The organism is Streptomyces sp. NPDC096079 (genome assembly GCF_040303145.1).
Classification (GTDB): domain Bacteria; phylum Actinomycetota; class Actinomycetes; order Streptomycetales; family Streptomycetaceae; genus Streptomyces.
The window spans coordinates 55,729-112,254 of sequence record NZ_JBEOST010000019.1 but is presented as its reverse complement, the minus strand read 5'-3'; the positions used below and the strand labels follow the sequence as shown (position 1 = coordinate 112,254).

Here is a 56,526-nt window from a genome sequence, read left to right as displayed (position 1 = left end):
ACCTGAACCAGTTCTGCATGTCGCTGATGACGGCGGAGAACCGCGCGAGCTACCTCGCCGACGAGCGCGCCTACCTGGACGCCTGGCCGCTGCGGGAGGAGCAGAAGCAGGCGCTGCTCGACCGCGACCTGAACGCGGCGATGCGCGAGGGCGGGAACATCTACTTCCTCGCGAAGTGGGGTGCCACGCTGGGCTTCTCGTTCCAGCAGATGGCGGGCTCGATGACCGGGATGACCGAGGAGGAGTACCGCGCCATGATGGTCGGCGGCGGGCGCTCGGTCGACGGCAACCGCATCGACCACGCCGTCCTGGAGGCGGCACACGCCGATCCGACGCCCCCCGCCGAGCACGCCGTGATCACCGGCGCGGTCTTCACCTCCCACGTGCCGGCGATCGGCGCGGCAATGGATCACGGGAAGACCGAAGAGCCGTACTGGCGACCGGTCTTCGAGGGGTACGAGTACTCCAGGCAGTGGGAGCGGGAGAACCTCCCCGACGTGATCTTCCTGGTCTACAACGACCACGCCTCCGCCTTCGACCAGTCCCTGGTCCCCACCTTCGTCCTCGGGACCGGCGCTGCCTTCCCCACCGCCGACGAGGGGTACGGGCCCCGCCCCGTGCCCGGCGTCGAGGGCGACCCGGATCTGGCCGCGCACATCGCGCACTCGCTCATCAGGGACGACTTCGACCTCACCCTCGCGAACGAGCTGACGGTCGACCACGGCCTCACCGTCCCGCTGTCGCTGATGTTCGGCGACACCGGGACGTGGCCGTGCAGGGTGATCCCCTTCCACGTCAACGTGGTGCAGTACCCCGTCCCCTCGGGCGCCCGCTGTTTCGAGCTCGGCCGCGCGCTGCGCAGGGCCGTCGAGTCGTACGACCGCCCGCTCAAGGTGCAGGTGTGGGGCACCGGCGGAATGAGCCACCAGCTCCAGGGCCCGCGCGCCGGCCTCATCAACCGGGAGTGGGACAACGCCTTCCTCGACCGGCTGGTCGAGGACCCCGCCGGCCTCGCGACGGTGCCGCACCTGGAGTACGTCGAGGAGGCGGGCTCGGAGGGCATAGAGCTGGTCATGTGGCTGATCGCCCGGGGCGCGTTGAGCGACGTCGACGGCTCCGGCGAGGTCGAGGTCAAGCACCGCTTCTACCATGTGCCGGCGTCCAACACGGCCGTCGGACACCTGATCCTGGAAAACCACCCCCGGGCCGAAGAGCCCGCCGTGAAGGAGTGACATGACCGACGACCGGACCCTACGGATCGCCCTCGCCGGCGGCGGCGCCTTCGGCGCCAAGCACGCGGCCGCGCTGAAGCGGATCGAGGGCGTCGAGGTGGCCGCCGTGGTGAGCAGCAGCCTCGAACGCGCGCAGAAGTTCGCCGCGGAGCAGGGCGTCGGGCGCGCCGTCGCCTCCCTGGACGAGGTGCTGGCGATGGACGACATCGACGCCGTCGTCCTCGCCACCCCCACGCAGCTGCACGCCTCGCAGACGCTGGCGGGCCTCGAAGCGGGCAAGCACGTCCAGGTCGAGATCCCGCTCGCCGACTCGCTCGCGGACGCCGAGGCCTGCCAGGCCGCGGCGGAGCGCACGGGCCTCGTGGCGATGGTGGGCCACACCCGCCGGTTCAACCCGAGCCACCAGTGGGTGCGGCAGCGGATCGACGCCGGCGAGTTCACCATCCAGCAGATGGACGTGCAGACTTACTTCTTCCGCCGGAAGAACCTCAACGCGCTCGGCCAGCCGCGCTCCTGGACCGACCACCTGCTGTGGCACCACGCGGCGCACACGGTCGACCTGTTCGCGTACCAGGCGGGTTCGCCGATCGTGCAGGCCAACGCCGTGCAGGGCCCCCTCCACCCCGAGCTGGGCATCGCGATGGACATGTCGATCCAGCTGCGGGCGGAGAACGGCGCCATCTGCACCCTGTCGCTGTCGTTCAACAACGACGGGCCGCTCGGTACGTTCTTCCGCTACATCGGCGACACCGGCACCTACCTCGCCCGGTACGACGACCTGTTCACCGGCAAGGAGGAGCCGATCGACGTCAGCGGCGTCGACGTGTCGATGGACGGCATCGAGCTCCAGGACCGCGAGTTCGTCGCCGCCATCCGCGAAGGCCGTGAGCCGAACTCCTCCATCGCCCAGGTACTGGCCTGCTACCGGACCCTGGCGGCGCTGGAGCAGCAGCTGAACGCGGTCGCGGGCTCGTGACCGCCACGTCGCGACCCGGCGCGGGGCTCGCCCCGCGCCGGGTCGGTCCGTTCGAGGTCCCGGCGATCGGCCTGGGCTGCATGAACCTGAGCCACGCGTACGGCGTCCCACCGGCCCCGGAGGCCGCCGAGGCACTGCTGCGGACGGCGCTGGAGGAGGGCATCACGCTCTTCGACACCGCCGCCCTCTACGGCTTCGGCGCGAACGAGGAGCTGGTCGGCCGGGTCCTGGCCCCGCACCGGGACCGGATCGTGCTGGCCGGCAAGTGCGGGATGACCGGGGTCGACGGCCGGCGCGTCATCGACGGGCGTCCGGAGACCCTCCGGCGCACCGTGGACGAGTCGCTGTCCCGGCTGCGCACCGATGTCATAGACCTGTGCTACCTGCACCGGGTGGACCGTCAGGTCCCCGTGGAGGAGAGCTTCGGGGCGATGGCGGACCTGGTCGCGGCGGGGAAGGTGCGCGCGCTCGGGCTCTCGGAGGTCTCCGCGGCGACGCTGCGCAGGGCGCACGCCGTGCACCCGGTCGCCGCCCTGCAGAACGAGTACAGCCTCTGGTCGCGCAACCCGGAGCAGGGCACTCTGGCGGCGGCCCGTGAGCTCGGCGTCGCCCTGGTGGCCTTCAGCCCGCTGGCCCGCGGCTTCCTCACCTCGGCGCCCCCGGACCCCGGTGGTCTTCCCGCCGGGGACATCCGCCGGGGCATGCCCCGCTTCGACGCCCACCACTACCCGGCCAATCTGGCGCTGCGGCTGGAGTTGGAGAGGATCGCCGGCGACGCGGGCCTCGGCCTCGCGCAACTGGCCCTCGCCTGGGTCGTCTCCCGGGGCTCCCACGTCCTCGCGATCCCCGGCACGCGGTCGGTCGCCCATCTGCGGGAGAACCTGTCCGTGATCGACCTCGACGTACCCGGCGAGGCTCTCGACGCGGCGGACCGGGTGCTGAACGCCACCACCGTCCACGGGGCACGCTACGACGAGTCCACGCTCGCCGAGATCGACACCGAGCGCTGCGGCCGGGCGGGCTGACGCACACGACGAGGGGCGGTACCGGCCACAAGGCCGGTACCGCCCCTCGTCGTCGTGTCGTCCGGCGGGCGGGGTCCTCGTCGCCCCGCCCGCCGCAGCGGCCCGCGGCAAGCCTCCGCCCGTGCGGTAGGCGGAGGCTCCCCCCGTGCGGGCCCGACAGGTGGTCGTGTCAGGCGTAGTGGCGGTACACGGCCTCGGCGACGCAGGCCGGCTTCTCGTTGCCCTCGACCTCGACGGTGAACGTCAGGGGCATCTGCACGCCGTTGCCCTTGACCTCCTCCACCGTGCCGACGACGCCGTGGAGGCGGATCCTCGCGCCGACGGGGACGGGGCTGGGGAAGCGGACCTTCTCCAGGCCGTAGTTGACGCTCATCTTGGTGCCGGTGATGGTGAGCAGCTCCCCGAAGAGCGGGATCATGAGGGAGAGGGTGAGGTAGCCGTGGGCGATGGGGCCGCCGAAGGGGCCGTCCTTGGCCTTCTCCGGGTCGGTGTGGATCCACTGGTGGTCGTCGGTGGCGTCGGCGAAGGTGTTCACCCGGTCCTGGGTGATCTCCAGCCAGCGCGTGCGGCCGAGGTCGGCTCCGCTGAGGGACGTGAGTTCGTCGAGGCCGTTGGCGGTCGTGGACATGGGAGGTCCTTTCGATGGCGGGAGCGGTTCGCTCCCGGCTCTGTTACGGGTGGGGGCGCTCGGCGGGACCGGTGGCGTAGGCCTCGCGTACGGCGGGCTTGATGACCTTCCCGGAGGGCGTACGGGGCAGTGCCCGGGTCACGACGAGCGACTTGGGGATCTTGTACTTGGCGAGCCGGCCCCGGAGGTGGCCGAGGATGTCGTCCTGGTCGGCGTCGGCCCCGGGCCTCAGGACGACGACGGCGCGGCCGACCTCGCCCCAGACCGGGTCCGGCACGCCGATGACCGCGCACTCGGCGACGGCGGGGTGGTCGAGGACCGCGTCCTCCACCTCGGCCGGGTAGACGTTCTCCCCGCCCGAGACGAACATGTCCTTGGCCCGGTCGACGATGTAGGCGAAGCCCTCGGCGTCGGTCCGGGCGATGTCGCCGGTGCGCAGCCAGCGGCCGTCGGTGAAGGCGGCCTCGGTGTCCTCGGGCCGTCCCCAGTAGCCGGTCATGACGTGGGGGCCGTGGACGAGGACCTCGCCGCGCTCCTCCGGGCCCACGTCGCGGCCGTCGGGCCCGACGAGGCGGGTGTCGGTGAAGAAGTGGGGGACGCCGGCGGAGCCCGCCTTGTCGGAGGTCCGTTCCCTGTCCAGGAACAGGACGCCGGGGGACGCCTCGGTCATGCCGTACCCCTGGCTGAAGGCCAGGCCGCGGTCGAGGTACGTGGCGATGGTGCGGGCGGGCACGGGGGCGCCGCCGCAGTTGAGGGTGCGCAGGCTCGACAGGTCGGCCGTCGCCCAGCCGGGCCGGGCGGCGATGGCGTCGTACATGGTGGGGACGCCGAACATGTACGTCACCCCCAGGTCCTCGACGAGACGCAGGACGCGTGCGGGGTCGAAGGCTCCGAGGAGGACCACGCGGCCGCCCTTGAGGAGGGTCGGCAGGCAGGTCATGTTGAGGCTGCCGGTGTGGAACAGCGGGGCGACGACGAGGGTGACCTCGTCGCCGGACAGGTCGGTGTCGACGAGGACGTTGACGCTGTTCCAGGTGATGTTGGCGTGCGAGAGGACGGCTCCCTTGGGGCGGCCCGTGGTGCCGGAGGTGTACATGATCATGCATGGGTCCTCGGGTGCCACGGCCTCGTCCAGCGGGTCGGTCCCGGCGCCGGCGAGCAGTTCCTCGTAGCCGAGGCCGCCCTCCTCGTCGGGGCCGGCGAGGGCGATCCTGTGCCGCACCTCCGCCTCGGCCGCCGAGGCGAGGGCCGCGGCGGCCTGCTCGGGCGCGTGGACGAGGACGCCGCTGCCCGAGTCGGCCAGGTTGTAGGCCAGCTCCGGCGCCGCGAGCCGGGTGTTGAGCGGGACGAAGACCGCCCCCAGCGCCCCGGCGGCGAACAGGGTCTCCAGGAACGCCGGGTGGTTGGGGCCGAGGTACGCGACCCGGTCGCCCCGCGCCACGCCGAGAGCGCGCAGGGCGTGGGCGAGGCGCAGGACGCGCTCGTTCAGCTCGCGGTAGGTCAGGGCGCGGTCCTCGTGGACGACGGCGACCCGGTCGGGCGTCTTGCGGGCCCTGCGCGCGGGCCAGGAGCCGATGCCTTGGTTCCACATGGTCGTCCCTTTCAGTCCGCCGTCAGACCCAGGAGGTGCGCGGCGTTCCCCTTGAGGATCTTCGGCCGGACCTCGGGCCTGATGTCGAGCTTCTCGAAGTCGGCGAGCCACCGGTCGGGGGTGATGACGGGGTAGTCGGAGCCGAACAGCACCTTGTCCTTGAGCAGGGTGTTGGCGTACCGGACGAGCTGCGGGGGGAAGTACTTCGGGGACCAGCCGGACAGGTCGATGTAGACGTGCGGCTTGTGGGTGGCCACCGCGAGGGCCTCGTCCTGCCAGGGGAAGGACGGGTGGGCCAGGATGATCCGCAGCTCGGGGAAGTCGACGGCCACGTCGTCGACCAGCATCGGGTTCGAGTACTTCAGCCGGATGCCGCCGCCGCCCGGGACGCCGGCGCCGATGCCCGTCTGGCCGGTGTGGAAGAGCGCGGGCACACCGAGCTCCTCGATGGCCTCGTACAGGGGGTAGGCGAGCCGGTCGTTCGGGGCGAACGCCTGGATGCTCGGGTGGAACTTGAAGCCGCGGACGCCGTGCTCCTCGACCAGGCGCCGGGCCTCCCGCACGCCCGCGCGTCCCTTGTGCGGGTCGATGCTCGCGAAGGGGATGAGCGCGTCGGCGTGGGCGGCGCAGCTCTCGGCGATCTCCTCGTTGGAGATCCGCGGGTGGCCGGTGGCGTGCTCGGCGTCGACGGTGAACACCACGGCCGCCATGCGGCGTTCGCGGTAGTGGTCGGCCATCTCGTCGATGGTCGGCTGCCGGTGGCCGTGGGCCTTGAAGTACTCCTCGGAGGCTCCGAGGAGTTCCGGGCTCAGCGCCCCGTGGCCGTCCTTGGAGATCTCCGCGTGCGTGTGGACGTCGATGGCCGTGAGCCGGTCGAGGTCGAGCGCGAGGTCGCCCATGTCACGCCACCGGGGCCTGGGGCGCGGGGATGCCGTAGGTCTCGGGCTCGGCCCCGACGCCGTCCGGCCACTCGGCGGCGATGGCGTCGCCGGTCCAGCCGCCGTCGGCGAAGGCGACGGCCTTCTCCTTGGGGTGGGCCCACAGGGCGAGCCGGTCGCCGCCGATGCCGATGGCCTGGCCGGTCACCCCGTCGGAGTCGTCCGAGGCCAGGAAGGTGATCAGGGCGGCGACGTCCTCGACGGTGCCGAGGCCTTCGTCCTTGCGCAGCCAGTCCGGCAGCGGCTTGCCGGTGCGCTCGGACTCCTCGATGACCGGGGCGAAGGCCGGGATGGTCTTGGTCATCTCGGTGGCCGCCACCGGGACGACGGCGTTGACGGTGATGCCGGCGCGGCCCAGCTCCATGGCCCAGGTGCGGGCCATGGCGACGATGCCGGCCTTGGCGGCGGCGTAGTTGGTCTGGCCGAAGTTGCCTCGCTGGCCGGCCGGGGAGGAGATGAGGACCAGCCGGCCGCCGGTGCCCTGCTCGCGCATGCGGACGGCGGCGGCGCGGGCGCAGGTGAAGGTGCCGCGCAGATGGACGCGGACCACGTCGTCGAAGTCCTCGTCGGTCATCTTCCACAGCACGCGGTCGCGCAGGATGCCGGCGTTGGTGACGAGCGCGTCCAGGCGTCCGAACTCCCGCACCGCCGCGTCCACCAGCTCCTGCGCGGCGGCGCTGTCGCCCACCGCTGCGACGACGCCGGTCGCCCGGCCCCCCTCGGCGGTGATGGCGGCGACGGCGTCGTCGACGACGGCCTGGTCGACGTCGTTGACGACGACCGCGGCGCCGGCCGCGGCGAGAGCCTGGGCGTAGGCCAGTCCGAGGCCGCGTCCGCTGCCGGTGACGACGGCGACCTTGCCGTGAAGATCCATGAGAGGTGCCTCTCGTAAGGGGGTTGAGGGGGTATGCCGAAGTCCCGGCACGAGCCGGCGATCGACAGGATTCCTGATGAATGCCAGTCTGGGCATCATCAGGATTCCTGTCAATGTTCTAGGCTGAGGGGTGCCGTCACCCCGGCGGCATCCGGTTCGGGAGCGGGACGACCACCCCGGGCGCACTGTCACCACGGGAGGACGAACGTGAGCACCTCACTGCTCTACCTGCTCAAGAGGACGGAGCTGGCGGTACGGGCCCGCCTCGAGGAACTGGTCAGGCCCGCCGGGATCACGGCCCTGCAGTACACCGCCCTGACGGTGCTGGAGCGGCACGACGGCGTCTCCGCCGCACAGCTCGCCCGCGACTCCTTCGTGACCGCCCAGTCGATGGCCGACATGGTCCGCGCCCTGGAGAGCCGGGGCCTGATCCGCCGCGAGCCCAACCCCGCGAACCGGCGCGAGCGGTTGATCCTGCTCGCCGACCCGGGCCGGCGACTGCTGGCCGAGTACGCCGGGCCGGCCCGCGCCCTGGAGGAGCGCATGGTCGCGGGCCTGAGCGCCGAGGAGGTCGACGTGCTCAGGGAGGCCCTGGTCGGGGCGTGGCGTTCCCTGGCCTGAGGGCCCTTCTCCGCGGCCACGACCCCGCCGGGAGCGGGGCGCACGGCGGTCGCGCCCGAGCGGGGACGTGCGGTGGTACGGGTCAGCTGTCGAAGCCGAGACCGAAGCGGTCGAGGGTGCGGAGCCAGAGGTTGCGCCGCCCCTCGTTCAGGTCGGCGCGCGCCATGGACCACTTGGTGATGCCGATGCCGAGGGAACGGACGGGCTCGGGCGGGAACGGCAGCGGCTTGCGGCGCACGAGGTCCAGGCCGGTCCGCTCCGTGGGCTCGCCGGCCAGGAGGTCGAGCATCACCTCGGCGCCGAAGCGGCTGGCGCCGACGCCGAGGCCCGTGTAGCCGGCGGCGTAGGCGACCTTGCCCCGATGACACGTGTCGAAGAAGACGCAGAAGCGTGTGCTGGTGTCGATGGCCCCGCCCCAGGCGTGACTGAACCGAACCCCTTCCAGCTGCGGAAACGTCGTGAAGAAGTGCTCCGCCAGCGTCGCGTACGTCTCGGGCCTGCGGTCGTGCTCGGCGCGGACCGGGCCGCCGTGGTGGACGGCGTCGTACCCGCCCCAGAGGATGCGGTTGTCGGCGGAGAGCCGGACGTAGTGGAACTGGTTGGCGCAGTCCGCGAAGCCCTGGCGGTTCTTCCACCCGACGGAGGCGAGCTGCTTCTCGGTGAGCGGCTCGGTCATCAGCGCGTAGTCGTACACGGGGACGGTGTACGGGCGGTGGCGCCGGAGCAGGGACGGATGGGCGTTGGTGGCGAGCGCGACGCGGCGGGCGGTGATCCGGCCGTAGGGGGTGCCGACGGCGATGACGGCGCCGTGCTCGTCGAGGGAGGTCGCGGGGGTGTGTTCGTGGACGCGGACGCCGAGGTCGAGGCAGGCGCGCTTGAGTCCCCAGGCGAGCCGGGCCGGGTTGACCATGGCGACGTCGTCCTTGTTCCAGACGCCGCCGAGGAAGGTCGGGGAGTCGATCTCGGCGCGGACCGCCTCGGCGTCGAGCAGGAGCGGCGCGCCGCCGTGGCGGGCGGCGGCCTCGGCCTCCTCGGCGAGGCCGTCGAGCTGGTAGCGCTCGGTGGCGACGACGAGCGAGCCGGTGCGCTCCCAGTCGCAGTCGATGCCGTGGCGTTCGATCGCGTCCTCGATCGCCTGGAGGTTCTCCCGGCCGAGGCGCTCCAGGAGACCGATCTCGTCGGGCCAGCGCTGGAGGCCGTTCGCCAGGCCGTGGGTGAGGCTGGACTCGCAGAAGCCGCCGTTGCGGCCCGAGGCGGCGCCGCCGACCTCGTCGGCCTCCACGAGCACGACGTCGGCGGAGGGGTCGCGCTCCTTGGCGACGAGTGCGGTCCACAGGCCCGTGTAGCCGCCGCCGACCACGAGGAGGTCACAGGTGGTGCCGCCGACGAGGGCGGGGGCGGGCCGCGGCCGGCGGGGGTCGTCGAGCCAGAACGGGGTGTGGTCGACGTCCCGGAGCGAGCTGAGGTGGTCCATGGGTGTTCCTTCGGGGTCGCGGAGACGCCCGGGCGCGGGAAGCCTCCGAAGTGCCGCCATGAGACTCCGCAGCGCGGAACAAGGTCAATGGTGTTGACGTAAGCGGTTCACCCTTCCGGGCCCGGCTCCGGCCGCAGGGCCGCGACCGCGTTCAGCATCAGTTCCAGGGCGAAGGGGTAGCCGCTGTCGCGCATGTCGGCCGCCAGGAGGGGAAAGGTCGCGGCGACGTTCGGGTGGGTGTCGCGCGACAGCTTGCCGTACACCGCCTGCCAGACCTCCGCCTCCTTCTCCTGGGCGGCCGGCGGCAGGGCGCGCGCCGCGGCGTCCTGCGCCGCGAAGGCGAGGGCCTGGTCCACGAAGGCGTGGTAGATCCGGACGGCGAGGTCGTCCGGGAATCCGGCGGAGCGCAGGACGCCGAGGATCCGCTCGACGGCCCGGGTCTCGTAGTGCCGCCCGGTGGTCCGGTGCGCCGCGAGCGCCGCCGCCTGCGGGTAGTCCTGGTAGCAGCCGTGGATGCGGAGGCCCAGGTCACGAAGGTCGACCCGCCAGTCTCCCGTGGCCTTCCAGCCCTCCTGCGCGCGGCCGATCATCTCGTCGGCGACGGCGAGGAGCAGCGCGTCCGTATTGCGGAAGTAGCGGTAGAGGGCCGTGGGGTCGGCGCCGAGCGCGGCGCCCAGTCTCCGTACCGAGAGGGCTTCCGCGCCGTGCTGCGCGATCAGGCGCAGCGCGGTGTCGACGATGAGCCGCTCCGAGAGGACGGCGCCCTGCTTGGTGGGGCGGCGGCGCTGCCGGCTGCCTTCGGGGACCACGCGTTCGGACATGGCCGGAACCTTACGTCAACACTATTGACGTGTAAACGGCCCGACGGCTTCCATGACGCCCACCAACCGACACCCACACGTTCTGGAGCGTCCATGACCACGGCCGATCTGGTCTTCACCCGCGGTCCCGTCTTCACGGCGGACCCGGCCCGCACCCGGGCGACCTCGCTCGCCGTCGTCGGCGAGCGGATCGCGGCCGTCGGCCACGACGAGGTGCGGGACCTCATCGGGCCCGGCACCGAGGTCGTCGACCTGACGGGGAAGCTGCTCCTTCCCGGTTTCCAGGACGCCCACATCCACGCCGTCGGCGGCGGCAAGGAGCTGGCCGAGTGCGACCTCACCGGCACGGTGGGCGTCGCCGACTACCTGGAGCGGATCCGGGAGTACGCGGACGCGCACCCGGATCGGGCCTGGATCACCGGCGGCGGCTGGTCGATGGAGAGCTTCGAGGGCGGGCTGCCCACCCGGCAGCTGCTCGACTCCGTCGTCCCCGACCGGCCGGTCCTGCTGTCGAACCGCGACCACCACGGCGCCTGGGCCAACTCCCGCGCCCTCGAACGCGCGGGCCTCACCGCCGACACCCCCGATCCGGCCGACGGCCGCATCGAGCGGGAGGCGGACGGCTCGCCCAGCGGCATGCTGCAGGAGGGCGCGATCGGCCTGGTCGGCCGGCTCGTGCCGGAAGCCACCGCCGAGGATCGGCTCGCCGGTCTGCTGCGCGCCCAGAAGCTGCTGCACTCCCTCGGCATCACGGCCTGGCAGGACGCGCTGCTCGGCTCCTTCGGCGGCATGGCCGACCCGTCGGAGGCGTACCTGACGGCGGCGTGCGACGGTTCGCTGACCGCCCGGGTGACCGGGGCGCTCTGGTGGGACCGGGAGCGGGGCTCGGAGCAGATCCCCGAGCTGGTCGCGCGGCGCGAGAAGTTCACCGCCGGCCGGTTCCGCGCCGGCGCGGTGAAGATCATGCAGGACGGCATCGCCGAGAACTTCACCGCCGCCATGACCACCCCGTACCTGGACGGCTGCGGCTGCGCGACCGCCAACAGCGGCCTCAGCTTCGTCGATCCCGAGGCGCTGCGCGGATACGTGACCGAACTCGACGCCCTCGACTTCCAGGTCCACTTCCACGCCCTGGGCGACCGGGCCGTGCGTGAGGCCCTGGACGCGGTGGAGGCGGCGATCGCCGCCAACGGGCGCCGGGGCAACCGGCACCACCTCGCCCACCTCCAGGTCGTCCACCCCGAGGACCTGGTCCGGTTCGCGGCGCTCGGCGCCATCGCCAACATCCAGCCGCTGTGGGCCGCGCACGAGCCGCAGATGGACGAGCTGACCATCCCGTTCCTGGGCCCCGAGCGCGCCGCCTGGCAGTACCCCTTCGGCGACCTGGTCCGCGCCGGGGCCACCCTCGCGGCGGGCAGCGACTGGCCGGTCAGCAGCCCGGACCCGATCGCGGGCATCCACGTGGCCGTCAACCGCCGCGACCCCGAGGCCACCGACGACCGGGTCTTCTACGCCGAGCAGCGCCTCGACCTCCCCACGGCGCTCGCCGCCTACACGGCGGGCACCGCCCATGTGAACGGGCTCGACGACACGGGCAGCCTGCGGGCCGGCCACCTCGCCGACCTGGTCGTCCTGGACCGCGACATCCTCACCGGCCCGCCGGAGGAGATCGCCGGGGCCCGGGTGGAGCGGACGTACGTCGGCGGGCGGCTGGTGCACGCGGTCTGACCGCGCGTCACCCGCGGAGCGACGAGGCCCGTACGTCCAGACGCGTCGGCACGAGCGTCCCGGCGGACTCCCGGCGGCCGTGCTCCAGGACCGCGACGAGGTGCTCGACGCCTGCCTCCGCGACCGCCTCGGGCCGCAGGCTCAGGGTGGTCACCGGCGGGTCGGTGTGCAGGGCCGTGTCGTCCTCGCTGAACAGGACGACCAGCAGGTCGTCCGGGACCTCGTACCCGTGGCGGCGCGCCGCCTCAAGGACGAGGGGCGGGCTCGCCTCGGCCACGACGAGCAGGGCGTCGGGGCGCTCGGGCCCTTCGGGAGCCAGGGCGGTCTCGACGCCGCGCACGACGGGCCCGTTGCCGGGTTCCCCGACCCGTACGACCCGTTCCGGCAGCTCGTGCGCGGCACACCACTCCCGGTGGGCGGCGAACACCTCGGCGTGGAAGCGGGTGGTGCTGTCCGGCACCACGAGGACGGGCCGCCTGGCCCCTTGCCCACGGAGGTGGTCGAGGGCCTCGCGGACGGCGCCGGCCGCGTCGACGTCCACCCAGTAGGCCCCCGGCAGCCCCTCGACGGAGCGGTCCGTGAAGACGGGGATGCCGGCCGCGAGGAGGCTTTCGACGACCGGGTCGTCGGCGACGGGGTCGGCGACGACCACGGCGTCGAGGGACAGGTCGGCCCACTCGCTCTGCAGGGAGCCGGCGGGCAGCAGCACCACGGCGTAGCCGCGGCGCAGCGCGGTGGCCGCGGTGGCGCCGGTGAGCCGGGCGAAGTACGGCGACTCGAGGAAGGTGGTCCAGGGAGTGGCGGCGAACTCGCCGACCACGTATCCGATCAGCCGGGCCCGCCCCCCGCGCAGCCGGCGCGCGGTGGCGTTGGGCCGGTAGCCCATTCTGCGCGCGGTCTCGCGGGCCTTCTCCCGGACTTCGGGGGAGAGTCTGCCGGTGCCGTTGAGCGCCGCCGAGACGGTCGTCTTGGACAGGCCCGCCTCGCGGGCGACGTCGACGAGGCGGACGCGCGGGATGGGCGGCGAGGGCTGCCCGCCGCGCCGTGAAGCTTCGGTCATGGGGTGATGCTGCCACCCTCGTGACCTCTGCAAAACCGTTCCCGCAAACTCGCCTCCAGGCCTTGTGCGGGAACGTTCCCGCACCAATACTCGCTCCATCCCCCCGAAGCCCGTCACTACACCCGTAAAGGGGTGGGTCCCCCATGCGCATGCCCAGAGCCATCGTGCTTCTCGCCTGTACCGCCGCGCTCGCGGCCACCACCGGTGCCTGCTCCGGCGCCACGAAACCGCCGGCGGCCGGCGGCGGCACGCAGGTCAAGATCGATCCGACCTCGCCGCCCGCGCAGGGCCCGCTGGACTCCTTCACCTGGTCGCTGTACGCCGAGCCGTACACGCTCGACTACGCCCTCGCGTACGACTACCCGCCGAACACCGTCCTCGCCAACGTGTGCGAGTCGCTGCTGCGGGTCACGCCCGACATGAAGATCGTGCCCGGGCTCGCCGAGAAGTGGTCGCGGCCCGACCCCCGCACCCTCGTCTACACCCTGCGCCCCGGCGTGAAGTTCCACGACGGCACCGTCATGACCGCCGACGACGTGGTCGCCTCCCTCAAGCGGCAGATGGACCCGAAGACCGGCTCCCCCTGGGGCTCCTCCTTCAAGACGGTCGACTCCATCGAGAAGACCGGTCCCCTGGAGGTGACGATCCGCCTCGGCAAGGCCGACGTCCTCTTCCACGAGCTGATGGCCGCCTCCCCCGGCACCGTCGTCAGCGCCGCCTCGCTGACCGCGCAGGGCAAGGACTACGGCACCCCCAAGGGCAAGCTGAACTGCACCGGTCCGTACGCCCTCGACACCTGGGCGCAGGGCGACAGCATCACCCTCAAGAAGCACGCGGCCTACTGGGACAAGACGCTCACCCCCAAGTCGGAGAAGGTGAAGTTCACCTTCGTCGAGGACGCCGCGGCCCGCTCCAACGCCCTCCTCTCCGGCGCCGCCGACGGCGGCTACCTCGTCCCGTCGTCCTCCTTCGCCCAGCTGCGCTCCGGCGACAAGGGCACGCTCCTCTTCGGCCCCAACACGGCCGCCGCCGACCTCGCCGTCCTCGACTTCCACGGGCCGCTCGGCAACCTCAAGGTCCGCCAGGCCCTGTCGATGGCGCTCGACCGGAAGAACATCATCAAGGCCGCGGCCGGCGGCGTCGGCGTCCCCGCCAAGGCCCCCGCCGCGCGCGGCGCCTGGGCGCTGGCCCCGGAGAAGACGGCGGAGCTCTTCGACACGCTGCCCGAGCCCGTGTACGACGTCGAGGCCGCGAAGAAGCTCGTCCAGGAGGCCCACGCGACCGGCCGGACCCTCACCATCGTCACCAGCACCCTGGCACCGGAGATCAGCGTCGTCGCCAACGCCGTCCAGGACGCGGGCCGCCGGATCGGCCTCGACGTCAAGCTGAAGCCGGTCTCCCCCGACGCGTACAGCAGCATCTTCGTCGACCCGGACGCCCGCGAGGGCCTCGACCTGGTCATCACCAACGGGTACGACAACACGCCCGACCCGCTGGAGTTCTACCAGTACCTGCGCACCGGCGACTTCGGGAACTACGGCCGCTGGTCGAACGCGGAGTACGACGTCGCCTTCGACCGCGCCAACTCCGAGCCCGACCCCGTCAAGCGCGCCGAACTCACCGCGAAGCTCCAGAAGATCGCCCTCGACCAGCTGCCGATCATCCCCGTGTACGAGGCGCCCTACTCGGTCTTCCTCGGCAAGCGGATCACCGGCGCGCCGACCGGCATCTCCCAGCTCTACTTCCCGTGGGCCGCGACGATCGGGGCTTCCCAGCGATGACGCGCTACCTCGTCGGACGGCTCCTCGGCCTGGCGGCGGTGCTGTTCGTGACCTCGCTCGTGGTCTTCGGCTCCGTCCACCTGGCCCCCGGCGACCCGGTGTCGTTCCTCCTGCACGGCCGCCCCGCGACCCCCGCGACCGTGGCGGCCCTGCGGGCGGAGCACCACCTCGACGACCCGCTGGTCACGCAGTACACGCAGTGGCTCGGCGGTGTCCTGAGCGGCGACTTCGGCCGCTCCGCCCAGTACCACCAGGACGTGGCCTCGCTGATCGGGTCCCGGCTTCCCGGCACCGCCCTGCTCGTCGGCTACGCCGCCGTGCTCGTCGTGGTCCTCGGGATCGCGGCCGGCGTCCTCGGCGCGCTGCGCCCCGGAGTCCCGGACCGGGCGGTGCTCATCGGGACCGGTGTCGCCACCGCCACGCCCTCGTTCGTGACGGCCATCGCGCTCGTCTCCCTCTTCTCGGTGCAGCTCGGCTGGTTCCCCGGGCCCGGCGGCGGCACACCGTCGGACCTCTCCGCGCGGCTCTACCAGCTGACCCTGCCGGCCTTCGCCCTGGCCCTGTCCTTCGCGGGCCTCCTCGCCCGGGTGACCCGCTCGGCGATGCTCGACGAACTCGGCCGCGAGCACGTCGAGGTGGCGCGGGCCCGGGGTGTCGCGGGCCGCGCCGTGGTCCGCCGGCACGTGCTGCGCAACGCGCTCGGCCCGGTCGTCACCGTCGGCGGCACGATGCTCGCCGGTCTCCTCATCTCCACGTCGATCGTCGAGACCGCCTTCGACGTCCCCGGGCTCGGCTCGCTGCTCGTGCAGTCGGTCACCGCGAAGGACTTCGCGGTCGTGCAGGCGATCACGCTGCTCAGCGTGGCCGCGTTCGTCCTGGTCAACCTCGTCGTCGACCTGCTCGCCCCGCTCATCGACCCCCGTCTCTCCCTCGGGGAAGGCTCCTCATGACCTCCACCACCTCCACGCTGCCGTACCGCAGGCCGGGGCTGCGCGCCCTGCGCCTGTTCGGCCAGGGGCCGCTGTTCGCGGTCTCGGTCACGGTGCTCGCCGTGCTCGTCCTGGTCGCCGTGTTCGCGCCCTTCCTCGCCCCGTACGACCCCGAGGCGCTCGACCTGTCGGCGAGTCTCGTCGGCACCACCGGCGACCACCTGCTCGGCACGGACCAGTCGGGCCGGGACGTCCTGTCCCGGCTGCTGCACGGCGCCCGCACCGGACTGCTCGGTCCGCTGCTCGTCGTCGGCGTCTCCACCCTGCTCGGCACCCTCCTCGGCGTGGTGGCGGCCTGGCGGGGCGGCTGGGTGGACACGATGCTCTCCCGGTCCATGGACCTGGTCTTCGCGATCCCCGGCCTGCTGCTCGCGATCATGCTGGTGTCGGTCGTCGGCTCGGGCCTGACCGCGCCCGTGATCGCCATGTCCGTCGCCTACACCCCCTACGTGGGACGGCTCGTGCGCGGCATCGCGCGCCAGGAGAAGGCCCGGCCGTACATCGAGGCGTACCGGGTGCAGGGCTGGTCCGGCTGGACCGTCTGCGTGCGCCATCTGCTGCCCAACATCGCGCCGACGGTCTTCGCGCAGTCCGCGATGAACTTCGGGTACGCGCTGATGGACCTGGCGGCGCTCTCCTTCCTCGGCTTCGGGGTGCAGCCGCCGGCCGCCGACTGGGGCGCCATGATCAACGAGGGGCAGGCGGCCGTCCTGCAGGGGGCGATGCTGCCGGCCCTCGCGCCCTCCGCGTGCATCGTGCTCGCCGTGGTGGCGTTCGGCATCGTCGGCGAGGGGCTCGCCGACCGGATCGCGAAGCGGGAACGGTGAACGCGATGAGTACGGTGCCGGGAGCACCCCTGACGAAGACCGCGCCGGTCCTGGAGATCGAGGGCCTCGGCGTCCGCCTGGCCGCCGACCGGGCCGCCCGGCCGATCCTGGACGGGGTGAGCCTGACGGTGCGCCCCGGGGAGACGGTCGGCCTGGTCGGCGAGTCCGGCTCCGGCAAGTCCGTGGCCTGCCGCAGCGTCCTCGGACTGCTGCCGGCGGGCGCCCGCACCGACGGGGAGGTGCGGGTCGCCGGACGGGACGTGCTCGCGATGAACCGCGCCGAGCTCACCGCGCTGCGGGCCCGGCAGGTCTCGATGGTCTTCCAGGACCCGCGCGCCTCCGTCAACCCGCTGCGGAGGGTCGGCGACTTCCTCACCGAGGGCCTGCGCGCGGCCGGGACGCCCGCCGCGGCGGCGACCGCCCGCGCCGAGGAACTCCTCGACGCGGTCGGCATCCGCGACCCGCGCGGCGCCCTGCGCCGCCGTCCGCACGAGTTCTCCGGCGGCATGCTCCAGCGGGTCGTCATCGCCGCGGCCCTCGCGAGCGAGCCCGCCCTCCTCGTCGCCGACGAACCGACGACCGCGCTCGACGTCACCACCCAGGCCGAGGTCATCTCGATCCTGGCCCGGCTGCGGGCCGAGCGGGGCACGGGCATGCTGTTCGTCACCCATGACCTCGAACTGGCGGCGACCGTCTGCGACCGGGTGTACGTCATGTACGCGGGCCGGATCGTGGAGACCCGGTCCACGGACGAACTGTTCGACCTGCCCCGCCACCCGTACACGGCGGGCCTGCTCGCCTGCACCCCGCGCATCGAGGCGGGCGCGGCGGCCCCCCGGCCCATCCCGGGCCGCCCCGTCTCCCTCGCGGAGGCGCCGTCCGGCTGCTCGTTCGCCGCGCGCTGCGCGCACGCGCTGCCCCGCTGCGCCGAGGAGGCGCCCGCGCTCGCGCCCCACGGCGACGGGCTCGCCGCCTGCCACCGTGCCGAAGAAGGGATCGTCCTGTGACCGTCGCACCGAAGGAAGGGCTCGTCGTCGAGGGCCTGCGCAAGCGGTACGGGGACCACACCGCGGTCGACGGGGTGTCCTTCGCCCTCGCACCCGGGTCGTCCCTCGCCCTCGTCGGCGAGTCCGGCAGCGGCAAGACGACCACCGTCCGGATGCTCGTGGGCCTGGAGCGCCCGGACGGCGGCACGGTCCGGCTGGACGGCCGGGACCGTTCGGCCCGGCCCCGGGGCCGGGCCGAACGGCTCGCCAGGGCCCGGGAGATCCAGATGGTCTTCCAGGACCCGTACCTGTCGCTCGATCCCCGGGTGACCGTCTCGGGTTGCCTGGACGAGGTGCTGCGCCTCCACACCGGGCTCGACGCGGCCGGCCGGACCGCCCGGGTCGCCGAGCTGCTCGACCAGGTGGGTCTCGGCCCGCGCGAGGCCGCGGCCCTGCCCCGGGGGCTCTCGGGCGGGCAGCGTCAGCGCGTGGCGATCGCCCGCGCCCTCGCGGTGGAGCCCCGGGTGCTCGTGCTCGACGAGGCGGTCGCCGCGCTCGACGTGTCGATCCAGGCGCAGATCCTGGAACTGCTCGGCGCGATCCGCCGCGAGTCGGGCATCGGCTATCTGTTCGTCACGCACGATCTCGCGGTGGTCCGGCACATCGCGGACGAGGTCCTGGTGCTGAGATCCGGCCAGGTCGTGGAGGCCGGCCCGACCGGACGCGTCCTGGACGCGCCGGAACACCCCTACACCCGGCTGCTCCTGGATTCGGTGCCCCGACGCGGTCGGCGCCCGGCCGGCCGCTGAGCCGGGCGGTGGTGGCGGGCTCGTCCCGGGACGGGCCCGCCACCACCGCCGTACGACGGCGGGCACGGGGGCTTCGACGCCGCGCGGCGCGCTTCTCCCCGTCGGGGCCGTGCGGACCGGGGTGGGGTGCCCGCCGCCCTCCCCGGTCCGCGCGGCGAACTCCGGGCGTCAGCCCCGCAGGCGGGTGAGGACCGCGTGCAGGGACCGTTCCACGACGGCCCGGGACTCGTCGGTGGGATCGACCAGTTCGAAGGCGTGGTGCGCGTGCGGCGCGTCGACGACCTCCACGTCGGCCCCGCGCTGCTTCGCGGCCGTCAGGAACTCCTCGACGGTCGCCGTGAAGGCCTCGTGCTCCAGACCGGCCCGGGTCAGGACGACCGGCGGGCCGTCCGCCGTGCCCACGGTGTCCACCGGGCGGAAGCGGGCTTCCACCGCGTCCCAGCCGGGCAGCGGCGCCAGGGCGGGGTAGTTCGCCGCGACGCACCGCAGCCACGGCGGGGGCGCGGCGAGCCAGTCCGCGGCGAGGGGTCCGCCGGTGGAGAAGAACCAGAGCGCGATCCGGTCCCCGTCGACGCGCGGGTCGGCGCGGACGAGTGCGACGGCCTCGGCGAGGTCGTCGGCGGCCCGGGCGTAGTCGGCGAGGCCGTGCAGCCGGTGGTCCAGGGTGACTCCGACGACGCCCGCGTGCGCCGCGCAGCGGCCGTACCCCTGGAAGAACGGCGTGTCGCGCGGGGTGGGCCGCTGGTCGACGGCGATCGGGCCGCCGTGGACGAAGACGATCGCGGGCCGGGGTCCCTCGGCCTCCGGGAGGTACAGGTCGACGCGGCCGACCCGCTCCCGGGGCGCCTCGGGCAGGTCGAGGAGGAAGGGCAGGAGGTGGGACGGCTGCCGGTGGTCCCGCGCGGGCGCCGTCACCCGGTGCCCCTCGCCGGCCGCCGCGCGCAGCAGGACCTCGGCCAGGGCCGCCGGCGCGGAGAGCATCGGCCAGTGACCCGTGGCGAGTTCGAAGAAGCGGAAGCGGTCCTCGGTGAACACCCGGAACTGCGGCGGGCCCGAGGCCACGGCCATCTCGACCACGGCGATGCTCTGTCCGTTGGCGGAGCACAGGACTCCGGCGACGGGGAGGGCGTCCGCCGCGCCGGTCAGGAGGAGCGGTTCGGTCAGGGTGCCCGCGGGCTGCGGCGCGGCCTCGCGCTCCAGCCGCGCGAGGGACTCGGCGGGGATGCCGTCGACGCTGCCCCACCGTGCCCAGGCGCCCGGTGCCGGGGGCGGGACCGGGGCGTGGGGGCGTCGGGCGAGCAGCTCGCGGACCTCCGGGTCGGGTACGGAGCGGACGGCGGCCTCGCCGTCCTGCGGAGGTCCCGTGTCCACGGAGACGATCCGGGCGACGCGCCCGGCCCGCCGGCCGGCGGCGCCGAACACCGGGTGCAGGCCGTACCCGTGGCCCACCAGGACCACCTCGTCCGCGGCGATCCCGTCGACGAGCCGGACGAGTTCCTCGACGTGCGTCCCCAGTCCGGTACCGGGGCCGGCCTCGGCGCGCCGGTCCCCCGTCCCGGTCAGGGTCACCGGGTACGCCTCCGCTCCCGCCGCGCGCAGCCGGGCGGCGGTCTCCTCCCACACCCAGCCACCGGTGAACACGTCCGACACCAGCACGAAGGCCGTCATGACCGTCTCCTCGCCTCTTTCCGGGGACCCCCGGTTCTTCCCGGGGGATCTCTCGCGGTCACGCTAGGAACTCCCCCTGCGGGAGATTCAAGGGAGCTGTCGGCGGCGGGTCGGCGGGACGTCAGAATGGGGGTGGCGGGAGTCGTCCGGGTCCCGTCCGAGGAGGTGCGCCTGGTGTTGTCCGACGGCCTGTGGAGCATCGGGGAGCTGGCCGCGCGGGCGGGTGTCACCGTCAAGACCGTGCGGTTCTACTCGGACCGGGGGCTGCTCCCGGAGGCGGGCCGCAGTTCCGGGGGGCACCGCAGATACGGTTCCGAGGCCCTGGACCGGCTGCGGTTCATCCGGTCCCTGCGCTCGCTCGACCTGCCGGTGCCCGAGGTGGAGCGGGTCCTCGAGAGCGACGGGGCCGACGACGTCCTCGACGAGGCGGTCTCGGGGCGACTGCGGGACGTGGGCTCCCAGTTGGCGGCGCTGCGCTGGAAGGAGGCCTCGCTGAGGCTGCTCCAGGAGTGCGCCGCCGGGGAGCGCGCGGAACGGCTGCGGCTGCTCGGCGCGCTGCCCGCCCCGCCGGACACGGACGCCCTGGCCCGGTTCTGGCGGCGGGCCCTCCCGGCGCGGCTGCCGGGGCGCCTGGTGTCCGCGGTCCTCGACGCGGTGGTGCCGCAGCCCCCGGAGGAGCCGCTCCCCGGGCAGGTGCTGGCGTTCGCCCGGCTGCACGCGCTCGTCACCGACCCGCTCCTCGAACGGCCGGAGTTCCGGCCCTCGCCGCCGCTGCCGGACGGCGCGTACCGTCCGACGGTGCTCTACGAGGGGCTCGCCGAGGCGTACGGTCTGGCCACGTCCGAGGTACGGGCCGGGCGGGCGCCGCAGGACGGCGGCGCCCTCGACTGCTTCGTCGCCGCGTACGCGCTGGCGCGCGGGGAGCCGGACACCCCGGACTTCCGGCGCCGGCTCGTCGGGCTGCTCGCCCTGGACGACAGCCCGGTGCTCCCCCGGTACTGGAAGCTGGCCGCCGGCCTGTTCGCCCCGGACCGGCCGGCCCTCGGGTTGCTGCACCACCATCTGTCGGTGGCCCTGCGGGACCAGGTCCACGGACCGGCCGCCTGAGGTCTCCCACATGGTGGGCGGCCGGGTGTCCACGTGCTGGGCGCCGAAGTGGCGGATCTCGCCGCCCTCCCGAAGGAGACGCAGGTCAGAGGCGTACGGAGGGTGTGTCAGGTGGCGCAATGTTGTGGCAACACCATCGGAACCGGTCCACCGCTACGTTCCGTGCCATGCCCGCCGAACCCGCTCCCGCCGCCCGCCCCGTCGCCGCCGCACGCCGTCGGCGGCTGCGCGTGGACCGGGCGCGGCAGCTCGCCGATCTGCTGCGCCACCAGATCCTGGCGGGCGGATTCCCCGGTGGCGTCCTCCCCCTGGAGGACGTCCTCGCGGCCGACTACCGGGCCAGCCGCAACACCGTCCGGCAGGCCCTGGACCTGCTGCGCGGCGAGCAGCTGGTGGCCCGGCAGCCGGGGGTCGGGACGGTGGTGGTGTGCGAGAAGTTCCCGCACGGCCTGGACCGGCTCCAAGGGCTCGCCGAGACCCTGCACGAGCACGGCCGGGTCACCAACGAGGTCCGGACCGTGGGCCCGGTCGGCGCTCCCGGTCCGGTGGCCCACCGGCTGCGGCTGCCCGAGCACGCGGACGTGCTGTGCATCGAGCGGCTGCGCCGGCTGAACGGCCTGCCGCTCTCCCTCGACCTGTCGTACCTCCCGATGGACATCGGGGGCGAACTCCTCGGCTGCGACCTGGAGAACACGGATGTGTTCCGGCTCCTGGAGCAGCTGACCGGCGGTCCGCTCGGGCACGCGGAGATCACTCTGGAGGCCGTCAACGCCGACGCGCACTCCGCCGCCGTCCTCCAGGCGCCGCGCGGCGCCGCCGTCCTGATGCTGGAGCGGCTGACCTGTCTGCCCGACGGGCGGCCGGTGGACCTGGAGTTCATCCGGTTCCGCGGCGACCGCATCACCATGAGCGGCGTGCTCCGCCGCTCCCTCTGAACCCTCGCCCTCCCCGTACACCCCTTTCCTGGAGACAGCCATGCCTGTGGTCCCCCAGCGCGGCGACGTGCCCGTGACCGTCGACGAGTCGAAGTGCATCGACGGCTGCACCCTGTGCGTCGACATGTGTCCGCTCGACTCGCTCGCGATCCGCGAGGAGGACGGCAAGGCCTACATGCACGTGGACGAGTGCTGGTACTGCGGCCCGTGCGCAGCCCGCTGCCCCACGGGCGCGGTGACCGTCAACATGCCCTATCTGCTCCGGTGAAAGGCCCCCTCCCCATGCGGACGAGAAGACTCGCCCTGGCACTCCCGCTCGCCCTGCTCCTGCCGCTCGCCACCGCCTGCGGCGGCGACGCGGCGGGCGGCGCGGCCGACGGCAAGACGGTCACGGTGACCGTCGGCTACCAGTCGAAGACCATCAACACCGTCACCGCCGGGACCCTGCTGCGCTCCCTCGGCTACTTCGAGGACGAGCTCGTGAAGAGCGGGAGGGCGTCCGGCGTTCACTACGAGGTCGTCTGGCAGGACTACGCGACCGGCGCGCCGATCACCGCCCAGATGACCGCCGGGAAGATCGACATCGGCTCGATGGGCGACTTCCCGCTGCTGATCAACGCGGCGCGCGGCAAGCAGCTGGGGCAGCCGACGCGGCTCGTGGCGGTCACCGGCTACAACCTGCGCGGCGGCCTCAACACCGTGGTCACCGCGCCCGGTTCACAGCTTCGGACGCTGAAGGACCTCAAGGGCCGCACGGTGTCCACGAGTGTCGGCTCGGCCGCCGACGGCACGCTCGTGCGGGCGTTGCGGCGGGCCGGGCTCGATCCCGCGAAGGACGTCAGGAAGGTCAACCAGCAGCCGAGCGTGGGCGCTTCGGCCCTCTCGGCGGGCACCGCCGACGCGCTCTCCCAGTTCGTCGCCTGGCCGGGTCTGCTCGCCTTCCAGGGCCGGGCGGAGGCGCTGTACGACGGGGCGGAACTGAACCTGCCGACCTTCCACGGAGTCACCGTCCGCGAGCGGTTCGCGAAGGACCGGCCCGAGGTCCTCGACGCGTTCCTGCGCGCGCAGCGGAGGGCGACGGACGCCCTGCGCAGCCGCCCGGTGGCGTCGGCCGAGTCGGTGGCGAAGGAGACCGGCCTCCCGGCCGAGGTGGTCTACCTCTACAACGGCGCGCAGGGCATCGCCACCTTCGACCCGGCGCTCCGCCCCGAGCTGGTCGCCGCGCTCAAGGAGGACGTGCCGGTCCTGGAGGAGGCCGGACTGGTGAAGGACGTGGACGTGGACGCGTTCGTCGACGCGGCTCCGCTGCGGCGGGCGGTGCCGGGCGCCGCGTACCCGAAGGCGCCCGCCGCCAGGGCCGAGCTGTGGCGGCGGGGCGAGGAGTCGACCCGCTCCTTCGACAGCCCCAAGGCGCTCCTGAAGGCCGTCGCGGGGGCCCCGGTGAGGGCGGCGTACGTGCCGGACGCGGTGACCGGGACGCTCTGGTTCGCGGACCGCGCGGTGTGGGTCCTGGACGGCTCGGAGTTCCGCGCGTTCGTGACGCGGGAGGGCGCGGAGCGGTACGTCTCCGGGCACGCCGGCTCCCGGATCCTGCCGTACGCGGACGCCGTGCGGCTCGCGTCATGAGCGCCCTCGGTGTGCGCCGCCGTCTGGTCCGGGTGGCCTCCCCGCTCGTGGCGCTCGGCGCCTGGCAGCTGCTCACCTCGCTGGACGTGAACCTGTGGCTGCGGTTCGGGCAGTTCCCGACGGTCGTCGAGGTGGCCTCCGCGCTCGGCGAGCGGATCGGCACCGAGGCGTACTGGCAGGACCTCGGCCACAGCCTGCGGCGGATCGCGCTGGGCTTCCTCCTCGCCGCCGTCCTCGGGGTCGCCGCCGGAACGGCCGTGGCCCGGTCGCGGTGGGCCGCCGACATCCTGGGGCCGCTGGTGGAGGTGGTCCGGCCGATCCCCGCCATCGCGCTGGTGCCGGTCGCGATCCTGCTGCTGCCCACGAACGAGCAGGGCATCGTCTTCATCACTTGCGCCGCCGCCCTCTTCCCCGTCCTCGTGTCGACCCGGCACGCGGTGCGGGCGCTGGACCCGGCGTGGGAGGAGGCCGTGCTCACGATGGGCGGCGGCCGGGCCCGGGTGCTGTTCTCGGTGGTCCTGCCGGGCTCCCTGCCGGGGATCTTCGGCGGTCTGTCGGTGGGCATCGGTGTCGCCTGGATCTGTGTGATCTCGGCGGAGATGATCTCCGGCGAGTACGGGGTGGGGTACCGCACCTGGCAGGACTACACGGTCGTCGACTACCCGGGGGTCTTCGTCGGCATGGCCACCATCGGCGTCCTGGGCCGGCTCACCGCCACGGCGGTCGAGGCGCTGGGGCGCCGGGTCACCGCCTGGCTGCCGCGCCCCGCGGAGGCCGGCGGAGCGCCCGGCCCTGCGGCCCCCACGGAGCCGGCGGGACCGACCGCCGCGGGCGGCCCCGTGGTCCGCGCGGACCCTGCCTCCGGCCGTACGCCCCTCGCCCTGCCCGTACCCGACAAGGAGCCGGTCACATGACCACCGTGGGTCCGCCCGCCACCTCCTCCGTGCCGGCCGGCGCGGAACTCGCCCTGCACGGCGTCCGGCTCGGGCACCCCGACGGCGCCGCCGTCTCCGGTCCCGTCGCCCTGCGGATCGCGCCCGGTGAACTCCTGACCGTGGTCGGTCCCTCCGGCAGCGGCAAGACGACCCTGCTGCGGACGCTCGCCGGGCTGCTGCCCCCGCTGGAGGGCCTGGTCACGCAGGACGGGGAGCCGGTCCTGCGGCCCGGCGCCGACCGGGCGCTGGTCTTCCAGCACGACGCCCTGCTGCCCTGGCGTTCGGTCCGCGCCAACGTGGAGCTGCCGCTCGCGATCCGCCGCGTCCCGCGCGCCGAGCGCCGCCGCACCGCCGAGGAGTGGCTGGAGCGGGTCGGGCTCGCCGGGCACGCGCACAAGCTGCCGCACCGGCTGTCCGGCGGGCAGCGGCAGCGCGTGCAGCTGGCCCGCGCGCTCGCCGGACGGCCCCGCGCGGTCCTGATGGACGAGCCGTTCGGCGCGCTCGACGCGACGACCCGCGCCGGGATGCAGGACCTGCTCGTGGAGATCCTGCGGGGCACGGGCGCGACCGTCGTCTTCGTCACGCACGACGTCGACGAGGCCCTCCACCTGGGCGACCGGGTCGCCCTGTTCGCCTCCGGCGAGGTCCTGGACGTGCCGCGTCCGCGCGCACGGGACGCCCGGCACGCCCCGGCCACGGAGGCGCTGCGCCGCCGCGTCCTCGACTCCCTCTGACCGCTCCCCGAAAGGCCCCTCCCGTGCATACGGACACCCCCCTGACCGTCCCCGACCTCGCCGACGCCGTCGAGCTCTCCTGCGACGTGCTCGTCATCGGCGGCGGCACCGCCGGCACGATGGCGGCGCTGACCGCCGCCGAGCGCGGGGCGGACGTCCTGCTCCTGGAGAAGGCGCACGTCCGCCACTCCGGCGCCCTCGCCATGGGCATGGACGGCGTCAACAACGCGGTGGTGCCCGGCCGGGCCGAACCCGACGACTACGTCGCCGAGATCACCCGCGCGAACGACGGCCTGGTCGACCAGTCGACCGTCCGGCAGACGGCGACCCGCGGCTTCGCGATGGTCCGGCGCCTGGAGTCGTACGGGGTGAAGTTCGAGAAGGACGAGCACGGGGAGTACGCCGTCCGGCAGGTGCACCGCTCCGGCTCGTACGTGCTGCCGATGCCCGAGGGCAAGGACGTGAAGAAGGTCCTCTACCGGCAGCTGCGGCGGCGCGAGATGCGGGAGCGGATCCGCATCGAGAACCGGGTCATGCCCGTGCGGGTGCTCACCCACCCGGAGGACGGCCGGGCCGTCGGCGCGGCCGGTCTCCACACCCGCACCGGGGAGTTCGTCGTGGTGCGCGCCGGGGCGGTGATCCTGGCCACCGGCCCCTGCGGGCGGCTCGGCCTGCCCGCCTCCGGCTACCTCTACGGGACGTACGAGAACCCGACGAACGCCGGCGACGGCTACGCCATGGCGTACCACGCGGGCGCCGCGCTCACCGGGATCGAGTGCTTCCAGATCAACCCCCTGATCAAGGACTACAACGGTCCGGCCTGTGCCTACGTCGCCAACCCCTTCGGGGGGTACCAGGTGAACCGGCACGGCGAGCGGTTCGTCGAGTCGGACTACTGGTCGGGGCAGATGATGGCCGAGTTCGCGGCCGAACTGGCCTCGGACCGGGGGCCGGTGTACCTGAAGCTGAGCCATCTGCCCGAGGAGACGATCGGCGCGGTCGAGTCGATCCTGCACACCACGGAGCGGCCCACCCGGGGGACCTTCCACGAGAACCGGGGACACGACTACCGGACCCACGACATCGAGATGCACATCTCGGAGATCGGCCTGTGCGGCGGCCATTCGGCCTCCGGGGTTCGGGTCGACGACCACGCCCGCACGACCGTGCCCCGGCTGTACGCGGCCGGCGACCTGGCCTCCGTACCGCACAACTACATGATCGGAGCGTTCGTCTTCGGAGACCTGGCGGGCGAGGACGCCTCCCGGTACCGGGCCTACGAGGGCGAGTTGGACCGCGCTCAGATCGAGGCCGCGCACGCGCTCGTCTACCGGCCGCTGCGGAACCCCGACGGGCCGCCGCAGCCGCAGGTCGAGTACAAGCTGCGCCGGTTCGTCAACGACTACGTGGCGCCGCCGAAGACCGGCGCGAAACTCTCCCTGGCCGTCGAGGCGTTCGACCGGATGACGACGGAGATCGCCGGGATGGGGGCGCGCACGGCGCACGAGCTGATGCGCTGCGCGGAGGTGTCGTTCATCCGGGACTGCGCCGAGATGGCGGCGCGGGCCTCGCTCGCCCGGACGGAGTCCCGCTGGGGTCTCTACCACGAGCGGCTCGACCATCCCGAGCGGGACGACACGGACTGGCTGCACCATCTGGACCTGCGCAAGTCCCCTTCCGGGGCGATGGAGTTCACGGCGCGCCCCGTCGAGCCGTACGTCGTCCCGGTGCCGGAGTTCTCGCCGCCCGGCGGGCCCGAGCGGCTCCTGGGCGAGGCGAAGCTGGTGCCGGTGGCCACGGCCGGGGCGCGGGACGCCGTCCCCGCGGCCCGGGACCCCCGCCCGGGCCCCGCGGGGGCGCCGCCCGGGGCGCCGGCGGCGGGACCGAACCCGCGGCTGCTCCGGCTGCTCGCGCTGGTCGAGGACTCCCCCGATCTGGAGGCCCTCGGCCCGTACCTGGCCGACGCCGATCCGGCGGTGCGGGCCGCCGCGGTCACCGCGCTCGGGGAGACCGCGCCGGCCGGGACCGGTCCGGTGCTCGCCGCCCGGCTGCGGGACACGGCGGCTCCGGTCAGGGCCGCGGCCTCGGCCGCGCTGCGGGAGCTGGTCGAGGTGCTGCCCGCCGAGCCGGCGCTCGGCACGGGGCTCCGGGAGGCCCTCGGCGTGGCCGATCCGGCGGTGCGGGCCGCCGCGCTCGACGTCCTGCGGGCCCTGCGGCTCGGGGACGCCCCGCTGTTCGCGGGCGCGCTCGCCGACACGGCGGTGGAGGTGCGCGTCCAGGCCGTGCGGGCCCTGGTGTCGGTGGACGCGGTGGCGGACCTCGCGCGCGGGGCCGCCGACCCGGCGCGTGAGGTCCGGGTCGCGGTGGCCCGGGGCCTCGCGGCCGTACGGACCCCCGCGCCGGAGCCGCTGGGGCCGCTGCTCGACGACCCCGACCCGCTGGTGCGGGGCGCGGCCCTGGCCGCGCTGGCGGGCACCGGCTGCCCGCCTGCGTACGCGGCGGGGGCGGGGGCGGCCCTCGCCGACGGTGCCTGGCAGGTGCGGTCCGGGGCGGCGACCGCGCTCCGGGCCGCGCCGCCGGACCTGGCGGTCCCGGCGCTGGCGGGGGCGCTCGCCGACGGGAACGCGGACGTGCGCAAGGCCGCCGTCCTGTCGCTCCTGGCGCACCGGGCGGAGCCGGCGGCGCGCGCCGCGCTCGCCGGGGCTTGTGACGACCCGGACGCCGACGTCCGCGTCTACGCCGCCCGCGCGGCCCGCTGAGCCGTTCGGCGTACCCGGGGTGTGGTGGTCGTCGGCGCGGGGAAGGGGCGCACGGACTCAGACGACGAGGAGGTGGTGCCGGTGTCGGGGCCGACGACCGGGGACGCGGGAGGCGCACCGTGCTGGCTGAATCTGTCCGCGCGCGACCTGGAGGCGACGGAGCGCTTCTACCGGGCGGTGCTCGGCTGGACGTTCCGGCCGGGTGATCTGGGCGACGCGTACGTGGTGGGTGAGCGGGACGGGGTGCCGGTGGCGGGGATCTCGACGGTGGCGTCCGAGCCCGCGGCGCCGGTGGCCTGGACGGTGTTCTTCGGCGTCGACGACGCCGACACGGCGGTGGCGCGGATCCGGGAGCGCGGCGGGACGGTCGGCGTGGGCCCCATGGCGTTCTCGCCCCATGGCCGCGCGGCGTTCGCGACGGACCTGGAGGGCGCGGTGTTCGGAGTCTGGGAGGGGCGGCTCGTCTCGCGGTGGCACGTCGGTGAACGGCAGGCGCCGGCCTGGGTGGAGCTGCACAGCCGCGACGCGTTCGCCGCGGCGGTGTTCTACGGCGGGGTGCTCGGCTGGGCGGACGGGAGTCCGGGCGCCAGCGAGGTGTCGTACGAGCACGAACGGGTGGTGCTGCGGCGGGACGGCGAGGCCGTCGCCCGCCTGAACAGCGGTCCGGTCGAGTCCGGCTCGCCGAGCCCGCAGTTGCGGCCCCGCTGGCTGGTCCGCTTCCGGGTGCGGGATCTGGAGGCGGCGCGGGCGGCGGTCGTGGCGCACGGCGGTTCGGTGGTGCCGGGCGGCGAGTGGGCCGGGGTGCGGCCGCCGGGCGGCGACGACGAGCGGCGGGTGGTGGTCCTCGACCCGGACGGGGCGCTGTTCACCGTGGAGGCGGAGGCCGCGGGCTGACCCGGCCCCGTGCGGGACGGGACGCGGCACGAGCCGTGGCCACGGCCGCCGGCCCCGGTGGGGCGCGGCGGCCTGAAGCACGTCCGGGCGGCCGTCAGTGCGCGGCGGCGCGGGCGGCGACGCCGGCGAGGAGGCGCTCGCGCTGGGCCGGGTCGGTCGCCAGGTCGATGGCGGTCCACGCCATGGCGAGCCCGCCGTCGAGGACGGCGCGGTCGGCGGCGGCCGTGGTGCCGTACCGGGTGAAGTCCGGGTGGTGCATGATCGTGTCGCCGCAGTCGTACCCGATGGAGGGGTGGATCGTCGGGACGAGGTGCGAGACGTTGCCCATGTCGGTCGAACCGCCGCGCAGGCCGGGGTCGTTGGGCAGGACGGTGCGGCCGAGGGCCTCGGCGGCGGCCTGGTAGCTCCGGCCCATCGCGAGGTCCTGGCGCAGGTCGGCGTAGTCGTTGCCGACGGTCTCCAGGAGGAGTTCGGCGCCGGTGGCGAGGGCGCCGGCCTCGAAGCAGGCGCGCACCCGTCCCTGGAGTTCGGCGAGCTGCTCGCTGGTGCCGGCGCGGACGTCGTAGGTCGCGGTGGCGCGGCCGGGGATGACGTTCGCCGCGTCGCCGGCCGAGGTGACGACGCCGGAGACGACGGCGCCGGGGACCATCTGCTGACGGTGGGCGGCGATCGCGACCTGGGCGATCATCATCGCGTCGGCGGCGTTCACCCCGCGGTGCGGCATCGCGGCGGCGTGCGCCGGGACCCCGGTGTAGGCGACGGACAGGCTGCTGATGGCGAGGGTGGACAGCCCCACGGCGTCCTGCGGCGCGGCGTGCACCATCATGGCGGTCGCCACGTCGTCGAAGGCGCCCGCGCGGAGCATGTCGACCTTGCCGCCGCCCGACTCCTCGGCGGGGGTGCCGAGGAGCGCGACGGTGAGGCCGAGTTCGTCGGCGAGCGGCGCGAGGGCGAGGGCGGCGGCCACGGAGGCCGAGCCGTTGACGTTGTGGCCGCAGGCGTGGCCGATCCCGGGGAGGGCGTCGTACTCGGCGCAGATCGCGACGACCAGGTCGCCGCTGCCGGCGGTGGCCCGGAAGGCCGTCGGCAGTCCGTACGCCTCGCGGGTCACGTCGAAGCCGGCGCGCTCCACGAGGTCGGTGATCCGGCGGGCCGCGCGGTGCTCCTCGTAGGCGAGTTCGGGATCGGCGTGCAGGGCGTGGCTGAGGCCGATGACCGCGTCCTGGTGGCGGGTCAGGGTGGCCCGGCCGTGCTCGCGGGCCGTGGTGGTCGTCGTCATCGGAGGTCCTTGGACGGGGTGCGGTAGAGGAGGGAGGCGACGCCGCCGGCGACGGAGATCACGGCGCACAGCACCCAGGAGGTGGTGTAGGCGCCGAGGTCCGGCAGGGTGTGGCCGGCGGGGGTGCGACCGGCGAAGACCGTGAGGACCGCGGCGGCGCCGAGCGAGCCGCCGACGTTGATGATCAGCTCGTTGATGCCGGAGCCGACGGACGTGCGGTCGTGGGGGACGGATTCGACGGCGAGGGTGCGCGTGGAGTGCTGGAGGAAGCCGTTGCCGAGTCCGGCGAGCGCCGTGCCGAGGAGGAAGACCGGCGCGGAGGAGTGCACGGCGAGGACGACGCCGTATCCGACGGCCATGAGGGCGGAGCCGGTGACGAGCGTGAGCCGGTCGGTGATGCGGGCGGCGACGGCGGGCGCGGCGAGCGCGCCGAGGGCCATCGCGAGGAGGTTGGGGAGCATGCCGAGGCCGATGACGGCGGGGCCGTAGCCGAAGCCGTACCCGGTCTCGTCGGGGCTCGTGCCGAGGAAGACCGGGTGGGCGACCTGGAGTCCGAGCATGCAGAAGCTGAAGGAGAGCGTCACGACGGAGACCACGACCACGTTGCGCCGGGCGAACATCCGGACGTCGATCATGGGCTCGGCGGTACGGAGTTCCACCAGCACCCACAGGGCGGTGACGAGCACGCCGCCGACCAGCGTCGCGAGGGTCCGAGCGGAGCCCCACTCCCAGCCGGGGGTGCCGCCGAGACCGAGGGCGAGCATCAGGGCGACGAGACCGACGCAGAGCAGCACCGCCCCCGCCCAGTCGACGGAGCCTCCCGGCCGGTCCTCGGACTCGGGGAGCAGGGGCCAGGTCACGGCCAGCGCGATGCTCGCGCCGATGGCGGGCACCCAGAGGGCGGCGGTGGGGCTGTCGACGCTCGCGGCGATGAAGCCGCTCGACAGGAGGCCGACGGTGAGGCCGCCGATCAGCGCGGCGACCATGCGGCTGATGCCGCGGCGGCTCTCCGCGTCGCCGCCGTCGGGGCGGTTGCGGAGGATGCCGACGAGCAGCGGGAAGAAGCCGGCGATGGCGCCCTGGAGGATCTGTCCGGCGAGCAGCACCGGGAAGGAGCGGCTCAGCCCGACGAGCACGGAGCCGGCGATGACGATCGCGAGGTTCCAGCGCAGCAGGCGGCGGTGGCCGTGGAGGTCGCCCATGCGGGCGAGGACCGGCGTGAAGGCGACGCTGGCCAGCAGGTTCGCGATGCTGATCCAGTTCAGGTCGGCGGCGGTGACCTTCAGGGTGTCGGTGAGGCCCTTGAGCAGCGGGGAGAGGAAGCCCTGGGTGATGCCGCTGGAGAGCTCGACGAGCGCGACCGAGGCGATGACCGCGCCGGCGGGGACGGGCCGTACGGCTCTTCTCCGGCCGGGGGCGGTGCGGGTACCGACGTCCGTCATACGTACTACCTCTTCGGGAGGGCCGTGGGGGCTCGATCAAGGAAGGGGGCCGCCCGACGGGTGGGGAACGGGGGCGGAAGATGCACCACAATGTGGCGAGCGAACGGCACTTCGGGCAAGACTTGCCTGTGAAGACGGCCGATTGCGGCAGCGGGTGGGGGGCCTGCGGCGGATTCGGGCACCAGGAGGTCCCGCAGGGCGTCTTCGGGCGGGTCCCCGCGCGGGAGGAGACGGGACGGGATGACCACGGAGCGTGGCGAGCGGTACGGAGACGGCGGCGCGGCCGCGACGGGCCCCGGTCCCCGGGGCGGGGCCGTCGGCGGTTCCGGGCCCGGCGGCGGCCTGGACGCGCTGGACCACGGGATCCTCAAGGTCCTGCACCGCGACCCCCGCGCCCCCTTCGCGGAGGTCGCCGCGGCCGTCGGGGCGCACGAGCGGACCGTCGCCCGACGCCTGGAGCGGATGACCGCCGACGGCCGGGTCGCGTTCGTCGCGGCGCTGATCCCCGAGTACCAGCACGAGGGGGTGACGGCGGAGATCGCCGTACGGTGCGCGCCCGGGCGCGTCCACGAGGTGGCGCTGACGCTCGCCGCGCTGGACGAGACGCGGTCCGTGGAGGTCGCCACGGGAGCCCTCGACGTGTTCGTCGAGCTCCAGGCGGCCGGTCACGACGAGCTGCTCACCCTGGTCGACACGGTGATCGGACGGCTCGACGGGGTCGTGGACATCCACTCGGCGGTGGTGCTCCGGCTGCTGCTCACGGCCAGCGACTGGGCGCCGTACGACGACGAGCCCACGGACGTGCGGCGGCACGCCATCGAGGGCACCGCCCTGCCGGAGCCGCCGGTGGTGGACGAGCTCGACCGGCGGCTCGTCGAGCTGCTCCGGCGCGACGCCCGGATGTCGACGACCCGTCTCGCACGGGAGCTGAGCGTCGGCGAGACGACGGCCCGGCGGCGCCTGGCCCGGCTGACGGCCTCGCACGTGCTGCACCTGCGGCTGCACGCCGATCCGGCGGTCCTGGGCTACCCGGTGGAGGCGCGGTTCCGGCTGGCGGTGCCGCACCGGGAGCTCGACGCGGCGATCCGGCTGCTCGCGCGGGAACCCGCGCTGCGGCACCTGGTGGTCACGAGCGGAGGAACGAGCCTGCTGGGGTACTCCAGCCACCGGGACACCCGCGACGTCCAGGACTTCACGACCCGGGTCTTCGCCCGCCTGGAGGGCGTGACGTCGACGGAGACGGCGCTGCTGATGCGTACGTACAAGAGGGCGGGCTTCACGACGACGGAGGCCTGAGGGTGGCCGAGGCCTGAGGGGCAGCCGAGGTCTGAGCGCCCGCCAAGGCCTGAGGGGCAGCCGAGGCCTGAGCAACCGCCGAGGTCTGAGCGCCCGCCAAGGCCTGAGGGGCAGCCGAGGCCTGAGGGCCGCCGAGGCCTGAGGGACGCCAAGGCCTGAGGGACGCCAAGGCCTGAGGGACGGTCGCACGGGACCGGTTCCGTACGCCGGGCGCCGTGCGGCCCCGCCGGTCACCCGTGGGCGACCGGCGGGGCCTCCTGGTCCGGTGGGCGCCTCTGCGGTCCGCCCCCGGACGGGTGGCGCCGCCGCGGGCCGTCCCCACGTGCTCCCCGGCGGCGCGACCCGGTCCTCGCCGCCGTCAGGCGGCCGTGGCCCGTGGGGCCGGGCGCGGGCCGGTGCCGGGCTCGGCGTCCCGGTCGTCCCCGGCGGCCGGTGCCGCGGCCTTCGCGGGGATCAGCGCGGCGACCACCGAGGCCACGAGGCCGACGCCGCAGCCGATGAGCATCGCGACGCGGAAGCCGTCCTCGGAGGGCAGCGCGTGGCCGCCGAGCGTGGTGGTCAGCTGGGCGAGGACGACGCCGATGACGGCGGCCGACACGGAGGTGCCGATGGACCGCATCAGGGTGTTGAAGCTGTTGGCGGAGGCGGTCTCCTCCTGCGGGACCGCGCCCATGATGAGGGCCGGCATGGCGCCGTAGGCGAGGCCGACACCCGTGTTGCAGATGAGGGTCACGGTGAGCAGCCCCCAGGTGGAGCCCATCAGGGCGAGGGAGGAGCCGTATCCGGCGGAGATGACGAGCGCGCCGACGGAGAGCGTGACCTTGGGGCCGCGGGCGGCGGAGAGCTTGGCGCCGAGCGGCGCCAGGATCATCATCATCAGGCCCGCCGGGGCCATCCAGAGGCCCATGGCCATCATCGACTGGCCGAGGCCGTACCCGGTGGCCTCGGGCAGCTGGAACAGCTGGGGGACGACCAGGGACTGCGCGTACATGGCGAAGCCGACCAGGACCGAGGCCGCGTTGGTCATGAGGACGACCGGGCGTGCGGTCACCCGCAGGTCGACGAGCGGCTCGGGGGTGCGCAGTTCCCAGGCGCCCCAGGCAAGCAGTACGACGGCCGCGACGGCGAAGAGGCCGAGGGTGGTGCCGCTGCCCCAGCCCCAGGTCGCGCCCTTGGACACGGCGAGCAGGAGGGCGACGAGCCCGACGCCGAGGCCGAGCGCGCCCGGCACGTCGAAGCGGCCGGGGGCGGCGGCCCGCCGCCCGTCGGGGACGACGCGCCAGACCAGGGCGCCGACCAGGAGGCTGAGGCCGGCGGCGACCCAGAAGAGCACGCGCCAGCTGGCGTTCTCGGCGACGGCGGCGGAGAAGGGCAGGCCGAGGGCGCCGCCGACGCCCATGGAGGCGCTCATCAGGGCGATGGAGCCGCCGAGCCGCTCCGGCGGCAGGATGTCGCGGAGCAGGCTGATGCCGAGCGGCACGACGCCCATGCCGAGGCCCTGGAGTCCGCGTCCGACGATCATCGGGACGACGGAGGAGGCGAGCGCGCAGACGACGGAGCCGACGACGAGCGGGATCACGGAGGCGAGCAGGACGCGCCGCTTGCCGAGGGTGTCGCCGAGACGTCCGGCGACGGGGGTGGCGACGGCTCCGGCGAGCAGGGTGGCGGTGATCACCCAGGACGCGTCGGAGGCGCTGGTGCCGAGCAGCTTCGGGAGGTCGCCGATGAGCGGCACCACCAGGGTCTGCATGAGTGCGGCGACGATGCCGGCCATGGCGAGGACGCCGACGACGCCGCCGGGGCGGGCGTCGGGCTTGGAGCCGTCCACGGGTTCTCCCTCATAGGTTCTTTCGGTATGTGCATGATGCACATCTATTGCTGCATACACAAGCTGTGCAGGATGCACATGCTTGCGGGACAGGAGAGAATGCCCCCATGGACAAGCCCACCCACCTGGTCGAGTTCGAGAGCATGCTGCTCGGACGCCACGCCCACCTGTACGGGCCCCGCGCCCGCGCGGCCGGCGGCCAGCTCGACCGCAGCGCGTACGTGCTCCTCACCCGCATCCGGATGCACGGGCCGATGTCCATCGGGCAGCTCAGCGAGGCCTTCGGCCTCGACGCGTCGACCCTCAACCGGCAGACCGCCGCGATGCTGCGCGCCGGAGTCGTCGAGCGCATCCCGGACCCGGACGGCGGCATCGCCCGCAAGTTCCGCATCACGGAGGAGGGCGAGCGACGGCTCGACGCCGACCGGGCCTCGAACGTCCAGGGCCTCGAACGGGTGCTGGAGGAGTGGTCACCGGAGGACGTGTCCCGCTTCGCGGCCTACCTCGAACGCTTCAACCGGGACATCGAGCGCCTCGAAGGCCGCCCCTGGCCGCGCCCGTAGCCTCCCTCAGACACCCCGTGGCACCCGCGCCCGCCGATCCGCCGTCGCCAGGGCGGTGTTGACGAGCGCGACGAGGCCGAAGGCGGTGGCCCACACCGGCCGGCCGAGGGCGAGGAGCGCGGCCGCCGCCGCGCCGAACACCAGGGCCTGCACGAGCAGGACGACCCCGAGCGGCACCCGGAACCGCGCCCTGGGCGCGGCGAACAGGCCCCACACGACGGCCGCGAGGGCGGGCGCGGCCACCGCGCACAGCAGTCGGAGCGCCACGTTCTCCGCGGCTTCCCAGCCCCACCACGCCAGGACGGCCAGGGCGGCGAGTTCGAGCAGGAACGCCAGGCCCTCGTTGCACACGTACAGCGGAGCGGGCAGCTTCACCGGGCAGCCTCTCGACGTCGATCAGGTATGCGGACGGCCCGAGCCTAGGCGCCGCACGCCCCTTCCGTCAGAAGTCTTTACCTCCGGGCCCCACAGGGGTAACTTCCGGCCGACGCAAGACGTTTCAGAAACTTTCCGACCGCGTTTCCATCGGTGTCAATCCCCTCGCCCCACCGACCCGGCACGGAAGCGCCTCCGCCTGGAGCACGAGATGAGCCGCATCCCCCTTCGCCGGCCCGGACGCCCCGTGGCCGTCCTGACCGTGGCCGCCGGTCTGTTCGGTCTGGCCGCCGCGCCACCCGACGCCCCCTCACTCCCGACCGCCCCGGTCGCCGCCGTCGCGGACACCACCGCGACGGTCTTCTACTGGACGAAGACGAAGAACTGGCCCGCCTACAAGCTGCATTACGCCCCCGACGGCGGCTCCTGGACCACCGTCCCCGGCGTCGCCATGGAGCCCGCCTGCACGGACTGGGTGAAGAGGACCGTGAGCCTGGGCACGGCCGCCGGACTCCAGGCCACCTTCAACGACGGGAACGGCACCTGGGACAACAACGGCGGCGCGAACTACGCCCTGGGCTCCGGAAACATCACCGTCAAGGACGGGGTCGTCGCCCACTCCGACCCGTGCGGGGACACCGTGCCCACGCCCGCCGCGAAGGCGACGGTCTACTACTCCACCGAGGCGCTCGGCTGGTCCACCGCCAACCTCCACTACCAGCCCGCGGGCGGCGCCTGGACCGCCGTCCCGGGCGTCGGCATGCAGGCCGCCTGCGCCGGCTGGTGGAAGCGGGAGATCGAACTGGGCTCGGCCGCCTCCTTCAAGGCCGCCTTCAACAACGGCAACGGCACCTGGGACAACAACGGCGGCTCCGACTACGTGATCGGCACGGGCGTCTCCACCGTGCGGAACCGGGTGGTGACCCCGAACGCCGTCGACCCCTGCGCCGCGACCCCGCCCGACACCCAGGCCCCCACCGCACCGGCACGGCTGACGGCCTCCGCCGACGGCGTCTCCGTCCTGCTCTCCTGGGACCCCGCCACCGACGACCGGGGCGTGACGAAGTACCAGCTCACCCGGACCGGCGGCAGCGGCGGCACGGTCGTGACCGACGTCGGATCGACGGTGTACTCCGACACCGGCCTGGCCGAACGGACCGCGTACACCTACACGGTGCGGGCCGTGGACGCCGCCGGGAACGTCTCCGCCGCCTCGGCCGCCGCGACCGCCACCACCGGAGACGCGCCCGCCACGCCCGCGACCGGGAAGCCGCTGGGCACCGACCCGCGCAAGGATCCGATCTACTTCGTCCTGACCGCCCGCTTCAACGACGGCGACCCGTCCAACAACCGGGGCGGCAGCCAGCACGTGAAGTCGGGCAACGCCGCGAACGACGACCCCATGTTCCGGGGCGACTTCAAGGGCCTCATCCAGAAGCTGGACTACGTCAAGGGCCTCGGGTTCTCGGCGATCTGGGTCACCCCCGTGGTCCTCAACCGCTCGGACTACGACTACCACGGCTACCACGGCTGGGACTTCTACCGGGTCGACCCGCGCCTGGAGTCCGCCGGCGCCTCCTACCAGGACCTCATCGACGCGGCGCACGCCAAGGGCATGAAGATCTACCAGGACGTCGTCTACAACCACTCCTCCCGCTGGGGCGCGAAGGGCCTCTTCGTCCCGACCGTGTACGGCGTGCGGGACAGCCAGTGGAGCTGGTACTACGACGAGAGGCAGCCCGGCTTCGAGTACGACGGCCTGACCGTCGACGCGAAGACCGGCAGGTCGTACTACAACGGTGACCTCTGGTCGACGGCCGAACCCGCCGGCAACACCTGTGTGAACTGGGGCAAGCCGACCGGCGGGAAGAGCGCCGAGGGGTACACGGTGTACAACTGCCAGTGGCCGAGCCCCACGTCGGGGATGTTCCCGAAGGACCTCTACCACCAGTGCTGGATCGGCAACTGGGAGGGCGAGGACTCGCGCTCCTGCTGGCTGCACGAGGACCTGGCGGACCTGAACACCGAGAACCCGGCCGTCCAGAACTACCTGATCGGCGCCTACGCCAAGTACATCGACATGGGCGTCGACGGATTCCGCGTCGACACGGCCGTGCACATCCCGCGCACCACCTGGAACCGCCGCTTCCTGCCCGCCATCCAGGAGCGGGTCGCCCAGCGCCACGGCGCCGAGGCCGCGAAGAACTTCTTCGTCTTCGGCGAGGTCGCCGCGTTCGTCAACGACAAGTGGAACCGGGGCTCGGTCAACCACTCCGCGCAGTTCTACACCTGGAAGGAGCGCAAGGAGTACGACGCCGACGACGCCAGGGCCGCGCTGGAGATGTACGACTACGAGCAGCAGCAGGGCACCGGCAACCAGCCCACCTCCGCCAACGCCTTCCTCGTCGGGAACAGCTACCACACCCCCGACCACAGCCGCTTCTCGGGCATGAACGTCATCGACATGCGCATGCACATGAACTTCGGTGACGCGCAGAACGCCTTCTCCAACGGCAAGGACTCCGACGACAGTTACAACGACGCCACCTACAACGTCGTCTACGTCGACAGCCACGACTACGGCCCGAACAAGTCGAGCGAGCGGTACGCGGGCGGCACCGACGCCTGGGCCGAGAACATGTCCCTGATGTGGACCTTCCGCGGCATCCCGACGCTGTACTACGGCTCCGAGATCGAGTTCCAGAAGGGCAGGAAGATCGACTGCGGGCCGACCTGCCCGCTCGCGACCACCGGCCGCGCCTACTTCGGCGAGCACGTCGCCGGCTCCGTCACGGCCTCCGGTTTCTCCCAGGTCTCCTCGGCGAGCGGCCCGGTCGCCACCACGCTCGAACAGCCCCTGGTCAAGCACGTCCAGCGGCTGAACCTGATCCGGCGGGCGATCCCGGCGCTCCAGACGGGCCAGTACTCCACCGAGGGCGTATCGGGCGGCATGGCGTTCAAGCGCCGTTACACCAGCGGCTCGACGGACAGCTTCGCCCTCGTCACCGTCTCGGGCGGCGCCACGTTCACCGGCGTCCCGAACGGCACGTACACGGACGCCGTCACCGGCGACGTCCGCGCCGTGACCGACGGCAGGCTCACGGTCGCCGCACCCGGCAGGGGCAACCTGCGGGTGTACGTGCTGAACGGCCCCGGCCGGATCGGCACGGCCGGCCCGTACCTCAAGTAGCGGCAGGGACCGGCGAGGGGGCGGAGGGACGAAAACCACCCCCTCGTCGCCATGTTCAAGTCAAGATTTTGTTACGTGAACGGGCTTGTCGGACAGAAGACTTCCTTCCGCACCGTCCGTCTGGGATCTTGCGTCCACCCCACACATCACAGGGCCCGGCCGGCGCCACCCGCGCCACCGGGCCATCGGAGGACGCATTGTTTTCCCACATATCCGGCCGCCTGAGACTGACGGCCCTCGCGCTCGGTACGACGCTGGCGCTCGCGGGACCGGTCTCGCTCGCCCAGGCCGCCCCGCTCGACAACGAGCCGCTCGCCGCCTTCACGGCGAACGCCCGGACGAACGCCGCGGCACCCGCCGCCTGGGCCGCGGGCACCCGGGCCTACCTGGTCATCACGGCCCCGGGCGACACGACCGCCGTCCGCACCGCCGTCGCGAACAACGGCGGCTCGGTCTTCGCCTCGTACGACGCGATCGGCGTGATCGTCGCGCACTCGACCTCCGCCACCTTCGCCGCCACGATGCGCGGCGTCTCCGGCGTCCAGAAGGTCGGCGCGACCCGTACCTCCGACGTCCCCGCCGACGCCTACAACCCGGCGCTCCCGGCCAACCCCGCGCAGGCGACCGCGCCCACGACCGAGCCCGTCCGCTCGGACATGACCCAGATCAAGGCCGACCAGGCCTGGGCCGTCAACCCGGGTTCCGCCTCGGTCAAGGTCGGCATCCTGGACACCGGCGTGGACGACCAGCACCAGGACCTGGCGCCGAACTTCAACGCCGCGGACTCGGTCTCCTGCGCCTACGGCAAGGCGGACACCCGCGCCGGCGCCTGGCGCGACGTCGACCAGCACGGCACCCACGTCGCCGGCACGGTCGCGGCCGCCAAGAACGGCAAGGGCGCGATCGGCGTCGCCCCGGGCGTGAAGATCTCCTCGGTGCGCATCGCCGAGCCCGGCAGCACCCTGTTCTTCGCGGAGAACACCGTCTGCGGCCTCGTGTGGGCCGGTGACCACGGCTTCAAGGTCACCAACAACAGCTACTACACGGACCCGTGGCAGTTCAACTGCCCCAACGACCTCGACCAGGCGGCCATCCTGGAGGGCGTGGGCCGCGCCCAGGCGTACGCCGAGGGCAAGGGATCCCTCCAGGTCGCGGCGGCGGGCAACTCCAACGTCGACCTGGCCAACAAGACGACCGACTCGTCGAGCCCCAACGACTCGACGCCGGTGACCCGGACGATCACCAACGCCTGCCTCGACATCCCGGCCGAGCTGCCGGGCGTCGTCACGGTCGCCGCGAACGGGACCAGCGGCACGTCCAAGGCCTCCTTCTCCAACTACGGCCGTGACGTCATCGAGGTCTCGGCGCCCGGCGAGTCCGTCTACAGCACCGTCCCCGGCGGCAAGTACTCCTCGCTGAGCGGCACGTCGATGGCCTCCCCGCACGTGGCGGGCGTGGCCGCGCTGCTCGCCAGCGCCAACCCGGCGTACACCCCGGCGGACATCCGGGCGAAGCTCGGCGAGCAGGCCACCGACCTGGCCTGCCCGTCGGACGCCCGGTGCACCGGCACGACGGCGAAGAACAGCTTCTTCGGCGAGGGCCGCGTCGACGCCCTGAAGGCCGTCGGCGGCTCCACCCCGCCGGCCGGGGCGTACTTCGAGAACCTCACGGACGTCGCGGTCGCGGACAACAGCACGGTCGAGAGCCCGATCACGGTGAGCGGTGTGACGGGCAACGCGCCGGCCACCCTCAAGGTGGGCGTCGACATCAAGCACACGTACATCGGTGACCTGAAGGTCGACCTGGTCGCCCCGGACGGCACGGTCTACACGCTGCACAACCACACGGGCAGCGGTACGGACAACATCGTCCAGACGTACACGGTCAACGCCTCCTCGGAGGTCGCGAACGGCGTCTGGAAGCTCCGCGTGAACGACAACGCGAGCCAGGACACCGGGAAGATCGACGCCTGGAACCTGACCTTCTAGCACCCCCCGACCCGGGGAACGGGGCCGGAGCCGCGATGGCTCCGGCCCCGTTCGCGTACCCGGGGTAACTCCCGCGGGAAGAAAGTCCGTACCGAGGGGTAGGCCTCCCCCGGGCCCTTGTTGTACGTTCCGTCTAACAAGCTTGCTAGACGCACCGTCTAACAAGCGCCCGAGCCGCTCGCGCGACCCCGAGGAGCCGCACCATGGCACGCAGCACCGTCCGCCCGGACCACGAGAACGACGACGTCGCCGCGCGGCTGCTCCTGTCGGCCGCGAAGCTCTCCTACGACCCCGCCACCGAGGTCGACTGGGACACCCCCCTCGACAAGGACTTCCACGGCCAGAGCCCGGAGTGGAACAGCCTCTACGGGACCGCCTACTGGAACGAGATGAGCGAGGAGCAGCGCAAGGAGCTGACCCGCCAGGAGTCGGCCTCGGTCGCCAGCACCGGCATCTGGTTCGAGATGATCCTCCAGCAGATGGTGCTCCGCGACATCTACCTCATGGACCACACCGACCCCCGGTTCCAGTGGGCCCTCACGGAGATCGCCGACGAGTGCCGGCACTCCATCATGTTCGCCCGCGGCTCGCAGAAGCTCGGCGCGCCCTCGTACAAGCCCAAGCGCGCGGTGCTCGAACTCGGCCGCTTCATGAAGACCGTCGGCTTCGGCGAGGCGGCCTACGCCGGGATCCTCGTCGCCGAGGAGGTCCTCGACGTCATGCAGCGCGACTGGATGCGCGACGAGCGGGTCGCCCCCTTCGTCCGCACCATCAACAACATCCATGTCGTCGAGGAGTCCCGGCACATGAAGTTCGCCCGGGACGAGACCCGCCGCCACCTCGCCCGCGCGAGCCGGGCGCGCCGCCACTTCCAGGCGCTCGTCGTCGCCATCGCCGCGTACTACATCATCACCAGCCTGGTGAACCCGGAGGTGTACGTGCGGGCCGGCCTCGACCCCGAGCGCGCCCGCCGCGAGGCCGCCGCCAACGAGCACTACAAGGCACGGCTCCGCGCCAGCTGCGCCGGGCTGATGGAGTTCCTCGCCGACGTCGGGATGCTCACCCGCCCCGCGCTCTTCTTCTACCAGCGCGCGCACCTCGTCTGACCCGCCCCCGTCCCCCGGATCCGAGCTGAGCCGACGCCATGACCTACGCCATCACCCAGACCTGCTGCAACGACGCCACCTGCGTCGCCGTCTGCCCGGTCAACTGCATCCACCCGACGCCCGACGAGCCGGACTTCGGCACGACGGAGATGCTGTACATCGACCCCAGGTCCTGCATCGACTGCGGCGCCTGCGCCGACGCCTGCCCGGTCGACGCGATCTTCCCCGCCGACCGGCTGCCGGAGCCGCTGCGGGAGTACGAGGCGATCAACGCCGCCCACTACGCGGGACGCGAGCCCGCGCCCGTCCTGGCCTCCCCCACCTTCCACCCCTGGGGCGAGCCCGTCTTCACCCGCTCGCTTCCCTCCGACTTCGCCCCGATCCGCGTCGCGGTCGTCGGCACCGGACCGGCCGGCATGTACGCCGCCGAGGACCTGCTGCTCCACACCTCCGCCGAGGTGACGCTGATCGACCGGCTGCCCGTCGCCGGGGGGCTCGTCCGCTACGGCGTCGCCCCGGACCACCCGGCGACCAAGGGAGCCGGGGAGACCTTCGCCCGCTTCCACGCCCATCCCCGCGTCCGCATGCGGCTCGGCGTCGAGGCGGGCAAGGACGTCACCCCCGCCGAACTCTCCGCGCACCACGACGCCGTGGTCTACGCGGTGGGCGCCCCGTCCGACCGGCGGCTCGGGATCCCCGGCGAGGACCTGCCCGGCAGCGTCTCGGCGACCTCCGTCGTCTCCTGGTACAACGCGCACCCGGAGACCGGCGCGGACGCCGTCCGGCTCCCCGCCGAGCGGGTCCTCGTGGTCGGCAACGGCAACGTGGCGCTCGACGTGGCCCGCGTCCTCGTCGCGGACCCCGACGCCCTCGCCCGTACGGACATCGCCGACCACGCCCTCGCCGCCCTGCGGGACGCACGCGTCCGCGAGGTGGTGCTCCTCGGCCGGCGGGGACCCGAGGACGCCGCGTACACCGCCTCCGAGCTGCTCGCCCTGAAGCACCTGCCCGGGGTGGACCTGGTGGTCGACGACCGCGATCCGCGCACCGGCGCGGCGATCGACGCGGCGGAGCCCGGCGCGAAGGCCGCGCTGCTGCGGGGCGTGGCCAGGGAGGCGGTGGACTGGACGGGAAGCCCCGCGGCGGACCGGCGCCGGATCGTGCTGCGCTTCCACTCCGCGCCCGTCGAGGCCCTCGGCGAGGACCGCGTGCGGGCCGTCCGCGTGACGCAGCACGGGGAGGCGACCGGTACGGAGATCGGGACCGGGCTGCTCGTCCGGGCCATCGGCTACCGCGGCGTGCCTCTCGCGGGGCTGCCCTTCGACGAGACCACCGGCACCGTGCCGCACGAGGCGGGCCGCGTTTCGGGGCTGCCCGGGAGTTACGTCGTCGGCTGGATCAAGCGCGGACCCTCCGGCGGCATCGGGGCCAACCGGGCGTGCGCGGAGGAGACGATCGGGACGCTGCTCGCGGACGCGGTCGCCGGGCTGCTGCCCCGGCCGACGGGGACCGCCCAGGAGTTCCGGCGGCTCGCGAAGCGCCGCAGCGGGCGGGGGCTCGTCGACGCGCGCGGTCTCGCCTCGATCGACCGCGCCGAGCGGGCGCGGGGGCGGGACGCCGGACGTCCCCGGGTCAAACTGGCCACGGTCCCGGAGCTCGTGGCGGCGGCACGGGGCGGCAGACCGCGCCTGCGGGGCTGAGCGGCCGGTTCGCACGCTCCTCGGATCCGGCCCGGGACGGCGGGCCGGTGCGGGACGGCGGTACGGATCAGGCGCACGGCCTGTCGCACCGGTCGGGCGTACGGGTCGGGCGCACGGCCTGTCGTACGCGTCGGCCGTCGGTCAGACGGAGACGCCCAGCGCCTGGCGGACCACGATCGCGTTGAGCCGCACCGCGAAGGGCACGATGTCGGTGAGGTCGAGCGCCAGCGTCTCGGCCTTCGACAGCTCGACGGTCACGTCGACGCAGAAGGCCAGGGCGTACATGTGTTCCCCGGTCTCCTCGTCCTGGAGCGCGAAGAAGAGGTCACGGTAGAAGCGGGTGCGCTCCCCGGTCTCCTCGTAGAAGGAGAGGCCGGGCTGCCCCTCCTGCGCGGCGAGCCCGGTGAAGGCCTCGACGAGCTCCCGCTCGACCGTGGCCCAGAACCCGGCCTCCGCGCACTCCGGCGGCAGCGCCTGGCGGACGGCCTCCTTCAGGGAGAGGACCATGACGAGGACGGGGGCGTGCTCCTGGAGCCCCCAGCCCCGGACCATCCTCACCACGTCGCTGTCCGGGACGGCCGAGGCCGCCCGGTGGATCGCCTCGAAGTCGAAGTTGACGGTCGCCGGGGCGATCGCCTCCTGGAACACCCGGTCGATGGACCGGGCCTGCGCGAGGTGGTCGGGCGCCACCTCGACGACGGTCCTGAAACTGGCGGCCAAAGCTCCTCCTGGATGAGATCGGTGATCAGGAGGGGTCAGTATGCCGAGCCGCCACGGGGCCCGGCCCGGGGCGTCCGCCGTGCGGACGGTTCAGCCCCGGCCGCGGCGCGGCTTCCCGCTCCGGCCGGAACCGGCGCCGCCCTTGCGGGCCCCCGAGGGGCGGCCGGCGGTGCGGGACCCCGCACCCGGCTTCCCGGACCTCGCCGGCTTCGCGGACTTCTGCGCCTTGGGCTGCTTCCGGCCCTTCTGCTCCTCGGCTCGGCGGCCCCGGGTGCTGTTCACCGTGCGGCCGCGCACGATGCCGATGAACTCCTCCACCAGGTCGGGCGCCTCGTCCGCCGCGGGCCACGACAGGGCCACCCGCGACTGTGGGACGCCGACGAGGGTCCGGTAGGTGAGGTCCTTGCGGTGGTGCAGCCGGGCCAGCGACTGCGGCACGGCGAGCACGCCGACGCCCGCGGCGACCAGCTCGATCGCGTCGGCGGTCGTCTCGGGGCGCTCCCTCGCGGGGCGGCCCGGCGGCTGCTCCCAGCCCAGGGTGTCGTCGAGGGGGTGCAGGACCAGCTCCTCGACGAGGTCCTCGGCCGACACCTCCTCGACCGCCGCGAACAGGTGGTCCTTGGGGACGACGACGACCGTCGTCTCGGTGTAGAGCGGAATCGCGCTGAGGTCGTCCCCGTCGACGGGGAGGCGGACGAGTCCCGCGTCGACGGCGCCCTCCCGGAGCGCGCCGAAGGCCTCGGCCGGTGTCACGGCGATCAGGGTGAGGGGCACCTCGGGCAGGCGCTCGTTCCAGATCCGCACCCACTTCGCGGGTGTCGCTCCCGGCACGTAGGCGAGCCGGAAGGAGGAAGGGGATGCCGAAGGGGAAACGTCCGAGCCTGTCACCCCGCCAGGTTACCGGTAGCAGTGGTGGTCGGAGCCCGGCCGCATGCTCGATACCCTTGACACCATGACGTCGCACCAGAACACCCAGACGATGAAGCCCGCGACCGCGGCGAAGAAGCTGGGTGTGTACCTCGAGGCCACCCCCGCAGAGTTCCAGGAGGGTGTCGTCTCGCGCACCGAGCTGAACGAGCTCCAGGCCAACCCGCCCGCCTGGCTCCAGGAGCTGCGCAAGAACGGTCCGCACCCCCGCCCGGTGGTCGCGTCGCGGCTGGGCGTCTCCATCGCCGGTCTCGCGCGCGGCGGCATCACCGAGCCGCTGACCACCGAGCAGATCCAGGCGCTCAGGGAGGAGTCCCCGGAGTGGCTCAAGAAGGAGCAGGCCACGCAGGCGGAGGTCCGCAAGGAGACCCTCCGCATCAAGGAGCGTGACGAGGAGCGGGCCCGCCGGCAGCAGGGCGCCTGAGCCTCCTCCGGTGAACGCCACGCCGGTCCGGTCCGAAGCCTCGGACCGGACCGGCGTGGCGTTCCCGCGTCCGCGGGAGTCATTCCCCCATGAGTGACACCAGCACCGCGTACGAGCCGCCGGTCGTCGTCGGCGTGGACGGGTCCGAGCACAGTCTCCGGGCCCTGGAGTGGGCGCTGAGCGCCGCGGAGGGTCTCGGCGCGCCGCTGGTGGTGGCCCACGTGCGCTCCGACGCCCTCCAGCTCGGCGAAGCCCGTATCGCCTCCCTCGGCACGGCGCCGGAGCTCCCGGACACCGTCGCGCGGGCCGTACGGACGGTGGTCGAGGAGCGCGGGCACCGCGTTCCGGTGCGGTACGACTCGCTGGACGGGTCCGTGACGGACGCCCTTCCGGCGGCGGCCCGGGGGGCGCGGCTGCTGGTGACGGGATCCCGGGGGCACGGCGGCTTCGCGAGCCTGCTGCTCGGCTCGACGAGCCGGACCCTCGCGATGACGGCGCCCTGTCCCCTGGTCGTCGTGCCGCACGAGGCGCGGGCGGCGGCCCTCGGGGCCGGGGCCGGGGCGGGCCGGGTGCTGCTCGGACTGCACCCGGAGGAGACCTCGGACGAGGTGGTGGGTTTCGCGTTCGAGGCGGCCCGTGACCGGGGCGTGCCGCTGGAGGCGGTGACCGCGTTCCGGCTGCCGCCGCCGCAGGGCGCGCTCCTGGCGGCCCCCTCGCCCGCGCTGCAGGTGCCGCCGCCGCTGCCCCTCGCGGACGACGCGGAGGAGCTGATCCGGGAGGCGCGGCGGGAGCAGGCGGAGCGGCTGGGGCCGTTCGCCGCGCGGTGGCCGGGGGTGGAGCTGGTCCCGGTGGTGGTGCCGGGGGACGCGGCGGGCCGGCTCGTGGAGGGTTCGCGGGACGCGGGCCTGGTGGTCGTGGGGCGGCACCACCGGCATCGGCTCGGCTCGCTGCTCATCGGTTCCGTCGCCCACGCGGTGCTGCACCACGCGCTGTGTCCGGTGGCGGTGGTGCCGCCCGCCCCCGCGCCGCCCGCGCACGGCGGTGCCCGGGCCTGAGGGTCCGGGCCGGTGTGCGCGGGGGTGGCTGTCGGTGGCGCCTGGTACACAGGGGCTCATGACGACCGCAGATCACGCCGCCACCGCCCGCCGTAACGTCCAGCCGCCGTCCGCGGGCGCCTCGCTCGGCGCGGGGGTCGTGGTGGTCGACGCGGCGGGCCGGGTCCTGCTCGGCCTGGACCGGTCCGGGGTGTGGGAGCTGCCGGGCGGCGCGGTGGAGCCGGGCGAGTCGATCGAGGAGGCGGCGGTGCGGGAGCTGGCCGAGGAGACGACGCTCGTCGCGGACGCCGCCGACGTGGAGGTCCTCGGGCTGCTCCTGGACACGGTCACCTCCACGCGGCTGACCCGGATGACCGCGGCCACGGCCGTGCGCGGCTTCCGCGGGGTGCCCGCCGTGGCGGAGCCGGAGAAGATCGAGCGCTGGGAGTGGACCGACCCGGACCATCTGCCGGAGGCCCTGTTCCTGCCGTCGGCGCAGGTGCTGCGCGTGTGGCGGCCGGGTCTCCCGATCCCCGCCGGCCCCTTCCACCGGTACGCCCTGGGCCGGCTGCCCGGCTGAATCCGGGAGCTGCGGTGCGTCACCGCGCGGGCCCCGGCGAGCGTGGCTAGCGTGGCTGGAGAACACGTCATCGAATCGGAAGTGGGAGTCACCGTCATGGCCGTACGACCTGAAGGCACGCCGGTCTGGACCGACGCGATGTTCACCGACGTCGAGGGCGCCAAGACGTTCTACGGCGATGTGCTCGGCTGGACCTTCGGCGAGTCCTCCTCGGAATTCGGCAACTACACGCAGGCGTTCATGGGCGGCAAGGCGGTCGCGGCCGTCGTCCCGCCGATGCCGGGACAGGACGGCGAGCCGCAGTCGGCCTGGTGTCTGTACTTCTCCTCGCCGGACGTCGCGGCGACGGCGGAGAAGATCCGGCGCGCGGGCGGCACCGTCCTGATGGAGCCGATGCAGGTCGGCGACTTCGGCTCGATGTGCATCGCGCAGGACCCGACGGGCGTCACGTTCGGCGTCTGGCAGGGCGGCACGCACGAGGGCTTCGAGCGGGAGGGCGAGCCCGGTGCGTACGCCTGGGCCGAGGTGTTCACCCGGGAGCCCGGGAAGGCCGACGCCTTCTTCACCGAGGTCTTCGGCTTCGGCTCGAAGAAGATCAAGGACGAGCACATGGACTACCGGGTCTTCGACCTCGGCGGCCCGCAGCCCGTCCTGGGACGGATGGTGATGTCGGCCGACGACTTCCCGCCGGAGATCCCGTCGTACATCCAGATCTACTTCGCCGTCGACAACTGCGACAAGGCGGTCGAGCGGGCCGAGGCCCTCGGCGGGCGGAAGGTGTTCGGGCCGATGGACAGCCCGTTCGGCCGTTTCGCGGCGATCCTGGATCCGCAGGGCGCGGCCTTCGCGGTGATCGACGAGAAGACGACCGTCGGCGACATGCCCGAGTTCGAGTAGGCGGGGTGAGCGGAGCGGCGCCACGGGGCGCCGCTCCGCCGCGCGTCAGGTCCTGTCGCGGACGGCGACGATGCCGTTGAAGACCCCCGCGTACGCGGTGCCGTCGGGGCCGATGGTGATCGGCGCCCAGTTGTTGTCGTAGGACAGGCCGGTGCCGGTGAACCGCGAGAAGGCCCGCTTGCCGGTGCGGAAGTCGACGGCCGTGAGGTACCAGGCGTCGATGCCCCAGACGCTGGGGCGCTTCTCGTAGAAGTAGAGCAGTCCGTTGGCGGTGGAGAGCTTCGGGACCGTGGAGGGCGAACGGACGTCGCTCTCCCAGACGGTGTCGCAGCCGCTGCCGTCGGCGCGGACGTCGATCCGGGTCGCGCCGCCGACGACGCTGCGGCCGAGCAGGAGCGTACTCGGGTTCTCGTAGCCGTAGTTGTTCTCGACGACGAGGCTGTCGCCCCAGCTGATCAGGGAGTTGTCGGTGGTGGAGGCACCGGAGCCGAAGACCGGCACCGTGCACACGAGCCGCTCGGCGGCGGGCACGTCGGCGCCCCGGCGGTAGACGAGGACGTTCATGCGGTCGTCGGCGTTGTCGGTGATCGCGACGTACTGGTCCTCGGTGCCGAACAGGTCGGGGGTGGTGCCCGAACCCTGGTTCACGGAGCCGGGCTTGGTGCCGGTGCCGCGGTCGTACGTCTCGCGCCACTGCACGCGCGGGACCCCGTCGGCGTCGGCGCGGAAGCTGTACAGCGCGTGGTCGGTGACGATGGAGACGCCGTCCTCGGCGACGGAGAAGGAGTTCTGGATCTCCTCCCCGGCGAGCCGGATCACGCGCAGGGCGCCGGTCGCGGGGTCGACGGTGCCGACGCGTCCGAGGCGGGTCACCCACCAGATGCGGCCGTCCCAGTCCGGCATGACGGAGGTGACGGGGTCGCAGACGCCGCTGGGGAAGAGGTTGGTCCAGCTGACGCAGTCGTGCGGGACGAGGGAGGTCAGGTCCCAGTCGTTGTCGAGGGTGAACTCCCAGGTGCCGTCCGCCTTCTGCCGGTGGGCGATGCGCAGGACGTGCTGGCGGGAGTCGGCGAGGACGACCCGGTCCCGGTCGTCGAGGTAGAAGTAGGCGCCGCCCGAGGTGTCCTTGAAGATCTTCTCGAAGTCGAGGCGGGTGATGGCCTCGACGGTGGAGGAGCGCTGGGGCAGCTTGTACTCGGCGAGGGTGTCGAGAGTGCGCGGGTCGAGCAGCTTCACCAGGAAGCCGCTGAAGGTGCCGCAGACGGTCACGAGACGGCCGGCGGAGTCGAAGGTGACGGTGGCGCACTCGCCGCCGACGGCGGCCATCTTCGCGCTGAGGACCTCCGGGTCGCGCCCGAGCGGCCCCGGGAAGGGGTGGGTGCCGCTGCCGGCGCCGTCGGCGTGCATGCCGCTGCGGCCGTTGGGCGCGAGGTACGGGTGCTGGGCGGGGCTCTTGCCGGGCACGGGCCGCGCGGTGGCGGGGGCGCCCTCGTAGTGGTCGACGAGCCGGTGGCCGGGGGCGAGGGGTATGTCCTCGGCGGCCTGGGCGACGGGGGCGCCACCCGTCAGGAGGATCGCCGCGAGCGCGGTGATCAGCGCGAGCGCGCGTGCTCGTCTGCGGGGCGGTGGGGTGGTCAAAGCGGCTCCTCGGGTCCTCGCGTGTGTCGCGCCGGCGCCCGACGGTAGGCGTGAACGGAGGAGAAGTACATGGAACCGCCCCCGCTTTCATGCGGCGTTCACGAGCGGGCCGGAGGACGCCTCCGACCGGGGCCGTCCGTGACCGAGGGGCGGGTCAGGGCTTGAGGCTGGAGACCACGTTGGCGGTGGCGGCCACCCCGTTGTGGATGGTGGGCGCCATGCTCGTGCCGGCGAGGAAGAAGCCCAGCAGGGCGCACACGAGGGCGTGCGTGACCTTGAGGCCGCCGTTCCGCAGGAAGATCACGGCCAGCACCAGCAGCAGCACCACGACAGAAATGGAAACGGCCATCGGTCTCACGTCCCTCCGTCGCCGCACCGGAATTGCGGCGTTCGGCGGACAGTGTGACGGAATGCGCGGTCCGTCCGGGGGAACGGCGGGGCGGCCATACGGGTGAGATCCGGTCAGTGCGGGGCGGACAGGCAGTCCTTCCATTCGACCGTGCGGTCGCACCAGCGGTTCAGCAGGACGCGGTCGTGGCCGACGGCGAGGAGGCCGGCGCCGGTCTCGGCGCGGTAGGTCTCGACGGCGGCGACGAGGGCCGCGGTGGTGGAGGCGTCCAGCATGGCGGTCATCTCGTCGCAGATCAGCCAGCGGGGGCGGAGGGTCAGGGCGCGGGCCAGGCAGGCGCGTTGCAGCTGGCCGTCGCTGACCTCGTGGGGGCGGCGGCCGAGGAGGTCGGGGGTGAGGCCCACGGCGGGGGCGAGGGCGGCGAGCCGGTCGGCGGCCTCGGCGCGGCGGCCGGTGGCGCGCAGGGGTTCGGCGATCAGTTCGGCGAGGGTGAGGCGGGGGTCGGCAGCGGTGCGGGGCTGCTGGAAGACGACGCCGACGGCGGTGCGCTGCGTACGGGGGGCGCGGTGCCGCCAGGCCCGCACCTCGGCGCCGTCGAGGACGAGCCGGCCGGCGTCGGGGCGGTGGAGGAGGGCGGCGACCCGGGCGAGGGTGGACTTGCCGCAGCCGCTGGGGCCGAGCAGTCCGACGGACTCGCCGGCGGCGAGGGCGAGGGAGGCGCCGCGGAACACGGGGGCTCGGCGGTCGTATCCGGCGGTGACGGAGTCGAGTTCAAGCACGGGTGCGCTCCGGGTGGTGGCAGGCCACGCCGGCCGCGGGTTCGGGGCGGGTGGCGCAGCGGGCGGTGGCGCGGGGGCAGCGCGGGGTGAAGGCGCAGCCGTCGGGCAGGTCGGAGAGCTCGGGCGGCAGGCCGGGGATGGGGGTGAACGCGCGGTCGGGCAGGGCGTCGAGGAGTCCGCGGGCGTAGGGGTGGCGGGGGCCGGTGGGGCCGAAGAAGCGGTGGGCGGGGGCGACTTCGACGATCCGGCCGGCGTACATGACGGCGACGCGGTCGGCGACGCGCTCGGCGGCGGCCAGGTCGTGGGTGATGAGGAGCAGGGCGCGGCCCTCGTCGGTGTGGCGGCGGAGTTCGTCGGCGGTGCGGTCGACGAGGTCGCGGTCGAGGCCGGTGGTGGGCTCGTCGGCGAGCAGCAGCCGGGCGTCGCCGATGAGGGCGAGGGCGGTGGCCGCGCGCTGGGCGAGGCCGCCGGAGAGTTCGTGCGGGTACCGGTCGAGGTGTCCGGCGGGGAACGCGGCGCGGTCGGCGGCGTCCTCGGCGGCCTTGCGCCGGTTCCGGCGGGAGGTCCCGGTGAGGGCGCGGACGGTCTCCTCCAGCTGGGACCGGACGGTGCGGACGGGGGTGAGGTGGGCCGCGGGGCTCTGCGGCACGAGGCCGACGCGCCGTCCCCGTACGGTCCTTGCGAGGGTCTTCTCGTCGGCGGCGAGCAGATCGGTGCCGTCGAGCAGCGCGGTGCCGGAGGTCTCGGCGTTCCCGGGGAGGAGGCCGAGGAGGGCGGAGGCGAGGACGGACTTGCCGCAGCCGCTCTCCCCGACGAGGGCGAGGCACTCCCCCGCCGCGAGGTCGAAGTCGGCACCGCTGACGGCGGCGACGCTCCGCCCGCCGCGCAGCCGGAAGCGGACGGTGAGCCCCCGGACGCTGAGGACGGCGTCCTCGGCCCGCCCGGCGGAGACGGCCTGGAGGGCGCGCTCGACGCGGGAGTTCACAGCATCAGCTCCGATCGGCGGCGGGGGTTGAGGCGGTCGCGCCAGATGCCCGCGAGGCCGGCGATGGCGAGGGTCGGGACGATGAGGAGGAGGCCCGGGAAGAGGGTGGGCCACCAGTCGCCGGCGAGCAGGGAGGAGCGGGCGTTCTGTACGAGGTTGCCGAGGCTGGCCTGGTGGCTGGGGAGGCCGAGGCCGAGGAACGAGAGCGCGGACTCGTGCCACATGGCGTGCGGCACCATGAGGACGGCGGCGAGTCCGGCCTGCGGCAGCACGGCGGGCAGCAGGTGCCGGACGGCGACGCGCCACCGGGAGGAGCCCCCGGAGACGGCGGCGTCCACGTAGGGGCGGGTGCGCAGGGAGAGGACCTCGGAGCGGACGATCCGGGCGGTCGAGAGCCAGTGGGTGACGGCGACGGACGCGATGACGGGCCACACGCCGGGCCGGAAGAGGGCCACCACGAAGATGCCGAGGAGCAGGTGCGGCACGGAGGAGAAGGCGTCGACGAGCCGCATCAGCCAGCGGTCGGGCCGGCCGCCCAGGGCTCCGGCGGTGGCTCCGACGGCGGTGCCGACGACGGTGGCGACGAGCGCGGCGACGAGTCCGACGAGGAGGGAGATCCGCAGGCCGTAGACGCAGCGCAGCAGGAGGTCGCGGCCGAGGTCGTCGGTGCCGAAGGGGTGCTCCCAGGACGGCGGGAGGAGTTTGCGGGAGAGGTCGACGGCCTGTTCGTCGAGCTGGACGAGCGGGGGGACGAGGAGGACGGCGAGGACGATCACGCCGACGGTGAGGGCGGAGGTCCACAGCCGCGGGCGGTGGGTGCGCGGGTCAGCCATCGAAGCCCACCCTCGGGTCGGCGATTCCGTACAGCAGGTCGGAGAGGAGGTTGCCGAGGAGCACGGCGGCGGTGGCGAGGACGGTGAGCGCGGCGAGCAGCGGGAAGTCGACGGAGGTGGCGGCCGTGACGGTGGCGGCGGCGATGCCGGGCCAGCTGAAGACGGTCTCCACGAGGAGGGCTCCGGTGATGAGTTCGGGGACGCGGGAGCCGACGAGGGTGAGCATGGGGAGCATTCCGGAGCGGAGGGCGTGGCCGGTGAGGACGGTGCGCTCGCGCAGGCCGCGGGCGCGGGCACCGCGCACGGGGTCCTCGTCGAGGGCGTCGCCGACGCCCTGGCGGACGTACAGGAAGAACCAGGGCAGTTGGGAGAGGCCGAGGACGAGCGCGGGGAGGACGAGGTGGCGGGCGACCTGGTCGGCGGTGACGGTGTCGCTGGCGGTGTCGGTGAGTCCGCCGGCGGGCAGGGCGCCGAGCCTCAGGGCGAAGAACCAGACGGCGAGGAGGCCGAGCCAGTAGGCGGGGGCGGCTTCCAGGGTGTACGCGGCGGAGCTGACGGCCCGGTCGAGGAGGCCGCCGCGGCGGCGGCCGGCGAGGACGCCGAGGAGGGTGCCGAGGGCGATGGCGACGGCGAAGGCGGTGACGGCGAGGAGGACGGACCAGCCGAGGCGTTCGCCGATGACCTCGGCGACGGGTCGGCGCATGACGGTGGAGTCGCCGAGGTCGCCGGTGAGGGCCGAGGTGAGCCACTCCCACCAGCGGGTGAGGAGGGGCCGGTCGACGCCGAGGTTGGCGCGGAGCCGGTCGAGGTTCTCCTGCGAGGCGCTGAGTCCCGCGGTGCCGGCGTAGGCCTTGACGGGGTCGAAGGGGGAGGCGTCGGCGACGGCGAACACGGCCAGGGTGACGCCGAGGAGGACGGGGACGGCGGCGAGGGCGCGCCGTCCCGTCATCCGGGCCATGGCCCCCCAGGGGAGGCGGCGGCTCACTTCTCGGGCTTCCAGCTCTCGACGTTCCACCAGGGGCCGGAGGCGAGGCCGTGGTCGTGGGGTTCGGTCTGGGTGCTGAGGCCGTCCCAGGCGTCGTTCACGACGTAGAGGTGGTCGACGTGGGTGAGGAAGGTGTAGCCGGGGTCCTTGGCCAGTTCGCGCTGGACGGTGTCGTACGCGGCGCGGCGCTCGGCGGGGTCGTTCGTCCGGCGGCCGTCCTCCAGGGCGCGGTCGACGGTCTTGTTGTCGTACCGGGCCATGTTGTTGAAGCCGTCGCCGCCGAGGGTGGACTTCAGGAGCAGGTACTGGTCGAAGTCGGGGTCGCCGGGCGAGCCGCCGCCGGCGAGGACGGCGTCCGTCTTCATGCGGGGCTCGATGACCTCCCAGGTGCCGGCCTGGGTGGTGATGTCGATGCCGGCCTTCTTGGCGTCGGAGGCGTAGGCGAGGGCGTGGTCCTGGCGGAGCTTGTCGCCGGAGAGGTACCAGAGGGGGAAGGCGGCGCGGACGCCGCCGCGCACGCGGATGCCGTCGGGGCCGGGCTTCCAGCCGGCCTCGTCGAGGATCTTCTCGGCGCCGGCGAGGTCGTGGCGGCGTTCGGTGCCCTTCGCGAACCAGGGGCTGTCGGTGGGGACGGGTCCGTAGGCGGGCTTTCCGGCACCTTCGAGGATCTTGTCGACCATGGCCTGCCGGTCGACGGCGAGGTCGAGGGCGCGGCGGACGGCGGTGTCGCCCGCGACCCGGTTGTGGGTGGGCAGGGTGACGGTGCGGTAGTCGAAGGTCTTCGCCGTCCAGGTCCTCTTCCCCCGGTCGCCCTTGAAGCCGGCGGCGAGGTTGGGCGGCAGGATCGCGCCGTCGAGGTCGCCGGCGCGCAGCCGGGTGGCGCGGACGTCGTCGTCCTTGATGATCGCCATGGTGAACTTCTTCACGGCCGGCGCGCCGTTCCAGTAGTGGGGGTTGGCCGTGAAGCTGAGCTTCTCGCCCTTGGACCAGGCGGTGAGGACGTACGGGCCGGTGCCGATGGGCCGGGTGGTGAAGGCGCCCGTGTTGACGTCCTGCTTCGCGACGATGTGCTCGGGCGCGATGGCGTGGACGGTGCGCTCGGCGAAGGGCGCGTAGGGGTAGGCGAGGCGGAAGACGACGGTGTGGTCGCCGACCGCGTCGACGCTCTTGAGGGCGTCGAGTTCGGTGCGTGAGGGGTTGTTCGTCCTCGGGTCGAGGATCGTCCGGTAGGTGTGGACGACGTCCTTCGCGGTGAAGGGGACGCCGTCGCTGAAGGTGACGCCCTTGCGGAGGGTGTACGTGTAGGTGAGGCCGTCGGCGCTGACGCGGGGCAGCTCCACGGCGAGCGCGGGCTTCAGCTTCATTCCGGCGTCGAAGGCGAGCAGCCCGTCGAAGATCTTGGAGTTGCCGTCCTTGCCGTAGCCGAGGAGGGGGCTGAGCGTCTCGGGCTCGTAGGCGATGCCGACGACCGCGGAGTCCTTGGGGCCGCCGGAGCCGCCGGCGGTGGCGCCGGGGTTGGCGCAGGCCGCGGTGGCGAGGGCGAGTGCCCCCGCGAGTGTCGCGGTCGCCGCGCCGCGGATGGATCGGGCGGTCATGACGTCCACACCCCTCTTGAAGATCAACTGCTATTGCGAACAGATTGCAATTAAACAGTATGTAAAGGGGTGTGGACGCAGGGGCCCCTTACCGGGGTGCGGGCAGGTCCATCAGGGCCGCGATCGCGTCCTGGTGGCGGCCCGCCGAACCCAGGGCGATCTGGTCCGACTTCGCCCGCTTCAGGGCCAGGTGCGCGGGGTGCTCCCAGGTCATCCCGATCCCGCCGTGCAGCTGCACGCACTCCTCGGCGGCGCGGACGGCGACCTTGGAGCAGTACGCCTGCGCGACCGCCACGGTGAGCGGCGCGTCCGGGCTGCCGGTGGCGAGGGCGTCGGCGGCCGCGCGGGCCGCGGCCCTGGCCCCCACGACGTCCAGCCAGAGCTGGGCCATGCGGTGCTTCAGGGCCTGGAAGGAGCCGACGGGCCGGTTGAACTGGTGGCGCTCACGGGTGTACCGGACGGTCTCCTCCAGGCAGCGTTCGGCGAGGCCGAGCTGCTCGGAGGCGAGCAGCCCCGCGCCCGCGAGCAGTCCGCGCCGGACGGCCGCTCGGGACGCGTCGCCGTCGGCCAGCCGCGTGCCCCCGGCGCCGCCGGGGTCGACGACCGCGAGCGGCCGGGTCAGGTCCAGCGGGGTGAGCGGGGTGACGACGGCGTCGGCGGTCGGGACCGCGTACAGGCCGTCGGCACGCGCGACGAGGAACACGTCGGCGGCGACCGCGTCGGCGACACCGCGCACCGGGCCCTCCGCGATGCCCTCGCCTCCCGCGACCGGCGGGTGCGGCGCGGTGGAGAACGGCACCGCGAGGACCGCGACACGCTCGCCGGACGCGAGCGACGCCAGGAGCCCGGCGGCGGGGCCGCCCTCCCCCGCGAGCGCGAGCAGCGTCTCCGTGGCGACCACCGCGCTCGTGAGGTACGGCAGCGGGGTCACCGCGCGGCCCAGCTCCTCCAGGACCACGGCCGCCTCGCGGTGGCTCGCGCCCTGGCCGCCCAGC

Annotated in this window: 50 protein-coding genes (2 of these 50 cut by a window edge); 28 read left to right on the top strand and 22 right to left on the bottom strand. The window is 73.7% G+C overall.

The window, feature by feature from the left end:
* The 3 genes in view from ligA to ABTY59_RS29810 are tightly spaced (at most 1 nt apart) and all read left to right on the top strand, a layout consistent with a single transcriptional unit that may run on beyond the window.
* A protein-coding gene (ligA, locus tag ABTY59_RS29820; RefSeq protein WP_352022163.1) for a protocatechuate 4,5-dioxygenase subunit alpha crosses the window boundary here: on the top strand, window positions 1-1,232 show its 3' portion. Its footprint begins 76 nt before the window's first position; the window shows 1,232 of its 1,308 coding nt (coding positions 77-1,308); its start codon lies beyond the left edge, outside the window; its stop codon occupies window positions 1,230-1,232.
* A 1-nt stretch (window position 1,233) separates the two neighbouring features.
* Window positions 1,234-2,208 carry a Gfo/Idh/MocA family oxidoreductase gene (locus ABTY59_RS29815; protein ID WP_352022162.1) on the top strand — a complete coding sequence of 325 codons (975 nt, stop codon included), beginning with the start codon at window positions 1,234-1,236 and terminating at the stop codon, window positions 2,206-2,208.
* Window positions 2,205-3,233 (top strand): aldo/keto reductase, encoded by a 1,029-nt coding sequence (locus ABTY59_RS29810; protein ID WP_352022161.1) that lies wholly within the window; start codon window positions 2,205-2,207, stop codon window positions 3,231-3,233. The genes ABTY59_RS29815 and ABTY59_RS29810 overlap by 4 nt, the downstream gene beginning before the upstream one ends.
* Window positions 3,234-3,402: 169 nt before the next feature.
* Here ABTY59_RS29810 and ABTY59_RS29805 read toward each other — a convergent pair whose 3' ends face one another.
* From ABTY59_RS29805 to ABTY59_RS29790, 4 genes are read right to left on the bottom strand one after another with little or no spacing between them, the layout of a single operon-like run.
* Window positions 3,403-3,861 (bottom strand): MaoC family dehydratase, encoded by a 459-nt coding sequence (locus ABTY59_RS29805; RefSeq protein WP_352022160.1) that lies wholly within the window; start codon window positions 3,859-3,861, stop codon window positions 3,403-3,405.
* A gap of 43 nt (window positions 3,862-3,904) precedes the next feature.
* Window positions 3,905-5,452, bottom strand: coding sequence for an acyl-CoA synthetase (locus ABTY59_RS29800; RefSeq protein WP_352022159.1), 1,548 nt, complete (start codon window positions 5,450-5,452; stop codon window positions 3,905-3,907).
* A gap of 11 nt (window positions 5,453-5,463) precedes the next feature.
* Entirely contained in the window at window positions 5,464-6,351 is an 888-nt protein-coding gene (locus ABTY59_RS29795) for an amidohydrolase family protein (protein ID WP_352022158.1), read from the bottom strand.
* Between the two features lies 1 nt (window position 6,352).
* Window positions 6,353-7,264 carry an SDR family oxidoreductase gene (locus ABTY59_RS29790; protein ID WP_352022157.1) on the bottom strand — a complete coding sequence of 304 codons (912 nt, stop codon included), beginning with the start codon at window positions 7,262-7,264 and terminating at the stop codon, window positions 6,353-6,355.
* 207 nt (window positions 7,265-7,471) lie between these two features.
* Between ABTY59_RS29790 and ABTY59_RS29785 the strand changes: the two genes are divergently transcribed.
* The gene (locus ABTY59_RS29785; protein ID WP_352022156.1) at window positions 7,472-7,885 is read left to right on the top strand and encodes a MarR family winged helix-turn-helix transcriptional regulator; all 414 of its coding nucleotides are present in this window, start codon (window positions 7,472-7,474) and stop codon (window positions 7,883-7,885) included.
* Window positions 7,886-7,967: 82 nt separating this feature from the next.
* Here ABTY59_RS29785 and ABTY59_RS29780 read toward each other — a convergent pair whose 3' ends face one another.
* Together ABTY59_RS29780 and ABTY59_RS29775 are read right to left on the bottom strand one after the other, a co-directional pair.
* Window positions 7,968-9,359 carry an NAD(P)/FAD-dependent oxidoreductase gene (locus ABTY59_RS29780; protein ID WP_352022155.1) on the bottom strand — a complete coding sequence of 464 codons (1,392 nt, stop codon included), beginning with the start codon at window positions 9,357-9,359 and terminating at the stop codon, window positions 7,968-7,970.
* Window positions 9,360-9,466: 107 nt separating this feature from the next.
* Window positions 9,467-10,180 carry a TetR/AcrR family transcriptional regulator gene (locus ABTY59_RS29775; RefSeq protein WP_352022154.1) on the bottom strand — a complete coding sequence of 238 codons (714 nt, stop codon included), beginning with the start codon at window positions 10,178-10,180 and terminating at the stop codon, window positions 9,467-9,469.
* Window positions 10,181-10,273: 93 nt separating this feature from the next.
* Here ABTY59_RS29775 and ABTY59_RS29770 point away from each other — a divergent pair, with 93 nt between their 5' ends.
* Window positions 10,274-11,908, top strand: a complete 1,635-nt coding sequence (locus ABTY59_RS29770) for an amidohydrolase (RefSeq protein ID WP_352022153.1) — start codon at window positions 10,274-10,276, stop codon at window positions 11,906-11,908.
* Between the two features lie 7 nt (window positions 11,909-11,915).
* Here ABTY59_RS29770 and ABTY59_RS29765 read toward each other — a convergent pair whose 3' ends face one another.
* Complete coding sequence (locus ABTY59_RS29765; protein ID WP_352022152.1) at window positions 11,916-12,968, bottom strand: LacI family DNA-binding transcriptional regulator; 1,053 nt, start codon at window positions 12,966-12,968, stop codon at window positions 11,916-11,918.
* Between the two features lie 143 nt (window positions 12,969-13,111).
* Between ABTY59_RS29765 and ABTY59_RS29760 the strand changes: the two genes are divergently transcribed.
* The 5 genes from ABTY59_RS29760 to ABTY59_RS29740 are packed head-to-tail and all read left to right on the top strand — an operon-like array spanning window position 13,112 to window position 18,360.
* Window positions 13,112-14,749, top strand: a complete 1,638-nt coding sequence (locus tag ABTY59_RS29760) for an ABC transporter substrate-binding protein (protein ID WP_352022151.1) — start codon at window positions 13,112-13,114, stop codon at window positions 14,747-14,749.
* On the top strand, window positions 14,746-15,699 hold the full coding sequence (locus tag ABTY59_RS29755) for an ABC transporter permease (protein ID WP_352022150.1): 954 nt from the start codon (window positions 14,746-14,748) through the stop codon (window positions 15,697-15,699). The genes ABTY59_RS29760 and ABTY59_RS29755 overlap by 4 nt, the downstream gene beginning before the upstream one ends.
* Window positions 15,696-16,565, top strand: coding sequence for an ABC transporter permease (locus ABTY59_RS29750; protein WP_352022149.1), 870 nt, complete (start codon window positions 15,696-15,698; stop codon window positions 16,563-16,565). The genes ABTY59_RS29755 and ABTY59_RS29750 overlap by 4 nt, the downstream gene beginning before the upstream one ends.
* A 5-nt stretch (window positions 16,566-16,570) precedes the next feature.
* A complete protein-coding gene (locus ABTY59_RS29745; RefSeq protein ID WP_352022148.1) occupies window positions 16,571-17,572 on the top strand; it encodes an ABC transporter ATP-binding protein in 1,002 nt (333 codons plus the stop codon).
* On the top strand, window positions 17,569-18,360 hold the full coding sequence (locus ABTY59_RS29740; RefSeq protein WP_352022147.1) for an ABC transporter ATP-binding protein: 792 nt from the start codon (window positions 17,569-17,571) through the stop codon (window positions 18,358-18,360). The genes ABTY59_RS29745 and ABTY59_RS29740 overlap by 4 nt, the downstream gene beginning before the upstream one ends.
* 168 nt (window positions 18,361-18,528) lie before the next feature.
* Here ABTY59_RS29740 and ABTY59_RS29735 read toward each other — a convergent pair whose 3' ends face one another.
* Window positions 18,529-20,028, bottom strand: coding sequence for a dienelactone hydrolase family protein (locus ABTY59_RS29735; RefSeq protein WP_352022146.1), 1,500 nt, complete (start codon window positions 20,026-20,028; stop codon window positions 18,529-18,531).
* Between the two features lie 174 nt (window positions 20,029-20,202).
* Here ABTY59_RS29735 and ABTY59_RS29730 point away from each other — a divergent pair, with 174 nt between their 5' ends.
* From ABTY59_RS29730 to ABTY59_RS29695, 8 genes are all read left to right on the top strand, one after another.
* Entirely contained in the window at window positions 20,203-21,135 is a 933-nt protein-coding gene (locus tag ABTY59_RS29730; protein ID WP_352022145.1) for a MerR family transcriptional regulator, read from the top strand.
* A 167-nt stretch (window positions 21,136-21,302) separates the two neighbouring features.
* Window positions 21,303-22,070, top strand: a complete 768-nt coding sequence (locus tag ABTY59_RS29725) for a GntR family transcriptional regulator (protein WP_352022144.1) — start codon at window positions 21,303-21,305, stop codon at window positions 22,068-22,070.
* 40 nt (window positions 22,071-22,110) lie between these two features.
* Complete coding sequence (locus ABTY59_RS29720; RefSeq protein WP_041132702.1) at window positions 22,111-22,338, top strand: 4Fe-4S dicluster domain-containing protein; 228 nt, start codon at window positions 22,111-22,113, stop codon at window positions 22,336-22,338.
* A 14-nt stretch (window positions 22,339-22,352) separates the two neighbouring features.
* On the top strand, window positions 22,353-23,696 hold the full coding sequence (locus ABTY59_RS29715; protein WP_352022143.1) for an ABC transporter substrate-binding protein: 1,344 nt from the start codon (window positions 22,353-22,355) through the stop codon (window positions 23,694-23,696).
* On the top strand, window positions 23,693-24,610 hold the full coding sequence (locus ABTY59_RS29710) for an ABC transporter permease (RefSeq protein ID WP_352022142.1): 918 nt from the start codon (window positions 23,693-23,695) through the stop codon (window positions 24,608-24,610). Before ABTY59_RS29715 ends, ABTY59_RS29710 begins: the two co-directional genes overlap by 4 nt.
* Entirely contained in the window at window positions 24,607-25,365 is a 759-nt protein-coding gene (locus ABTY59_RS29705) for an ABC transporter ATP-binding protein (RefSeq protein WP_352022141.1), read from the top strand. Before ABTY59_RS29710 ends, ABTY59_RS29705 begins: the two co-directional genes overlap by 4 nt.
* Window positions 25,366-25,406: 41 nt before the next feature.
* Window positions 25,407-28,124 (top strand): fumarate reductase/succinate dehydrogenase flavoprotein subunit, encoded by a 2,718-nt coding sequence (locus ABTY59_RS29700; protein WP_352022186.1) that lies wholly within the window; start codon window positions 25,407-25,409, stop codon window positions 28,122-28,124.
* 81 nt (window positions 28,125-28,205) lie between these two features.
* Entirely contained in the window at window positions 28,206-29,018 is an 813-nt protein-coding gene (locus ABTY59_RS29695; RefSeq protein ID WP_352022140.1) for a VOC family protein, read from the top strand.
* 94 nt (window positions 29,019-29,112) lie between these two features.
* Here the strand turns inward: ABTY59_RS29695 and ABTY59_RS29690 are convergent, their stop codons facing one another.
* Window positions 29,113-30,297 carry a M20 family metallopeptidase gene (locus ABTY59_RS29690; RefSeq protein WP_352022139.1) on the bottom strand — a complete coding sequence of 395 codons (1,185 nt, stop codon included), beginning with the start codon at window positions 30,295-30,297 and terminating at the stop codon, window positions 29,113-29,115.
* A complete protein-coding gene (locus ABTY59_RS29685; RefSeq protein ID WP_352022138.1) occupies window positions 30,294-31,739 on the bottom strand; it encodes an MFS transporter in 1,446 nt (481 codons plus the stop codon). Before ABTY59_RS29685 ends, ABTY59_RS29690 begins: the two co-directional genes overlap by 4 nt.
* Window positions 31,740-31,979: 240 nt before the next feature.
* Here ABTY59_RS29685 and ABTY59_RS29680 point away from each other — a divergent pair, with 240 nt between their 5' ends.
* Window positions 31,980-33,035, top strand: coding sequence for an Lrp/AsnC family transcriptional regulator (locus ABTY59_RS29680; protein ID WP_352022137.1), 1,056 nt, complete (start codon window positions 31,980-31,982; stop codon window positions 33,033-33,035).
* A 358-nt stretch (window positions 33,036-33,393) separates the two neighbouring features.
* On the opposite strand, the gene ABTY59_RS29675 is transcribed toward ABTY59_RS29680, so the two are convergent.
* A complete protein-coding gene (locus tag ABTY59_RS29675) occupies window positions 33,394-34,863 on the bottom strand; it encodes an MFS transporter (RefSeq protein ID WP_352022136.1) in 1,470 nt (489 codons plus the stop codon).
* A 107-nt stretch (window positions 34,864-34,970) separates the two neighbouring features.
* On the opposite strand from ABTY59_RS29675, the gene ABTY59_RS29670 reads away from it, so the two are divergent.
* Window positions 34,971-35,426 (top strand): MarR family winged helix-turn-helix transcriptional regulator, encoded by a 456-nt coding sequence (locus ABTY59_RS29670; RefSeq protein ID WP_352022135.1) that lies wholly within the window; start codon window positions 34,971-34,973, stop codon window positions 35,424-35,426.
* A gap of 6 nt (window positions 35,427-35,432) precedes the next feature.
* Here ABTY59_RS29670 and ABTY59_RS29665 read toward each other — a convergent pair whose 3' ends face one another.
* Entirely contained in the window at window positions 35,433-35,801 is a 369-nt protein-coding gene (locus tag ABTY59_RS29665; protein ID WP_352022134.1) for a YrdB family protein, read from the bottom strand.
* Between the two features lie 211 nt (window positions 35,802-36,012).
* Between ABTY59_RS29665 and ABTY59_RS29660 the strand changes: the two genes are divergently transcribed.
* The 4 genes from ABTY59_RS29660 to ABTY59_RS29645 all read left to right on the top strand — a co-directional run bounded on the left by ABTY59_RS29660 (window position 36,013) and on the right by ABTY59_RS29645 (window position 43,785).
* Entirely contained in the window at window positions 36,013-38,991 is a 2,979-nt protein-coding gene (locus tag ABTY59_RS29660; protein WP_352022133.1) for a carbohydrate binding domain-containing protein, read from the top strand.
* Between the two features lie 227 nt (window positions 38,992-39,218).
* Window positions 39,219-40,979, top strand: a complete 1,761-nt coding sequence (locus tag ABTY59_RS29655) for a S8 family peptidase (protein ID WP_403539687.1) — start codon at window positions 39,219-39,221, stop codon at window positions 40,977-40,979.
* Between the two features lie 203 nt (window positions 40,980-41,182).
* Entirely contained in the window at window positions 41,183-42,085 is a 903-nt protein-coding gene (locus ABTY59_RS29650) for an AurF N-oxygenase family protein (protein ID WP_352022131.1), read from the top strand.
* Between the two features lie 38 nt (window positions 42,086-42,123).
* Window positions 42,124-43,785 carry an FAD-dependent oxidoreductase gene (locus tag ABTY59_RS29645; RefSeq protein ID WP_352022130.1) on the top strand — a complete coding sequence of 554 codons (1,662 nt, stop codon included), beginning with the start codon at window positions 42,124-42,126 and terminating at the stop codon, window positions 43,783-43,785.
* 141 nt (window positions 43,786-43,926) lie between these two features.
* Here the strand turns inward: ABTY59_RS29645 and ABTY59_RS29640 are convergent, their stop codons facing one another.
* Window positions 43,927-44,505, bottom strand: a complete 579-nt coding sequence (locus tag ABTY59_RS29640) for a Type-2Aa cytolytic delta-endotoxin (protein ID WP_352022129.1) — start codon at window positions 44,503-44,505, stop codon at window positions 43,927-43,929.
* A gap of 90 nt (window positions 44,506-44,595) precedes the next feature.
* Complete coding sequence (locus ABTY59_RS29635; RefSeq protein WP_352022128.1) at window positions 44,596-45,393, bottom strand: LysR family substrate-binding domain-containing protein; 798 nt, start codon at window positions 45,391-45,393, stop codon at window positions 44,596-44,598.
* Window positions 45,394-45,457: 64 nt separating this feature from the next.
* Here ABTY59_RS29635 and ABTY59_RS29630 point away from each other — a divergent pair, with 64 nt between their 5' ends.
* The 4 genes from ABTY59_RS29630 to ABTY59_RS29615 all read left to right on the top strand — a co-directional run bounded on the left by ABTY59_RS29630 (window position 45,458) and on the right by ABTY59_RS29615 (window position 48,367).
* Window positions 45,458-45,856: a DUF5997 family protein gene (locus tag ABTY59_RS29630; RefSeq protein WP_352022127.1), complete on the top strand. Its 399-nt coding sequence runs from the start codon at window positions 45,458-45,460 to the stop codon at window positions 45,854-45,856.
* Window positions 45,857-45,945: 89 nt separating this feature from the next.
* Complete coding sequence (locus ABTY59_RS29625) at window positions 45,946-46,911, top strand: universal stress protein (RefSeq protein WP_352022126.1); 966 nt, start codon at window positions 45,946-45,948, stop codon at window positions 46,909-46,911.
* A 58-nt stretch (window positions 46,912-46,969) separates the two neighbouring features.
* A complete protein-coding gene (locus ABTY59_RS29620; RefSeq protein WP_352022125.1) occupies window positions 46,970-47,470 on the top strand; it encodes a nucleotide triphosphate diphosphatase NUDT15 in 501 nt (166 codons plus the stop codon).
* A gap of 96 nt (window positions 47,471-47,566) precedes the next feature.
* Window positions 47,567-48,367, top strand: a complete 801-nt coding sequence (locus ABTY59_RS29615; RefSeq protein WP_352022124.1) for a VOC family protein — start codon at window positions 47,567-47,569, stop codon at window positions 48,365-48,367.
* A gap of 45 nt (window positions 48,368-48,412) precedes the next feature.
* Here the strand turns inward: ABTY59_RS29615 and ABTY59_RS29610 are convergent, their stop codons facing one another.
* The 8 genes from ABTY59_RS29610 to ABTY59_RS29575 all read right to left on the bottom strand — a co-directional run.
* Window positions 48,413-50,005 carry a hypothetical protein gene (locus ABTY59_RS29610; protein ID WP_502995443.1) on the bottom strand — a complete coding sequence of 531 codons (1,593 nt, stop codon included), beginning with the start codon at window positions 50,003-50,005 and terminating at the stop codon, window positions 48,413-48,415.
* 154 nt (window positions 50,006-50,159) lie between these two features.
* Entirely contained in the window at window positions 50,160-50,354 is a 195-nt protein-coding gene (locus ABTY59_RS29605) for a hypothetical protein (RefSeq protein WP_015038168.1), read from the bottom strand.
* Window positions 50,355-50,467: 113 nt separating this feature from the next.
* The gene (locus ABTY59_RS29600; protein WP_352022123.1) at window positions 50,468-51,133 is read right to left on the bottom strand and encodes an ABC transporter ATP-binding protein; all 666 of its coding nucleotides are present in this window, start codon (window positions 51,131-51,133) and stop codon (window positions 50,468-50,470) included.
* Window positions 51,126-52,118 carry an ABC transporter ATP-binding protein gene (locus ABTY59_RS29595; RefSeq protein WP_352022122.1) on the bottom strand — a complete coding sequence of 331 codons (993 nt, stop codon included), beginning with the start codon at window positions 52,116-52,118 and terminating at the stop codon, window positions 51,126-51,128. Before ABTY59_RS29595 ends, ABTY59_RS29600 begins: the two co-directional genes overlap by 8 nt.
* Window positions 52,115-52,951, bottom strand: coding sequence for an ABC transporter permease (locus tag ABTY59_RS29590; RefSeq protein WP_352022121.1), 837 nt, complete (start codon window positions 52,949-52,951; stop codon window positions 52,115-52,117). The genes ABTY59_RS29595 and ABTY59_RS29590 overlap by 4 nt, the downstream gene beginning before the upstream one ends.
* Complete coding sequence (locus ABTY59_RS29585) at window positions 52,944-53,936, bottom strand: ABC transporter permease (RefSeq protein ID WP_352022120.1); 993 nt, start codon at window positions 53,934-53,936, stop codon at window positions 52,944-52,946. The genes ABTY59_RS29590 and ABTY59_RS29585 overlap by 8 nt, the downstream gene beginning before the upstream one ends.
* Window positions 53,933-55,531 (bottom strand): ABC transporter substrate-binding protein, encoded by a 1,599-nt coding sequence (locus ABTY59_RS29580; protein ID WP_352022119.1) that lies wholly within the window; start codon window positions 55,529-55,531, stop codon window positions 53,933-53,935. The genes ABTY59_RS29585 and ABTY59_RS29580 overlap by 4 nt, the downstream gene beginning before the upstream one ends.
* Window positions 55,532-55,619: 88 nt before the next feature.
* A protein-coding gene (locus tag ABTY59_RS29575) for an acyl-CoA dehydrogenase family protein (protein ID WP_352022118.1) crosses the window boundary here: on the bottom strand, window positions 55,620-56,526 show its 3' portion. 194 nt of this gene lie beyond the right edge of the window; 907 of the gene's 1,101 nt are visible here — the last part of the coding sequence; the start codon falls outside the window, past its right edge; the stop codon is at window positions 55,620-55,622.

Excerpts from the sequence above, each read along its gene's own strand:
- ABTY59_RS29815 (WP_352022162.1), top strand. The coding sequence starts at position 1,234 with ATGACCGACGACCGGACCCTACGGATCGCCCTCGCCGGCGGCGGCGCC.
- ABTY59_RS29615 (WP_352022124.1), top strand. The coding sequence starts at position 47,567 with ATGGCCGTACGACCTGAAGGCACGCCGGTCTGGACCGACGCGATGTTC.
- ABTY59_RS29795 (WP_352022158.1), bottom strand. The coding sequence starts at position 6,351 with ATGGGCGACCTCGCGCTCGACCTCGACCGGCTCACGGCCATCGACGTC.
- ABTY59_RS29680 (WP_352022137.1), top strand. The coding sequence starts at position 31,980 with ATGACCACGGAGCGTGGCGAGCGGTACGGAGACGGCGGCGCGGCCGCG.
- ABTY59_RS29775 (WP_352022154.1), bottom strand. The coding sequence starts at position 10,180 with ATGTCCGAACGCGTGGTCCCCGAAGGCAGCCGGCAGCGCCGCCGCCCC.
- ABTY59_RS29660 (WP_352022133.1), top strand. The coding sequence starts at position 36,013 with ATGAGCCGCATCCCCCTTCGCCGGCCCGGACGCCCCGTGGCCGTCCTG.
- ABTY59_RS29670 (WP_352022135.1), top strand. The coding sequence starts at position 34,971 with ATGGACAAGCCCACCCACCTGGTCGAGTTCGAGAGCATGCTGCTCGGA.
- ABTY59_RS29770 (WP_352022153.1), top strand. The coding sequence starts at position 10,274 with ATGACCACGGCCGATCTGGTCTTCACCCGCGGTCCCGTCTTCACGGCG.
- ABTY59_RS29650 (WP_352022131.1), top strand. The coding sequence starts at position 41,183 with ATGGCACGCAGCACCGTCCGCCCGGACCACGAGAACGACGACGTCGCC.
- ABTY59_RS29605 (WP_015038168.1), bottom strand. The coding sequence starts at position 50,354 with ATGGCCGTTTCCATTTCTGTCGTGGTGCTGCTGCTGGTGCTGGCCGTG.
- ABTY59_RS29780 (WP_352022155.1), bottom strand. The coding sequence starts at position 9,359 with ATGGACCACCTCAGCTCGCTCCGGGACGTCGACCACACCCCGTTCTGG.
- ABTY59_RS29750 (WP_352022149.1), top strand. The coding sequence starts at position 15,696 with ATGACCTCCACCACCTCCACGCTGCCGTACCGCAGGCCGGGGCTGCGC.
- ABTY59_RS29715 (WP_352022143.1), top strand. The coding sequence starts at position 22,353 with ATGCGGACGAGAAGACTCGCCCTGGCACTCCCGCTCGCCCTGCTCCTG.
- ABTY59_RS29720 (WP_041132702.1), top strand. The coding sequence starts at position 22,111 with ATGCCTGTGGTCCCCCAGCGCGGCGACGTGCCCGTGACCGTCGACGAG.
- ABTY59_RS29735 (WP_352022146.1), bottom strand. The coding sequence starts at position 20,028 with ATGACGGCCTTCGTGCTGGTGTCGGACGTGTTCACCGGTGGCTGGGTG.
- ABTY59_RS29800 (WP_352022159.1), bottom strand. The coding sequence starts at position 5,452 with ATGTGGAACCAAGGCATCGGCTCCTGGCCCGCGCGCAGGGCCCGCAAG.
- ABTY59_RS29805 (WP_352022160.1), bottom strand. The coding sequence starts at position 3,861 with ATGTCCACGACCGCCAACGGCCTCGACGAACTCACGTCCCTCAGCGGA.
- ABTY59_RS29580 (WP_352022119.1), bottom strand. The coding sequence starts at position 55,531 with ATGACCGCCCGATCCATCCGCGGCGCGGCGACCGCGACACTCGCGGGG.
- ABTY59_RS29745 (WP_352022148.1), top strand. The coding sequence starts at position 16,571 with ATGAGTACGGTGCCGGGAGCACCCCTGACGAAGACCGCGCCGGTCCTG.
- ABTY59_RS29790 (WP_352022157.1), bottom strand. The coding sequence starts at position 7,264 with ATGGATCTTCACGGCAAGGTCGCCGTCGTCACCGGCAGCGGACGCGGC.
- ABTY59_RS29625 (WP_352022126.1), top strand. The coding sequence starts at position 45,946 with ATGAGTGACACCAGCACCGCGTACGAGCCGCCGGTCGTCGTCGGCGTG.
- ABTY59_RS29590 (WP_352022121.1), bottom strand. The coding sequence starts at position 52,951 with ATGGCTGACCCGCGCACCCACCGCCCGCGGCTGTGGACCTCCGCCCTC.
- ABTY59_RS29765 (WP_352022152.1), bottom strand. The coding sequence starts at position 12,968 with ATGACCGAAGCTTCACGGCGCGGCGGGCAGCCCTCGCCGCCCATCCCG.
- ABTY59_RS29645 (WP_352022130.1), top strand. The coding sequence starts at position 42,124 with ATGACCTACGCCATCACCCAGACCTGCTGCAACGACGCCACCTGCGTC.
- ABTY59_RS29710 (WP_352022142.1), top strand. The coding sequence starts at position 23,693 with ATGAGCGCCCTCGGTGTGCGCCGCCGTCTGGTCCGGGTGGCCTCCCCG.
- ABTY59_RS29630 (WP_352022127.1), top strand. The coding sequence starts at position 45,458 with ATGACGTCGCACCAGAACACCCAGACGATGAAGCCCGCGACCGCGGCG.
- ABTY59_RS29620 (WP_352022125.1), top strand. The coding sequence starts at position 46,970 with ATGACGACCGCAGATCACGCCGCCACCGCCCGCCGTAACGTCCAGCCG.
- ABTY59_RS29755 (WP_352022150.1), top strand. The coding sequence starts at position 14,746 with ATGACGCGCTACCTCGTCGGACGGCTCCTCGGCCTGGCGGCGGTGCTG.
- ABTY59_RS29705 (WP_352022141.1), top strand. The coding sequence starts at position 24,607 with ATGACCACCGTGGGTCCGCCCGCCACCTCCTCCGTGCCGGCCGGCGCG.
- ABTY59_RS29760 (WP_352022151.1), top strand. The coding sequence starts at position 13,112 with ATGCGCATGCCCAGAGCCATCGTGCTTCTCGCCTGTACCGCCGCGCTC.
- ABTY59_RS29725 (WP_352022144.1), top strand. The coding sequence starts at position 21,303 with ATGCCCGCCGAACCCGCTCCCGCCGCCCGCCCCGTCGCCGCCGCACGC.
- ABTY59_RS29690 (WP_352022139.1), bottom strand. The coding sequence starts at position 30,297 with ATGACGACGACCACCACGGCCCGCGAGCACGGCCGGGCCACCCTGACC.
- ABTY59_RS29685 (WP_352022138.1), bottom strand. The coding sequence starts at position 31,739 with ATGACGGACGTCGGTACCCGCACCGCCCCCGGCCGGAGAAGAGCCGTA.